This window comes from Streptomyces cyaneofuscatus (assembly GCF_000718135.1).
GTDB classification, from domain to species: domain Bacteria; phylum Actinomycetota; class Actinomycetes; order Streptomycetales; family Streptomycetaceae; genus Streptomyces; species Streptomyces cyaneofuscatus.
Window position 1 is genome coordinate 283,917 of the sequence record NZ_JOEM01000003.1, and the last position, 56,936, is coordinate 340,852.

At 71.0% G+C, this 56,936-nt stretch carries 50 protein-coding genes and 1 pseudogene (1 of these 51 only partly in view); 25 read left to right on the forward strand and 26 right to left on the reverse strand.

All coding sequences use genetic code 11. The features are described 5' to 3' along the window. From IF17_RS0106800 to IF17_RS0106825, 6 genes are all read right to left on the reverse strand, one after another. Positions 1 to 460, reverse strand: partial view of a bacterial proteasome activator family protein gene (locus IF17_RS0106800; protein WP_076967631.1) — the 5' portion only. It extends 89 nt beyond the left edge of the window; 460 of the gene's 549 nt are visible here — the first part of the coding sequence; it begins with the start codon at positions 458 to 460; the stop codon falls past the left edge of the window. Positions 461 to 558: 98 nt separating this feature from the next. Continuing rightward, positions 559 to 3,417, reverse strand: coding sequence for an FtsX-like permease family protein (locus tag IF17_RS0106805; protein ID WP_030563163.1), 2,859 nt, complete (start codon positions 3,415 to 3,417; stop codon positions 559 to 561). Further along, on the reverse strand, positions 3,414 to 4,235 hold the full coding sequence (locus tag IF17_RS0106810) for an ABC transporter ATP-binding protein (protein ID WP_030563165.1): 822 nt from the start codon (positions 4,233 to 4,235) through the stop codon (positions 3,414 to 3,416). The genes IF17_RS0106805 and IF17_RS0106810 overlap by 4 nt, the downstream gene beginning before the upstream one ends. A 158-nt stretch (positions 4,236 to 4,393) precedes the next feature. Continuing rightward, the gene (locus IF17_RS0106815; protein ID WP_030563167.1) at positions 4,394 to 5,017 is read right to left on the reverse strand and encodes a PadR family transcriptional regulator; all 624 of its coding nucleotides are present in this window, start codon (positions 5,015 to 5,017) and stop codon (positions 4,394 to 4,396) included. A gap of 94 nt (positions 5,018 to 5,111) precedes the next feature. After that, on the reverse strand, positions 5,112 to 5,501 hold the full coding sequence (locus tag IF17_RS1000000140215; RefSeq protein WP_078615812.1) for a hypothetical protein: 390 nt from the start codon (positions 5,499 to 5,501) through the stop codon (positions 5,112 to 5,114). 489 nt (positions 5,502 to 5,990) lie between these two features. Next, positions 5,991 to 7,649, reverse strand: coding sequence for a protein kinase domain-containing protein (locus tag IF17_RS0106825; RefSeq protein ID WP_030563171.1), 1,659 nt, complete (start codon positions 7,647 to 7,649; stop codon positions 5,991 to 5,993). Positions 7,650 to 8,019: 370 nt separating this feature from the next. On the opposite strand from IF17_RS0106825, the gene IF17_RS0106830 reads away from it, so the two are divergent. After that, positions 8,020 to 9,669, forward strand: a complete 1,650-nt coding sequence (locus IF17_RS0106830; protein ID WP_030563173.1) for a protein kinase domain-containing protein — start codon at positions 8,020 to 8,022, stop codon at positions 9,667 to 9,669. Between the two features lie 27 nt (positions 9,670 to 9,696). Here the strand turns inward: IF17_RS0106830 and IF17_RS0106835 are convergent, their stop codons facing one another. The 3 genes from IF17_RS0106835 to IF17_RS0106845 form a co-directional block, all read right to left on the reverse strand. Next, positions 9,697 to 10,728: a phosphotransferase enzyme family protein gene (locus tag IF17_RS0106835; protein WP_030563175.1), complete on the reverse strand. Its 1,032-nt coding sequence runs from the start codon at positions 10,726 to 10,728 to the stop codon at positions 9,697 to 9,699. A gap of 63 nt (positions 10,729 to 10,791) precedes the next feature. After that, positions 10,792 to 11,229 (reverse strand): pyridoxamine 5'-phosphate oxidase family protein, encoded by a 438-nt coding sequence (locus IF17_RS0106840; RefSeq protein ID WP_030563177.1) that lies wholly within the window; start codon positions 11,227 to 11,229, stop codon positions 10,792 to 10,794. 85 nt (positions 11,230 to 11,314) lie between these two features. Then, complete coding sequence (locus IF17_RS0106845) at positions 11,315 to 11,974, reverse strand: response regulator (protein ID WP_030563178.1); 660 nt, start codon at positions 11,972 to 11,974, stop codon at positions 11,315 to 11,317. A gap of 349 nt (positions 11,975 to 12,323) precedes the next feature. Between IF17_RS0106845 and pdhA the strand changes: the two genes are divergently transcribed. The 6 genes and pseudogenes from pdhA to IF17_RS0106875 all read left to right on the forward strand — a co-directional run bounded on the left by pdhA (position 12,324) and on the right by IF17_RS0106875 (position 16,873). Then, positions 12,324 to 13,484, forward strand: a complete 1,161-nt coding sequence (gene pdhA / locus IF17_RS0106850; RefSeq protein ID WP_030563180.1) for a pyruvate dehydrogenase (acetyl-transferring) E1 component subunit alpha — start codon at positions 12,324 to 12,326, stop codon at positions 13,482 to 13,484. Between the two features lie 2 nt (positions 13,485 to 13,486). After that, a complete protein-coding gene (locus tag IF17_RS0106855) occupies positions 13,487 to 14,467 on the forward strand; it encodes an alpha-ketoacid dehydrogenase subunit beta (protein ID WP_030563182.1) in 981 nt (326 codons plus the stop codon). A 12-nt stretch (positions 14,468 to 14,479) separates the two neighbouring features. Beyond that, positions 14,480 to 15,925 carry a dihydrolipoamide acetyltransferase family protein gene (locus IF17_RS0106860; protein ID WP_030563184.1) on the forward strand — a complete coding sequence of 482 codons (1,446 nt, stop codon included), beginning with the start codon at positions 14,480 to 14,482 and terminating at the stop codon, positions 15,923 to 15,925. A gap of 53 nt (positions 15,926 to 15,978) precedes the next feature. Then, positions 15,979 to 16,455 (forward strand): annotated as a pseudogene (locus tag IF17_RS0106865) (DUF5753 domain-containing protein); the annotation flags it as partial. Between the two features lie 5 nt (positions 16,456 to 16,460). Continuing rightward, positions 16,461 to 16,649 (forward strand): DUF397 domain-containing protein, encoded by a 189-nt coding sequence (locus IF17_RS0106870; RefSeq protein ID WP_030563188.1) that lies wholly within the window; start codon positions 16,461 to 16,463, stop codon positions 16,647 to 16,649. 35 nt (positions 16,650 to 16,684) lie between these two features. Next, on the forward strand, positions 16,685 to 16,873 hold the full coding sequence (locus IF17_RS0106875) for a DUF397 domain-containing protein (RefSeq protein WP_030563190.1): 189 nt from the start codon (positions 16,685 to 16,687) through the stop codon (positions 16,871 to 16,873). 68 nt (positions 16,874 to 16,941) lie between these two features. Here the strand turns inward: IF17_RS0106875 and IF17_RS0106880 are convergent, their stop codons facing one another. The 3 genes from IF17_RS0106880 to IF17_RS0106890 all read right to left on the reverse strand — a co-directional run bounded on the left by IF17_RS0106880 (position 16,942) and on the right by IF17_RS0106890 (position 18,991). Next, complete coding sequence (locus tag IF17_RS0106880; protein ID WP_030563192.1) at positions 16,942 to 17,844, reverse strand: D-alanyl-D-alanine carboxypeptidase family protein; 903 nt, start codon at positions 17,842 to 17,844, stop codon at positions 16,942 to 16,944. Between the two features lie 142 nt (positions 17,845 to 17,986). Continuing rightward, complete coding sequence (locus IF17_RS0106885) at positions 17,987 to 18,652, reverse strand: cation efflux transmembrane domain-containing protein (protein ID WP_030563194.1); 666 nt, start codon at positions 18,650 to 18,652, stop codon at positions 17,987 to 17,989. 3 nt (positions 18,653 to 18,655) lie between these two features. Next, complete coding sequence (locus IF17_RS0106890; RefSeq protein WP_030563196.1) at positions 18,656 to 18,991, reverse strand: ArsR/SmtB family transcription factor; 336 nt, start codon at positions 18,989 to 18,991, stop codon at positions 18,656 to 18,658. 127 nt (positions 18,992 to 19,118) lie between these two features. Here IF17_RS0106890 and IF17_RS0106895 point away from each other — a divergent pair, with 127 nt between their 5' ends. After that, positions 19,119 to 19,802, forward strand: a complete 684-nt coding sequence (locus IF17_RS0106895) for a GntR family transcriptional regulator (protein ID WP_030563198.1) — start codon at positions 19,119 to 19,121, stop codon at positions 19,800 to 19,802. Further along, positions 19,799 to 21,106, forward strand: a complete 1,308-nt coding sequence (locus IF17_RS0106900) for an MFS transporter (protein ID WP_030563201.1) — start codon at positions 19,799 to 19,801, stop codon at positions 21,104 to 21,106. Before IF17_RS0106895 ends, IF17_RS0106900 begins: the two co-directional genes overlap by 4 nt. Before the next feature lie 82 nt (positions 21,107 to 21,188). Here IF17_RS0106900 and IF17_RS0106905 read toward each other — a convergent pair whose 3' ends face one another. Then, a complete protein-coding gene (locus IF17_RS0106905; RefSeq protein ID WP_030563203.1) occupies positions 21,189 to 22,013 on the reverse strand; it encodes a maleylpyruvate isomerase family mycothiol-dependent enzyme in 825 nt (274 codons plus the stop codon). 211 nt (positions 22,014 to 22,224) lie between these two features. Between IF17_RS0106905 and IF17_RS0106910 the strand changes: the two genes are divergently transcribed. Then, positions 22,225 to 23,019 (forward strand): carbon-nitrogen family hydrolase, encoded by a 795-nt coding sequence (locus IF17_RS0106910; protein ID WP_030563205.1) that lies wholly within the window; start codon positions 22,225 to 22,227, stop codon positions 23,017 to 23,019. Between the two features lie 91 nt (positions 23,020 to 23,110). On the opposite strand, the gene IF17_RS0106915 is transcribed toward IF17_RS0106910, so the two are convergent. Continuing rightward, positions 23,111 to 23,602, reverse strand: a complete 492-nt coding sequence (locus IF17_RS0106915) for an LURP-one-related/scramblase family protein (protein WP_030563207.1) — start codon at positions 23,600 to 23,602, stop codon at positions 23,111 to 23,113. 64 nt (positions 23,603 to 23,666) lie between these two features. Between IF17_RS0106915 and IF17_RS0106920 the strand changes: the two genes are divergently transcribed. Continuing rightward, positions 23,667 to 25,484, forward strand: a complete 1,818-nt coding sequence (locus tag IF17_RS0106920) for an NHL domain-containing thioredoxin family protein (RefSeq protein WP_030563208.1) — start codon at positions 23,667 to 23,669, stop codon at positions 25,482 to 25,484. 49 nt (positions 25,485 to 25,533) lie between these two features. On the opposite strand, the gene IF17_RS0106925 is transcribed toward IF17_RS0106920, so the two are convergent. The 4 genes from IF17_RS0106925 to IF17_RS0106940 all read right to left on the reverse strand — a co-directional run bounded on the left by IF17_RS0106925 (position 25,534) and on the right by IF17_RS0106940 (position 29,785). Then, positions 25,534 to 25,755 (reverse strand): DUF6458 family protein, encoded by a 222-nt coding sequence (locus IF17_RS0106925; RefSeq protein WP_030563210.1) that lies wholly within the window; start codon positions 25,753 to 25,755, stop codon positions 25,534 to 25,536. A 102-nt stretch (positions 25,756 to 25,857) separates the two neighbouring features. Next, on the reverse strand, positions 25,858 to 27,156 hold the full coding sequence (locus tag IF17_RS0106930; RefSeq protein WP_030563212.1) for a M18 family aminopeptidase: 1,299 nt from the start codon (positions 27,154 to 27,156) through the stop codon (positions 25,858 to 25,860). Between the two features lie 66 nt (positions 27,157 to 27,222). Further along, positions 27,223 to 27,849: a Uma2 family endonuclease gene (locus IF17_RS0106935; protein ID WP_030563214.1), complete on the reverse strand. Its 627-nt coding sequence runs from the start codon at positions 27,847 to 27,849 to the stop codon at positions 27,223 to 27,225. 109 nt (positions 27,850 to 27,958) lie between these two features. Beyond that, positions 27,959 to 29,785, reverse strand: a complete 1,827-nt coding sequence (locus IF17_RS0106940; protein ID WP_030563216.1) for an acyl-CoA dehydrogenase — start codon at positions 29,783 to 29,785, stop codon at positions 27,959 to 27,961. 203 nt (positions 29,786 to 29,988) lie between these two features. On the opposite strand from IF17_RS0106940, the gene IF17_RS0106945 reads away from it, so the two are divergent. The 3 genes from IF17_RS0106945 (at position 29,989) to IF17_RS0106955 (ending at position 32,817) form a co-directional block, all read left to right on the forward strand. Continuing rightward, positions 29,989 to 30,447 (forward strand): SseB family protein, encoded by a 459-nt coding sequence (locus IF17_RS0106945; protein WP_015609740.1) that lies wholly within the window; start codon positions 29,989 to 29,991, stop codon positions 30,445 to 30,447. 199 nt (positions 30,448 to 30,646) lie between these two features. Then, on the forward strand, positions 30,647 to 31,603 hold the full coding sequence (locus IF17_RS0106950) for a pirin family protein (RefSeq protein ID WP_030563218.1): 957 nt from the start codon (positions 30,647 to 30,649) through the stop codon (positions 31,601 to 31,603). A 101-nt stretch (positions 31,604 to 31,704) separates the two neighbouring features. Next, complete coding sequence (locus IF17_RS0106955) at positions 31,705 to 32,817, forward strand: AI-2E family transporter (protein WP_030563220.1); 1,113 nt, start codon at positions 31,705 to 31,707, stop codon at positions 32,815 to 32,817. Positions 32,818 to 32,875: 58 nt separating this feature from the next. Here IF17_RS0106955 and IF17_RS0106960 read toward each other — a convergent pair whose 3' ends face one another. Then, a complete protein-coding gene (locus tag IF17_RS0106960) occupies positions 32,876 to 34,984 on the reverse strand; it encodes an ATP-binding SpoIIE family protein phosphatase (protein WP_030563222.1) in 2,109 nt (702 codons plus the stop codon). A 163-nt stretch (positions 34,985 to 35,147) separates the two neighbouring features. Here IF17_RS0106960 and aspS point away from each other — a divergent pair, with 163 nt between their 5' ends. The 3 genes from aspS to IF17_RS0106975 all read left to right on the forward strand — a co-directional run bounded on the left by aspS (position 35,148) and on the right by IF17_RS0106975 (position 38,684). Continuing rightward, a complete protein-coding gene (gene aspS / locus IF17_RS0106965; protein WP_030563224.1) occupies positions 35,148 to 36,947 on the forward strand; it encodes an aspartate--tRNA ligase in 1,800 nt (599 codons plus the stop codon). Positions 36,948 to 37,217: 270 nt separating this feature from the next. Continuing rightward, complete coding sequence (locus IF17_RS0106970; protein WP_030563226.1) at positions 37,218 to 38,012, forward strand: L,D-transpeptidase family protein; 795 nt, start codon at positions 37,218 to 37,220, stop codon at positions 38,010 to 38,012. 153 nt (positions 38,013 to 38,165) lie between these two features. Further along, a complete protein-coding gene (locus IF17_RS0106975) occupies positions 38,166 to 38,684 on the forward strand; it encodes a Uma2 family endonuclease (RefSeq protein ID WP_078615818.1) in 519 nt (172 codons plus the stop codon). Between the two features lie 72 nt (positions 38,685 to 38,756). Here the strand turns inward: IF17_RS0106975 and metG are convergent, their stop codons facing one another. Then, the gene (metG, locus tag IF17_RS0106980; protein ID WP_030563230.1) at positions 38,757 to 40,370 is read right to left on the reverse strand and encodes a methionine--tRNA ligase; all 1,614 of its coding nucleotides are present in this window, start codon (positions 40,368 to 40,370) and stop codon (positions 38,757 to 38,759) included. Between the two features lie 170 nt (positions 40,371 to 40,540). Between metG and IF17_RS0106985 the strand changes: the two genes are divergently transcribed. Continuing rightward, a complete protein-coding gene (locus IF17_RS0106985) occupies positions 40,541 to 41,194 on the forward strand; it encodes a response regulator transcription factor (RefSeq protein ID WP_026241818.1) in 654 nt (217 codons plus the stop codon). Next, the gene (locus IF17_RS0106990) at positions 41,191 to 42,471 is read left to right on the forward strand and encodes a sensor histidine kinase (protein ID WP_030563232.1); all 1,281 of its coding nucleotides are present in this window, start codon (positions 41,191 to 41,193) and stop codon (positions 42,469 to 42,471) included. Before IF17_RS0106985 ends, IF17_RS0106990 begins: the two co-directional genes overlap by 4 nt. Here IF17_RS0106990 and IF17_RS0106995 read toward each other — a convergent pair. Next, entirely contained in the window at positions 42,405 to 44,072 is a 1,668-nt protein-coding gene (locus tag IF17_RS0106995; RefSeq protein ID WP_078615820.1) for a VWA domain-containing protein, read from the reverse strand. The genes IF17_RS0106990 and IF17_RS0106995 overlap by 67 nt on opposite strands. Before the next feature lie 293 nt (positions 44,073 to 44,365). On the opposite strand from IF17_RS0106995, the gene IF17_RS0107000 reads away from it, so the two are divergent. Both IF17_RS0107000 and IF17_RS0107005 read left to right on the forward strand, forming a co-directional pair. Beyond that, positions 44,366 to 46,435: a PhoX family protein gene (locus IF17_RS0107000; protein ID WP_030563236.1), complete on the forward strand. Its 2,070-nt coding sequence runs from the start codon at positions 44,366 to 44,368 to the stop codon at positions 46,433 to 46,435. A 65-nt stretch (positions 46,436 to 46,500) separates the two neighbouring features. After that, positions 46,501 to 46,902, forward strand: coding sequence for an RNA-binding S4 domain-containing protein (locus IF17_RS0107005; protein WP_030563238.1), 402 nt, complete (start codon positions 46,501 to 46,503; stop codon positions 46,900 to 46,902). Positions 46,903 to 46,989: 87 nt separating this feature from the next. On the opposite strand, the gene IF17_RS0107010 is transcribed toward IF17_RS0107005, so the two are convergent. Continuing rightward, positions 46,990 to 47,913, reverse strand: a complete 924-nt coding sequence (locus IF17_RS0107010) for a hypothetical protein (RefSeq protein WP_030563240.1) — start codon at positions 47,911 to 47,913, stop codon at positions 46,990 to 46,992. 131 nt (positions 47,914 to 48,044) lie between these two features. Here IF17_RS0107010 and IF17_RS0107015 point away from each other — a divergent pair, with 131 nt between their 5' ends. The 4 genes from IF17_RS0107015 (at position 48,045) to IF17_RS0107030 (ending at position 51,088) form a co-directional block, all read left to right on the forward strand. Then, entirely contained in the window at positions 48,045 to 48,452 is a 408-nt protein-coding gene (locus tag IF17_RS0107015) for a hypothetical protein (protein WP_030563242.1), read from the forward strand. 143 nt (positions 48,453 to 48,595) lie between these two features. Beyond that, positions 48,596 to 49,186, forward strand: a complete 591-nt coding sequence (locus tag IF17_RS0107020; RefSeq protein ID WP_030563244.1) for an NADPH-dependent FMN reductase — start codon at positions 48,596 to 48,598, stop codon at positions 49,184 to 49,186. Between the two features lie 76 nt (positions 49,187 to 49,262). After that, positions 49,263 to 50,234 (forward strand): ATP-binding cassette domain-containing protein, encoded by a 972-nt coding sequence (locus IF17_RS0107025; RefSeq protein WP_030563246.1) that lies wholly within the window; start codon positions 49,263 to 49,265, stop codon positions 50,232 to 50,234. After that, a complete protein-coding gene (locus IF17_RS0107030) occupies positions 50,231 to 51,088 on the forward strand; it encodes an ABC transporter permease (RefSeq protein WP_030563247.1) in 858 nt (285 codons plus the stop codon). Before IF17_RS0107025 ends, IF17_RS0107030 begins: the two co-directional genes overlap by 4 nt. Before the next feature lie 98 nt (positions 51,089 to 51,186). Here the strand turns inward: IF17_RS0107030 and IF17_RS0107035 are convergent, their stop codons facing one another. The 4 genes from IF17_RS0107035 to IF17_RS0107050 form a co-directional block, all read right to left on the reverse strand. Further along, a complete protein-coding gene (locus tag IF17_RS0107035; protein ID WP_030563248.1) occupies positions 51,187 to 54,498 on the reverse strand; it encodes an ATP-binding protein in 3,312 nt (1,103 codons plus the stop codon). Between the two features lie 59 nt (positions 54,499 to 54,557). After that, on the reverse strand, positions 54,558 to 54,980 hold the full coding sequence (locus IF17_RS0107040; protein ID WP_030563249.1) for a universal stress protein: 423 nt from the start codon (positions 54,978 to 54,980) through the stop codon (positions 54,558 to 54,560). A gap of 121 nt (positions 54,981 to 55,101) precedes the next feature. Further along, entirely contained in the window at positions 55,102 to 55,761 is a 660-nt protein-coding gene (locus tag IF17_RS0107045; RefSeq protein WP_030563250.1) for an FMN reductase, read from the reverse strand. A gap of 5 nt (positions 55,762 to 55,766) precedes the next feature. After that, on the reverse strand, positions 55,767 to 56,876 hold the full coding sequence (locus IF17_RS0107050; RefSeq protein WP_030563251.1) for an LLM class flavin-dependent oxidoreductase: 1,110 nt from the start codon (positions 56,874 to 56,876) through the stop codon (positions 55,767 to 55,769). Positions 56,877 to 56,936: the final 60 nt, after the last annotated feature.

Here is a 56,936-nt window from a genome sequence, read left to right on the forward strand (position 1 = left end):
GCATCTGCTCCAGCTGCGCGCGGGCCGCCATCTGCTGGGCGAACAGCGCCGTCTGGATACCGTGGAAGAGGCCCTCCAGCCAGCCCACCAGCTGGGCCTGCGCGATCCGCAGCTCGGCCTCGGAGGGGACCGACTCCTCGGTGAACGGCAGCGAGAGCCGCTCCAGCTCCTCCACCAGCTCCGGCGCGAGACCGTCCTCCAGCTCCTTCACGGAGCTGGCGTGGATCTCCTTGAGCCGGACCCGGCTCGCCTCGTCGAGAGGGGCCGCCCTGACCTCCTCCAGAAGCTGCTTGATCATGCTGCCGATGCGCATGACTTTCGCGGGCTGCTCGACCATTTCCGTCACCGGGACCTCGCGCGACTCGTCGTCACTGGCACCGCCGCCGACAGCCATTCCGTCCTGGCCCACGACAAGGACCTGCGGGTGCTCCTGCGACCGGTCATTCCTCGGCATTTCCATGCCGCCATTGTCTCGCACACATGCCGTACACCACGTTGGTGCCCCCGGAAACGGATGATCCACCGTCTCCAGGGGCACCGGAAGGGCCCGGGGGAGCGCTATCCCGCCCGTCGGGCCAGCTTCTGCCGGGAGCTGGTGAGGGCGGCGGCGAGCAGCCCGGCCAGCACCGGGACGACCAGGGCCAGCAGCGCGATGGTCTCCCACGGCATCACGATCGGTGTGTACGCCGACTCCATCGGATCCGCCCGCATGTCCGCCAGCGCCGCGCGCAGGTCGGTCAGGCGCACCGCGACCGCCGGCACGATCCCCGCCAGCGTCCCCAGCAGCACCCCGGTCAGGGCGACGACCAGGCACTGGAAGCCGGAGAGCGAGCGCCGGACGCCCGGCGGTGCGCCCACCGCGCTGAGCGTGGTGAGGTCGGCCTCGGCGTCGGCCTTGGAGAGCCCGGTGGTGATGGCCGCCGCGCCCAGGGTCACGACTCCGGCGAAGAGGGCGAGGATCAGCAGGACCGCCGCGTCCTCGTCCTCCTGCTGCGCGTTCGCGGTCATCACGTACGCGCGGTTTCCGGCCTGCTCGATCGCCGCGTCGGCCGCCTGCCGCTCGGCGTCGTTCGGCTCGCGGCTCAGCGTGTAGACGCTGGCGTGGTCCTCGGTGTACAGGCCGAGTTCCTCCGCGGTCCGCTGCGGCAGGATCATCCGGATGCCGGGGGTCGCCGCGTACCGGTCGGGAGCGACGTACACCTTCAGCCGGTCCGTGGTGGTGCGGGCCTTGCCGGGGCGGAGGGCCCGGTGCTCCTTGTCGCGCTCGCTGTAGGTGTGGACGGCCTTGAGGGTGACCTCGCCGTTCTTCGCGTACGCCGGGTTGAGCAGCACGGGTGTGCCCGCGGCCAGGGCCTTCGCCGCCGCCGGGTCGTCGAGCTTCACGTACGACGTGAGCAGCCCGGCGTCACCGATGACGATCTTGCTGTCGTCGTTGCCGAGGGAGACCGAGGTCCACCGCTCGTCCACGCAGGCGGGGGAGTTCATCAGCCGCTTGTGCTCGTCCGCCGAGATCCGCAGCGCGAGTTCCTTGGCGCCCTTGCCCTTGAGGGGGCAGGAGTGGCCCTCTCCGGTGGGCTTGACGAGCCCGATGGTTCCGCAGTCGTCCTCCTCCTCGTAGTACACCGAGCAGTCGCTGCCGGCCCAGACCCTTCCGACGTCGGCGCGCCCGCCGTTGACGGGGTAGTTCTGCTCGACGGCGGCCCGTGCGCGGGGCAGGTTGGCCTTCTGGGAGGTGTCGAAGGCCATCACCGCGGCGGTGCCCGCGGTGAGGTTGGGCTGGTGGTCGTAGGCCTGCTCGGCGGCGTTGCTGCTGGTGTACGTGGCGATGGCGACGCTGCCCGCGACGGCGGCCATCACGGCGGCGACGGCCGGTGCGGTACGGCCCCGGTTGCGGGCCGCGTCGCGCAGGGCGATGCGGGGCGTCAGCGGCAGCCGGCGGCCGAGCCGGCCGAGGAAGCCGACGATGACCGGGATGCAGCAGAGGAGGCCCAGCTCGGCGAGGACGGAACCGCCCGCGACCAGATTGATGTTGCCGCTGACGCCTCCGTACACGGCGAGGGCGACGCCGCCCGCCAGCACGAGGGAGCCGACGACCGGCAGCACCCGGGAGCTGCGGCGGGAGCCGCGGCGTCCGGTGAGCGACTCCAGGACGGACTGCCGGCCCGCCACGATGGCCGGGGCGAGTGCGGCGAGGACCCCGGTGACCAGGCCGAGTACGGCGATGGCGAGGATCTCCCAGGGATGGACGGTCAGTTCGCCGAAGCGGCGGCCGGTGAAGTCCTCGATCATCGGGCGGAACAGGGCGGTGAGCCCGAATCCGGCCCCGACGCCGACGACCGCGCCGACCCCGCCGAGCACCGCACCGCCCGCGAGCACCACGGCCCGCACCTGGCTGCGGGTGCCGCCGCACGAGCCGACCAGCCCCAGCTGGCGGCGCGAACGGCGGGCGCCCACGGCGAACGCCGGTCCGGCCAGCAGCACGATCTCCAGGACGGCCATGGCGGCCACGGTGAGGGCGGCCGCGGTCATCTCCGCGTCGTTCGTCTCCCAGCCCCCCATCTGCGCGGCCATGGGGACCTCGGAGTCCGGCGGCGGGTCCAGGACGACCTGCCGGGCCCGTACCACCACGCCCTTCTCGTTGGCGGCGAGCACGTCCGACCAGGTCACGCCCGCGCCGGACGGGCCCTGGACCAGCCACTTCCGGTCGCCGGCCTGCGGCGGGAGGATCTCCTTTTCACCGTCGGCGGCCTTCTGCCACGGGGCGATGACCGCGCCGGGGACGGCGAACAGGGACTCGGACTTCAGGTCGGTGGGCAGTTCCACCGCGCCGGTGAGGGTGTAGCCCTGCTCGGGGCCGCGGACGGTGACGCGGTCGCCGACGGAGAGCCCGGACGCCTTGAGGAAGGCCTCGGTCGCCGCGATCTCGTCCTTGGCCTTCGGGTAGGCGCCCTCGGTCAGCTCGACCCGGCCGCGCAGCAGCGGGTCCGCGACGGCCAGTTCGGTGATCTGGGTGTCCGTGATGCCGTGGCGGGTCGTCACGGACGCGGGCAGGGACTGCTCGGTGAGGTACCGGGAGCCCTTCGGGAAGGTCGCCGGTACGTCGACGGGCTTGCGCTCGTCCTCGGGCAGCGTCTCGGGTGCGTCCTGGGGCGTGCCCCACATGACGCCGTCGGGCATCTGCTCCAGCCGGACCGGGCCCATGCCCTGGTCGATGAAGAGGGCGTCCGCCGCACCCAAATCCGCCGTCAGATCCTCGGCGACGGTGGGCAGGGCGCTGCGGTACGTCAGGTCGGCGGCGGTCACACCGAGGACCGGCAGGGCGATCATCGCGACGACCAGGGCGCTGCGGCCCTTGGCCCGTACGGCGTCACGTCTGGCTATGCGGAAGGCGGCGCGCCATCCGGAGAAGAGGCTCACTTGGCGGCCTCGGCGGATCCGGAGGTGCCGGAGGACCGGGGGGCTCCCGCTCCCGTCGCTGCCGCGAGCAGCGAGTCGGCTCCGGTGGTCAGCGTCTGGTCGACGATCGAACCGTCGCGGAGGAAGACGACCCGGTCGGCCCAGGCCGCGTACCGGGGCTCATGGGTCACCATCACTCCCGCCGCGCCCTGGTCGCAGCGGGTGCGGAGCAGAGCGAGGACGGCCTCGCCGGTCTCGGAGTCGAGCGCCCCGGTCGGTTCGTCGGCGAGCACGAGGCGCCGGTCGCCGACGAGGGCGCGGGCGATGGCGACGCGCTGCTGCTGGCCGCCGGACATCTCGTCGGGGAAGCGGTCGGCTATCTCGGTCAGCTTCATCTCGGCCAGTGCGGCGAGGGCCTCCTTGCGTGCCTTGCGCACGGAGACACCGTCGAGTTCGCGGGGCAGCGCGATGTTCTCGGCGGCGGTCAGGGCCGGGATGAGGTTGTAGTCCTGGAAGACGTATCCGACGCTGCGGCGGCGCAGGGCGGCGACGCCCTTGCGGCCGAGGGCGGCGATGTCCTGGCCCTCGATGATCACCTGGCCGCTGGTGGCGTTGTCGAGCCCGCCGGCCAGGGTCAGCAGGGTGGACTTGCCGGAGCCGGAGGGCCCCATCACGGCGACCAGCTCACCCGGGTACACCGAGAGGCTGATCCCGCGCAGGGCGTGTACCTCGGCGATGCCGGAGCCGTGGGTGCGGGTGAGGGCCCGCAGTTCGAGTACGGGGTCGCCTGCGGGCGTCCCGGAGGACGGCGGCGGAGGTGTGGCGGCGGGCGAGGACATGGTGGGTGGTTCCCCCTAGGACGAAACGCGCTGGTCGTGGAGTGCGGAACGGGAAATGGGCGGCTGAGGTCGAGCTCGGCTCAGGAAGCCCGGTTCAGGAAACGGGCGGCCGAGGAAGCGTCCGGTTCAGGAAACGGGCGGCTGAGGAGGAGCCCCGCTCAGCGGCGGGTCTTCGTGCGACCGGTCAGGGAGCGGGCCGGGCCGCGGGTGGCCGCCGGGCCGGGTTCGGGCGAGGGCTCGGTGGCGGCAGCCTCGGCGAGGCGGACGAGCCGCGACTCGCAGTGGTCGAGCCAGCGGGCCTCGGCCTCCGCCTGGAAGATCAGCTGCTCCACCACGAGGAGCCAGGCGACCTCGTCCCGGTTGGCGGGGACGTCGGCCAGGGCCTGGGCCTTGAGCCGGGTGAAGTCCTGCATGGCCTTGAGGGTGTGGTGGCGCTGGGACTGGATGACATCGCGGATGTCGACACCCGGGGCCCCCACGGCCATGGCGAGCTTGATCGCCAGTTCGTCGCGGGGCGGACTGGTGCGGTCCACCGGGGTCTCGAACCAGCTGCGCAGCTCGGCCCGGCCGTCGCCGGTGATCGCGTAGAGGTCGTGCCCGGCCTCGTCGGCCCCCTCCTGCACGACCATGCCGTCGCGCTCCAGGCGGCTGAGCGTCGTATAGACCTGGCCGACGTTCAGGGGCCAGGTGGAGCCCGTGCGGGACTCGAACTCGGTGCGGAGCTGGGAGCCGTACCGAGGGCCCCGCTCCAGGAGGGCCAGCAGCCCGTGGCGGATCGACATACTGAGTATGTATACCGAGTATGTCGCTCCTGGCAAGTCACCTGACGGAGCGGCCACGGGGTGCAGGAGTCCGCTCACGCGGCGTGAAGCGGAATCAGTTCACCCGGCGCAGACGGAAGGCGAGGAAGGCGATCCCGAGCCCCACCAAGGCGATGCCCGTACCCAGCGAGACCTGCTGCACCTGTCGTACGGCGGCGGCGTCCAGGGCGCGTGCGCCCGCGCTCCCCGGCTCGCTGAACGCCTCGGGCGGCGGGGTGAAGACCGGCAGGTCGGAGGCGCTCTCCTCGGGCTCGTCCGACGGCTCGGCATCGGCCGGCGTCTCGGCCCGCGCCAGCTCCAGCGGGGTCAGCGAACGCCCGGGCCGAGCCTTGCCGGCCCCGGCCTCACGCCCGGCCATCGGCGCGGTCGACCCCGACACCTCGACGGAGACGGAACGGCTGGGAGAGGGCGAAGCGGAACCTTCGGGGGCCTCGGCGCCCGCCACGTCACCTCCATCCGCCGAAGGGCTCCCGACGGGCTCCACAGGCTCCACGGCCCCTCTCGTACCGGAGACCCCGGACGACGGCGGGAACAGCCCCGAGGGAAGCACGGAGGAGGGTGAGGCACCTGATGGGAGGCCTGATGGAAGGGGCGTGGCCGCAGGACTCGACGCTGCGGAAGGCGTTGCGCTGACGGACGGCCCATCGGCGGAAGCGGAGACGGAAGCCGACGCGGCCCCGCTCGGCGGACCCAACGGCCCCAGCATCGCGCCGGCCGTCACCAGCAGACAGACCGCGCACCTCGACGACCACACGGCCGGACGTCCTGGAGCCATGAGATCAGCGTCACACGGGCTCCAGCATCCGGCATCCCGGACGGGCGAGGAGGAGATAACCGGCCGTTCCGGGATCGATTACCGCCCCGGAACGGAGATCCAGAGCCCCGCAGCGATCACCCGGCGAACAAGAACGATCAGGACGGCCGACCCTTCAGGTCAGGAAGGCCGGCCTGTCGAGATCTTCAGCTCGAAGTGGGCGCCGCGCTCGGAGACGGCCGTGCCCGAGGACGGGAACTGGCCGACGATCTGGCCCTCCGCGTACGTGTTGCCGGGCTCCTCGATCTCCTTGATCGTCCAGCCGGCGGCCGCCGCGCACTCCTTCGCCGAGAGGATGTCCTTGTAGACGAAGTTGGGCGCCTGGACCTTCTTCGGGTCGTTGGAGTCCTCGGAGGCGTCCGTGCAGGCCGTCGTCTTCATCGTCCGGTTGCGCTCCGGGGGCCGGTAGCCCTCGTCCGTGGAGGTCTCGCTGGTGCCCGGGTCGCCGCTCTTGCCCGCCTCGTCGTCCTTGCCGTCGCCCTGGAGGGCGAGCGCGGTGATCAGGCCGCCCACGGCGAGGAGCGCGACGACGATCGAGCCGACGATGACCGGCATGTTCCGCTTGGAGGAGCCGCCGCCCGTGGTGCCGACGGCCGTCTGGTGCTGCGGGTTGATCGTGTACGGCGGCGGGGTCTGGTGGGCGAGCGGGCCCGGCGTCGGGTAACCCTGGGCCGCCTGCGGGTAGCCGTAGCTCGGCGCGGGCGTCGGGGCCGGCTGGTTGTACGGCCCCGAAGGGCCCGACTGGTACGGCGGCTGCGGGTGCGGCTGGTACGGCGTCTGGACGCCCTGCGGGGCGGGGGTGGCCTGGTCGACGGGCGGGAACACCGCCGAGCCGACGCCCGCACCGCTGTTGGCCGGTCCGCCCCCGGCGACGATCACCGGGGCGCCGGTCTGGCCGCCCGAGGCGTTCAGCACCCGGTCGATCTCGTCCCGCATCGCGGCGGCGCTCGGGAAGCGCTCGTTCGGGTTCTTCTTCAGGGCGCGGGCGACGAGCGCGTCCATCGCCGGGGTGACCGACCGGTTGATGGTGGACGGCGCGACCGGCTCCTCCTGCACATGCGCGTACGCGATGGCGAGCGGCGAGTCCGCGTCGAACGGGATCCGGCCCGTGAGCAGCTGGAAGAGCATGATGCCGACCGAGTACAGGTCGGAGCGGGCGTCCACACCGCGGCCGAGGGCCTGTTCGGGGGAGAGGTACTGCGGGGTGCCGACGACCATGCCGGTCTGCGTCATGGAGGTGACACCGGACTGCATGGCGCGGGCGATGCCGAAGTCCATGACCTTCACGATGCCGCGCTTGGTCATCATGACGTTGCCGGGCTTGATGTCGCGGTGGACCAGGCCCATCTCGTGGCTGGTCTCCAGCGCGGCGAGCACGTCCGCCGTCACCTTGAGCGCCTTGTCGGCGGGCATCGCGCCGTACTGCCGGATGTCATCGGCCAGCACCGAACCGAGCGGCTGCCCCTCGACGTACTCCATGACGATGTACGGCATCAGCGCGCCGCCGAGCTCGTCCTCGCCGGTGTCGAAGACCGAGACGATGTTGGTGTGCTGGAGCTTGGCGACGGCCTGCGCCTCGCGCCGGAACCGCTCGCGGAACGACTGCTCGCGCCCGAGCTCGGTGTGCAGGGTCTTGATCGCGACCTGGCGGTCCAGGGCGGAGTCGTACGCCAGGTAGACGGACGCCATCCCGCCCTCGCCGAGCAGGTCACGCAGCTGGTAGCGGCCGCCCGCGACCGCACCGCCCGCGTAGCGGCCCTGTGCGCCGTCCTGACTCATGACTTGCTTCCCCCTCGGCGGCGCGCCCCTGGCGCGCTATGTGCTGCACACGCGACGTGATGCACACGCGATGTTTTTGTAGGACGCAGATCCATGCGACCCGGTTCCGTACAACGCGATGACGCGCCAAGTCTGCCCGAGGGGTCCGACACGTCAAGCCGGGCACCCGTTCCGTGACCCTACGCACAGGAAGCGTCGCGGAAGCGTTACAGGAAACGCATGGATCCGTGGTGGAGGACACGCCGACCGGTCGGATGATCCGTCCGGTGCGGAACCTGGGTGTCCGGTGGAGGCTGTAGCGTGACGTGGCAATGCAGCAAGGCACCGTGAGAACCCGCGGACGCGCGGACAGATACGACGGCGAGGACTGATGGCACCCGATTCCGAAGCAAACGGCGGCGGATTTTCGGATGGCTCCGACGCCTGGGGTGTCGGTGGGGTCGTCGGTGACGGACGCTACCGGATGACCTACCGGCTCGGCCGGGGCGGCATGGCAGAGGTGTACGCGGCGGAGGACGTCCGGCTCGGACGTACGGTCGCGGTCAAACTGCTCCGCTCCGACCTGGCCGAGGACCCGGTCTCCAAGGCCCGCTTCACGCGTGAGGCGCAGTCCGTCGCCGGCCTCAACCACCATGCGATCGTCGCCGTCTACGACTCCGGCGAGGACACCGTGGGCGGCCAGACGGTCCCGTACATCGTGATGGAGCTGGTCGAGGGCCGCACCATCCGCGACCTTCTCCTGACCGCCGAGGCGCCCCCGCCCGAGCAGGCCCTGATCATCGTCTCGGGCGTGCTGGAGGCGCTGGCCTACTCGCACCAGCACGGCATCGTGCACCGGGACATCAAGCCCGCCAACGTGATCATCACGGACTCCGGCGCGGTCAAGGTGATGGACTTCGGCATCGCGCGGGCGCTGCACGGCGCCCAGTCGACGATGACCCAGACCGGCATGGTCATGGGCACGCCGCAGTACCTCTCCCCCGAGCAGGCGCTCGGCAAGGCCGTCGACCACCGCTCCGACCTCTACGCCACGGGCTGCCTGCTCTACGAACTGCTGGCGCTGCGGCCCCCGTTCACCGGTGAGACCCCGCTCTCGGTGGTCTACCAGCACGTCCAGGACATCCCGGTGCAGCCGTCCGAGGTCTCGGACGTGGTGCCGCCGGAGCTGGACGGCATGGTGATGCGCTCGCTGGCGAAGGACCCGGACGACCGGTTCCAGAGCGCCGAGGAGATGCGCGGACTGGTCCAGTACAGCCTGCAGATGCTCCAGGTGCAGGGCGGCCACACGGGCACGTGGAACACCGGTCCGGTCGCGCTCAACGAGGGCGGTCAGACCCCGCCGCACGGGATGACGGGCTCGACCCGGGCGATGGGCCACCCGATGCACGGGGACACCTCGCAGGGGCCGATCCTGCCCCCGATGAACCCGGACGACGGCGGTTACAACGGCTACGACGGTGGTCGCGGCGGACAGCGGGGCGGTGGCCGGCGCAACAAGATGTGGCTCTTCGTGCTGCTCGCGCTGGTCGCGATCGGCGCCGGGGTCGCCTTCGCCATCAGCGCGTCGAAGGGCGACGACGGCGACAAGAAGACGCCGGTCACGCCGTCCACCTCGGTGAGCTCTTCCGAGGAGGAGCCGTCGGAGGAGCCGTCCGACGAGGAGGAGCCGACGGAGGAGGAGCCGGAGCAGCCGAGCACCTCCACGGGCGGTCAGACGCAGCCCGAGCCGCCGCCGTACACCCCGCCGCCGACCCAGAGCCAGCCCTCGTTCACGCCGTCCCCGACCCCGTCCGACAACACGGACGCCGGGACGACGGACGGCAACACCAACGAGGGCACCACGGGCGAGCCGTCCGGCGACCCCACCGACCCGACCACCGACCCGGGCACCCCGGGCGGCGGCAACGGCGGCGAGCCCGGCGGCTCGGAGGGCGCGAACGGCGGCGCCAGCGCGGGCAGCGCCGGCAACAGCGGCACGGGCGACACGGCCGGCCCGGCAGCGGGAGGCACCACCCCCTAGGACCCCCTAGGACCCCGTGGGGACGCTCTACTCCGTGAACGCCGCGCACACCGCCTCGTACTCACGGGTCCACCACACCGCCAGGGCCGACACCGCAGGGAACTGCGGGTCGGCCCTTCGGTCGTCCAGGCGGTAGCGCCAGCGCAGTATCCAGAAGTCGTTGAGCCGCTCCCACCACACCCGGTGCACGGCGGCGGCCAGTTCGGCCGCCCCCGCCCCCGCCGCCCGCCGGTACGCGCGGGCGTACGCCCGTACCTTCGGCAGGTCCAGCTCCCCGCCCGGCTGCACGAAGAAGATGGCCGCCGCCCGGACCGCCTCCTCGGCGCGCGGCTGCACCCCCAGCCGGTCCCAGTCCACGATCGCGACCGGATCGGCGCCCCGGTAGAGCAGGTTGAGCGGATGGAAGTCGCCGTGCACCCACCCGGTGGCGGGCCCGTCCGGCGTCGGCGGCCGGCGGTGCGCATGCCGCTCCAGCAGCGCCCGGCGCTCCACGAGCCGGTGCACGGCGAGCTCGTCGAAGGCGTCACGCGGGGTGTCCCGGGAGCGCTGCCCACGGGCCACGGCCAGCAGCTCGTCGATCAGCGCGAAGGTGTCGGCGGCATGCGGACTGCCGTACCCGGCGGGTAACGACCCCACCGGAGGCTCGGGTTCACCGTCCGCCGGCATGACCTGCTCAAGAGCGGTGTGTACGGCTCCGAGGAGCGTCCCGAGACGCCGCGACTGGTGGGGGGTGAGCTGGGATCCGACCCGGTGCAGTCCGTCGACCCAGGGGTGCAGGGCGTAGCAGCGGTCGCCGATCACGGTGACCGTGGTGCCCTCCGTGTCGGTCAGCGGCGGGACGACGGGCACGCCGAGCGAGGCCAGGCGCTGGGTGGCGTGGTGCTGGCGCACGATCGTGGCGCGCTCACCGGTGGCGTCGCCGATGTGCTTCTTGTCGAGGTGGTGCTTGAGGAAGTAGGAGCCGCGGGTGGTGGACACGCGGTATCCGTGGTTCAGCAGGCCCTTGGTGATCGGCTCGCAGGCGAGCGGTTCACCCACGTCCGGGTAGCGGCGCAGCACCTCGCCGACCGGGGGAACTGGTGGGCGGGTTACATATGAGCGCGGCACTTACCAAATGGTAGATCACGCTGCGTGGCGGACAACCTGACTTGCGTCGAAGCCCAGAGTGTGCTCCGTGACGAAGTGCGGGTCGACCCGGAGGTAGGCCGGCGCGAAGGGTTCCCCGTTGACGTGGACGGGGGCGGCACCGAAGAGTTCTTCCTGCTCAGGGCGGGGATGGACGATCTCGGCGGGCCCGGTGAACTGCACGGACCACAGATCGTCGCCCCCATCGCCGCAGGACGCGTTGTAGTTGTCCGCCCCATAGGCGACGACGGTCCCGTCGCATGCCTCGTGGTGACCGAAGCCGCTGTGCATCCGCAGCAGGATGCGGCCGTCGCTCACGATGTGCCGGGCCACCGCCAGGAACGGCAGGGCGCGCATGCTGGTGGCGAGGCGGCCGTACGGGACCCGGCGGAGCAGCTCCATCGCCTGGGGCGCGGGGGTTTCTTCGGAGGGCATACGGTCCACTGTCCGGCACACGTAGGGACCGGGTAAGAGTCCCCGGCCCCGGGCGGCCCGGGACCAAAGTCCCATGCCGTTGGGTTCAGCGGCGCTCGGCCTGGAGCCGGGCGACGTACGCGGCCGCCTGCGAGCGGCGCTCCATGCCCAGCTTGGACAGCAGGCTGGAGACGTAGTTCTTGATGGTCTTCTCGGCGAGGTGCAGCCGCTCCCCGATGACCCGGTTGGTCAGCCCCTCCCCGATCAAATCCAGGATCTTGCGCTCCTGCTCGGTGAGGTTGGCGAGCCGCTCGTCGCCCTTGGCGGTGCCGCCGTCGCGCAGCCGCTCCAGCACCCGGGCGGTGGCCACGGGGTCCAGCAGGGATTTCCCGGCGGCGACGTCCCGTACGGCATTGAGCAGTTCATTGCCCCGGATCGCTTTCAGCACATAACCCGACGCACCGGCCATGATCGCGTCGAAAAGCGCCTCGTCATCGGCGTACGAGGTGAGCATCAGGCATTTGATGTTCTCGTCCAGCGAACGGACCTCCCGGCACACCTCCACCCCGCTGCCGTCGGGCAGCCGGACGTCGAGCACCGCCACATCAGGGCGCGTCGCCGGGATCCTGACCAGGGCGTCGGCGGCCGTGCCCGCCTCGCCGACCACCTCGATGTCGGGCTCGGAGGCCAGCAGCTCATGGACGCCACGCCGGACGACCTCGTGATCGTCGAGCAGAAATACCGTGATTTTTCCATCTTCGCGCACGGTCGCAGTCTCACACACTCGCCTCTCCTCCGCTCTTCCCAGCCGCTGATCCGCGGGATAACGTGCCGTTGTTCCGGCGGCCTGCAAGGCTGTTCCCAGTGCTGTGACCAGCAGAGCTTCGTGATTTTTTCGATTTACTTGGAAATCCAAGCAAAAACGCAGGTCAGATAGGGTTTCGCAGTTATGCGATGCACTGGGTAACGTGCCTATGACAGGGCGCTCGCCGGGGCACCTGTCACGCCTGTATCCCGGCCGAGAAGCACCCACCCCGTGCTCGGGTCCGGACACAGGCGAGCCGCACTGGTCTCCCGGCAGACCCCGGGGGCCGGACCGACGGAGGAGCACGCACGTGACCGTGGAGAGCACTGCCGCCGCGCGTAAACCGCGACGCGCCAGTAAGCGGACCAGCGCCGCGAAGAAGCCGCAGAGTTCCGAGCCCCAGCTCGTGCAGCTGCTGACGCCCGAGGGCGAGCGGGTCGAGCACCCGGACTACAGCATCGACCTGAGCGCCGACGAGCTGCGCGGCCTGTACCGGGACATGGTTCTGACCCGCCGCTTCGACGCCGAGGCGACCGCCCTCCAAAGGCAGGGGGAGCTGGGCCTGTGGGCCTCGCTGCTGGGCCAGGAGGCCGCGCAGATCGGCAGCGGCCGGGCGCTGCGCGACGACGACTACGTCTTCCCGACCTACCGTGAGCACGGTGTGGCCTGGTGTCGCGGGGTCGACCCCACCAACCTGCTGGGCATGTTCCGCGGGGTGAACCACGGTGGCTGGGACCCGACGACCAACAACTTCCACCTGTACACGATCGTCATCGGCTCGCAGACCCTCCACGCCACCGGGTACGCCATGGGCGTCGCCAAGGACGGCGCGGACTCGGCCGTGATCGCGTACTTCGGTGACGGTGCCTCCAGCCAGGGCGATGTCGCGGAGTCGTTCACCTTCTCCGCGGTCTACAACGCCCCGGTGGTGTTCTTCTGCCAGAACAACCAGTGGGCCATCTCCGAGCCCACCGAGCGCCAGACCCGCGTGCCGCTCTACCAGCGCGCGCAGGGCTACGGCTTCCCCGGCGTCCGCGTCGACGGCAACGACGTCCTCGCGTGCCTCGCCGTCACCCGCTCCGCACTGGAGCGCGCCCGCCGCGGTGAGGGCCCGACCCTGGTCGAGGCGTTCACGTACCGCATGGGCGCCCACACCACCTCCGACGACCCGACGAAGTACCGGGCCGACGACGAGCGGGCCGCCTGGGAGGCGAAGGACCCGATCCTGCGCCTGCGCACGTACCTGGAGAGTTCCGGCCACGCCGACGAGGCGTTCTTCACCGCCCTGGACGAGGAGAGCGAGACCCTCGGCAAGCGCGTACGCGAGGTCGTACGGGCGATGCCCGACCCGGAGCCGCTCTCCCTGTTCGAGCACGGCTACGCCGACGGCAGCTCCCTCGTCGACGAGGAGCGTGCCCAGTTCTCCGCCTACCAGGCATCGTTCGCCGACTCTGCCGAGGAGGGCAAGTAGCCATGGCCGTGGAAAAGATGTCCATCGCGAAAGCGCTCAACGAGTCGCTGCGTCTGGCCCTCGACACCGACCCCAAGGTCCTCATCATGGGCGAGGACGTCGGAAAGCTCGGCGGCGTCTTCCGTATCACCGACGGCCTCCAGAAGGACTTCGGCGAGGACCGGGTGATCGACACCCCGCTCGCCGAGTCCGGCATCGTCGGCACCGCGATCGGCCTGGCCCTGCGCGGCTACCGCCCCATCGTGGAGATCCAGTTCGACGGCTTCGTCTTCCCCGCGTACGACCAGATCGTCACGCAGCTCGCGAAGATGCACGCCCGCGCGCTCGGCAAGATCAAGCTGCCGGTCGTCGTCCGTATCCCGTACGGCGGTGGCATCGGCGCGGTCGAGCACCACAGCGAGTCCCCCGAGGCGCTCTTCGCGCACGTCGCGGGCCTGAAGGTGGTGTCCCCCTCCAACGCGAGCGACGCCTACTGGATGATGCAGCAGGCCGTCCAGAGCGATGACCCGATCATCTTCTTCGAGCCCAAGCGGCGTTACTGGGACAAGGGCGAGGTCGACACCGAGTCCATCCCCGGCCCGCTCCACAAGGCCGTCACCGTCCGCGAGGGCAGCGACCTGACGCTCGTCGCGTACGGCCCGATGGTGAAGGTCTGCCTGGAAGCGGCCGCGGCCGCCCAGGAGGAGGGCAAGTCGGTCGAGGTCCTGGACCTGCGCTCGATGTCCCCGATCGACTTCGACGCCATCCAGACGTCGGTGGAGAAGACCGGCCGGCTCGTCGTCGTCCACGAGGCGCCCGTCTTCTACGGCTCCGGCGCGGAGATCGCCGCCCGCATCACCGAGCGCAGCTTCTACCACCTCGAAGCGCCGGTGCTCAGGGTCGGCGGCTACCACGTGCCCTACCCGCCGGCCCGGCTGGAGGACGAGTACCTGCCCGGCTTGGACCGGGTGCTCGACGCCGTCGACCGCTCGCTGGCGTACTGAGGGATTGGGGTCGTGACGACGATGACACAGACGTCCGCTCGCTTCCGCGAGTTCAAGATGCCCGACGTGGGCGAGGGGCTCACCGAGGCCGAGATCCTCAAGTGGTTCGTCCAGCCCGGTGACACGGTCACCGACGGCCAGGTCGTGTGCGAGGTCGAGACGGCGAAGGCGGCGGTGGAGCTGCCGATCCCGTTCGACGGCGTGGTGCACGAACTGCGCTTCTCCGAAGGTACGACGGTCGATGTCGGCCAGGTGATCATCACGGTGGACGTGGCGCCGGGGAGCGAGGACGAGGCCCCGGCGCCGGCTCCCGCGCAGGAGCCGGTGGAGGCCGCCGCTACGGCTCCTGCTCCCGCTGCCGAGGAGCCGAAGGGCCGTACGCCGGTTCTGGTCGGCTACGGCGTCGCGGAATCCTCCACGAAGCGCCGCCCGCGCAAGGGGGCTGCCGCTCCTGAGGCCGCCGCGGTGGCGGCGGCGGTGCAGGCGGAGCTGAACGGGCACGGTTCGCCGGCGCCTGTTGTTGCTGAGGCTCCGGTCGGCCGCCCGCTGGCGAAGCCGCCGGTACGGAAGCTGGCCAAGGACCTGGGGATCGACCTGGCGACGGTGGTGCCGACCGGCAAGGACGGCATCATCACCCGCGAGGACGTGCACGCGGCGGCGGCTCCGGCGGCTTCTCCTGCTGCGCCTGTGGCGCCTGAGGCTCCGGCTCCTTCGGTGTCCGAGCCGGTGGCGGCTGCCGTGGAGACCCCGGCCTCGGCTCGCGAGACCCGCATCCCGGTCAAGGGAGTCCGCAAGGCGATCGCGCAGGCGATGGTCGGCTCGGCCTTCACCGCGCCGCACGTCACCGAGTTCGTGACGGTCGACGTGACGCGCACGATGAAGCTGGTGGCGGAGCTCAAGGAGGACAAGGAGATGGCGGGGGTGCGGGTCAACCCGCTCCTGATCATCGCCAAGGCCCTCCTGGTCGCGATCAAGCGGAACCCCGAGGTCAACGCGGCCTGGGACGAGGCCAACCAGGAGATCGTGCAGAAGCACTACGTGAACCTGGGCATCGCGGCGGCCACGCCGCGCGGTCTGATCGTGCCGAACATCAAGGACGCGCACGACAAGACGCTGCCGCAGCTCGCGGCGGCCCTGGGCGAGCTGGTCACCACGGCGCGGGACGGCAAGACGTCTCCGGCGGCGATGGCGGGCGGCACGGTGACGATCACCAATGTCGGCGTCTTCGGCGTCGACACGGGCACCCCGATCCTGAACCCGGGCGAGTCCGCGATCCTGGCGGTCGGCGCGATCAAGCTCCAGCCGTGGGTCCACAAGGGCAAGGTGAAGCCGCGTCAGGTCACCACGCTGGCCCTGTCCTTCGACCACCGCCTGGTCGACGGCGAGCTGGGCTCCAAGGTGCTGGCCGATGTGGCGGCGATCCTGGAACAGCCGAAGCGCCTGATCACCTGGGCTTAGGTGCTTGGTTGGTGGGCCCGTACGTCTCCGGGACGTACGGGCCCACCGCCATGCCCGACTACGCCAGGGCGCTGGCGGTGGGAAACGGCTCCTGGGAGGATCCCGACGAGATCGAACCCTTCGTCGAAGCCCGGATGGCACGACAGGCGCGGTTGACCGGTGACCGCCCGCTCGAGCTGTGGGCCGTTGTGCACGAAAGCGTTCTGCGCCAACTGGTGGGAGGACGGCAGGTGATGAGGGAGCAACTCGGCCATCTGCTGGACATGGCCCGTCAGCCGAACGTGAAACTGCAGGTCGTGCCCTACCTGGCGGGTGCCCACCCAGGCATGACGAGCGCCTTCACCATCGTGTCGTTCGCTGACCCTGGAGCCCTCGATGTGGTCCACATGGATACGACCTCGAGCACGCTCTGGCTGGAGAGCGATAATGATGCCGACCGCCACGTCAGGCTCTTCGATCGCATCACGCGGCTGAGCTTGGCGCAGCGCAACTCGGTCAGACTGGTCGACGGCATTTTCAAGGAGTTGTAGGTCCTGTGCCCGCGTACAAGTTCATCAAGTCCAGCTACAGCGGCGGCAATGCTGGGCAGGAGTGCGTCGAGGTAGCCCGCAACATCCCCCGTACCGTCGCCGTCCGCGACTCGAAGCGTCTTGATGGCCCGGTCTTCGCCGTCGCGTCCGTCGCCTGGGACGCCTTCACGGCCGACCTGCGTCGGCAGTCCTAGCGCCCATGGGTGAGCATCGGCAAGGAGATGAGTGGATGATCAGCTTTCTCTTCGAGAAGTCCGGTCACAGCAGCGGGGACGGCGAGTGCGTCGAGGTCGCCCGCAACATCCCCACCACCGTCGCCGTCCGCGACTCCAAGTGCTCCGGTGGCCCCCTGCTCACCGTCGCGTCCGTCGCCTGGGACGCCTTCACGGCCGACCTGCGCCAGCCGCAACAGCCGTAGGTACGGCAAAGGGGCCCGGCCCGCACACATCGTGCGGGCCGGGCCCCTTGCTCGTACGCGCCTGCGGGCTACTTTTTAAAGCCGTAGTCCATCAACTTCTTCGCGTCGGCCGTGCGGTTCGCCTCGGAGGTCGACGTGAGCACCGTACCGATGACCGTCTTGCCGTTACGCGTCGCCGCGAAGACCAGGCAGTACTTCGCGGTCGGGCCGGAGCCCGTCTTCACGCCGATCGCGCCGCTGTAGCTGCTGAGCATCTTGTTGGTGTTGGTCCACGACATGTAGCGGTAGCCACCGCTCTTCGTGGTGACCTTCTGCTTCGTCGACTTGGTCTTGACGACCGAGCGGAACGTGGCGTTCTTCATCGCCTGGCGGGCGATGATCGTCAGGTCGCGGGGGGTCGAGTAGTTCTTCCCACTGCTTATGCCGTCGAACGAGTCGAAGTTGGTGTTCTTCAGCTTGAGGCTCTTCGCCGTGGCGTTCATCTTGCCGATGAACGACTTCACACGGGCCGCGCGGGTGGAGCCGGTGCCGAACTTGTCCGCCAGCGCGTACGCGGCGTCGCAGCCGGACGGGAGCATCAGGCCGTAGAGGAGCTGGCCGACGGTGACCTTGTCGCCGACGATGAGCCGGGCGGACGAGGCGTTCTTCGAGACGATGTAGTCGCTGTACGCCTTCTGGATCGTGACCTTGGTCTTGAGGTTCACGTTCTTCTGCTGGAGCACCACGAGAGCGGTCATGATCTTCGTGGTGGATCCGGTGGAGCGGCGGGTGTCCGCGGCCTTGCTGAAGAGCGACTTGCCGGTGCCGCTGTTCATCACGAAGCCGCCCTTGGCGACGATCTTCGGAGCCGGCGGCGCCGCGGCGGCCTGCGCCGCCGAAGCGAAGGCGCCGCTCGCGAGCACCGCACCCGCGGTGAGAGCCACGGTGCTCGTGATGGTGACGCGATTAATGCGCTTGATCCCGATTTTCAACTGAACGCTCCAAATGCCCCTGATATGCGGCCACATATGGGTGCCGCTCGGTGGTGAGACGTCTGGGACGGGCCAATGGATGCGCTCCCGAACGGGTGAATTTGCACAGACTTGACCTTGGTCCGGATCGCCGGGTCGCGCGTCAGGGGCAGGCCGTCCCGCCCGCGCCGGCCGCCGGGGCGCAACATCCCCTGCCCCGCCAGGCGTCGCGGCCCTCCTTGACCGCGATGACGGCGATGGCGAGAGCGGCGACGGGGTCGGCCCAGGACCAGCCGAGCAGGGCGTTGAGGAGCAGGCCGACCAGGAGGACGGCGGAGAGGTAGGTGCACAGGAGGGTCTGCTTGGCGTCCGCGACGGCCGAGGCGGAACCGAGTTCGCGGCCCGCCCGGCGCTGCGCGGCCGACAGGAACGGCATGATCGCCAGTGAAAGCGCGGCGAGCGCGATGCCGGTGACGGAGCGTTCGGCCTCGCCGTCGCCCGCCAGCGCCCGGACCGCGTCGACGGAGACGTACGCGGCGAGCGCGAAGAACGAGACGGCGATGATCCGCAGGGCGGCCTTCTCCCTGGCCTCACGCACGGCGTGGTCACGGGCGGAGAACTGCCAGGCGACGGCGGTGGCGGAGGAGACCTCGACGACGGAGTCCAGGCCGAAGCCGACCAGGGCGCTGGAGGAGGCGATCGTTCCGGCGGTGAGGGCGACGGCGGCCTCGATGACGTTGTAGGCGATGGTCGCCGCGACCAGCAGCCGTATGCGGCGGGTGAGCGCGTCACGGCGGGCCGGGGAGGGGCCGAGGGATAGCGCGGTCATGGGTCAGCAGCACCCGTCCGTCTCGGCGTTCGGGCAGGTCCGGTCGGTCTCCACGGCCACCACGGCGGTGCGCAGGTTGTCCAGGGCGTCGCCGAGGCGCTCGTCGGCCAGCTCGTACCGCGTCCGGCGGCCGTCCGGCACGGTGACGACCAGCCCGCAGTCGCGCAGGCAGGCCAGGTGGTTGGAGAGCCGGGTGCGCGAGATGCCCAGGGCGTCGGCGAGATCGGAGGGGTACGCGGGGGCCTCGCGGAGCGCGAGCAGCAGGCGGCAGCGGATCGGGTCGGCGAGCGCACGGCCGAACCGCGCGAGCACCTCGATGTCGGAAGCGACAGTCAGCATGCGCTTGACGGTACAGCCCATCGTGAATTCAGGGAAGCCTGAACCGTATGGTGATGGATGGCTGGCCCCGGGTCCAGAATCCGGACGCCCCTCCTCCATGCGTGCATGTTGTATCTATGCTGTGCGCATGCCTGCCGCACCCTCCGCCGCCACCCAGCCGCCGACCGTCTCCCTCAAGCAGCCGCCCGCTGCCGAGCGCGTCTACGCGCACATCAAGGACGCCGTCCTGGACCGTCGCTACGAGGGCGGGACGCTGCTCACCGAAGGGGGCCTCGCGGACGCGGTGGGGGTGTCGCGGACGCCGGTGCGGGAGGCGTTGCTGCGGCTGGAGGTCGAGGGGCTGATCAAGCTCTACCCGAAGAAGGGCGCCCTCGTGCTCGCCGTCTCCGCGCAGGAGATCAAGGACGTGGTGGAGACCCGGCTGCTGGTGGAGGAGTTCGCGGCGCGTAAAGCTGTTCCCGCGTCACCTCAGTTGATCGCGCGGCTCGAACAGCTCCTTGAGGAGCAACGGCAGCTGGCCGAGGTGGGGGACCTGGCGGAAGTGGCCGTCAAGGACCGGTGTTTCCATGCCGAGATCGTCAAGAACGCGGGGAATGAGATTCTTTCGCGTCTCTACGACCAACTGCGCGACCGCCAGCTGCGGATGGGCGTCGCGGTGATGGAGGCTCACCCCGGCAGGATCGAGGCCAACATCACCGAGCACAGCGAGCTGCTGGAGGCGATCCGGGGCGGGGACGCCGATGAGGCCGCGCAGGTCGTCCGACGCCACGTCAGCCGCGTGCGGGTGCTGGTCAGGGGTGAGGACCGGTGAGTTCGGCCGCCCCCACGCTCTCCCTGCCCGGCGATCCACCCGGGGGGCGGCGTGCCGCCTGGGTGTGGGGCATCGGCGTCGCCGTCTACTTCGTCGCCATCATCTTCCGTACGAGCCTGGGCGTGGCCGGTCTCGACGCCGCCGACCGGTTCGACGTCAACGCCTCCGCCCTGTCGACGTTCTCCATCCTCCAGCTCCTCGTCTACGCGGGCATGCAGATACCCGTAGGGCTGATGGTCGACCGGCTCGGCACCAAGCGGGTCCTCACCATCGGGGCCGTCCTGTTCACGGTCGGCCAGCTCGGGTTCGCGCTCTCGCCGTCGTACGGGATGGCGCTCGCCGCCCGCGCCCTGCTCGGCTGCGGTGACGCGATGACCTTCATCAGCGTGCTGCGGCTCGGCAGCCGTTGGTTCCCCGCCCGGCGCGGGCCGCTGATCGGCCAGGTCGCCGCGCTGTTCGGGATGGCGGGCAACCTCGTCTCGACCCTCTTCATCGCCCGGGCCCTGCACAGCTTCGGCTGGACGACGACCTTCGTCGGCAGTGCACTGGCGGGGGTCGTCGTGCTCGTCCCGCTCCTGCTGTTCCTGAAGGATCACCCCGAAGGCCATGAGCCGCCGCCCGCCGAGCATGCGGGCGGTGCGTACGTTCGCAAGCAGATCGCCGCCGCCTGGCGGGAACCGGGGACCCGGCTCGGGATGTGGGTGCACTTCACCACCCAGTTCCCGGCGATGGTGTTCCTGCTCCTCTGGGGGATGCCGTTCCTCGTCGAGGCGCAAGGGCTGAGCCGGGGGACGGCGGGCACGCTGCTGACCCTGGTAGTGCTCTCCAACATGGTGGTGGGGCTCGTCTACGGGCAGATCATCGCCCGCCACCACGAGGCGCGGGCCCCCATCGCGCTGGGCACGGTCGGGACCACCGCCCTCCTCTGGGCCTGCGCGATCTTCTATCCGGCTGCTCACACCCCGATGTGGCTGCTGACCGTCCTGTGCGTGGTGCTGGGCGCCTGCGGCCCCGCCTCGATGGTCGGCTTCGACTTCGCCCGGCCCGCCAATCCGCCGGAGCGGCAGGGCACCGCGTCGGGGATCGTCAACATGGGCGGGTTCATCGCCTCCATGACGACGCTGTTCGCCGTGGGGGTGCTGCTGGACGCCACGGGCGGCAACTACCGGGTCGCCTTCGCCTCGGTCTTCGTCCTGGAGGCGCTCGGCGTCGCCCAGATCCTACGGCTGCGCCGCCGGGCGGCGCTGAGGGAACGCGACCACCATGTGGTCAGCCGGGTGGAGGCCGTGCACGTACCCGCGTGACCCGCGCGGCCATGCGCTCGGCGGCGCGCCCGCCCGCCCGCGCTCGTGGACTCCGGGGCGGGCGCCGCCGAGAAAGCGGGAACTACGGGGTGACGGCGAAGTGGTCCAGGATCGCCGTGGCCAGCTCTTGGTCACCCTCGGCCTTGATCCGGTCGGCCACCGCTGCCGGACGGACCCGGCCGCAGGCGAGGCGTACGTACGTCTCCCAGTCCATCGAGAGCGTCACGGCCGGGCCCAGCGACGGGGAACCGTCTATCGAGCCGCGGCCCTCCGCGTCGACCCGTACCGTCCGCAGGAACTCCACCGGGCCGTGCACGTCCAGCACCACGGCCGAGTTGGCCGGCGCGCCCGCGTCCTTGGCGACCACCTTCGGCAGCGCGGCGAGGAGGACATCCCGGGTGATGTGCGCGCCGGGGGAGTCCAGGTTGCCCGGCTGGCCGAGCGTCGCCCGCAGGTCCTGCTCATGCACCCAGACGTCGAAGGCCCTCATGTTGAGCGCCACTTCGAGGGTCTGCTCGGCGCCGAGCGGCGCGCGGACCGTGGTCTCGGGGGAGCGGGACTCGTTGCGGAGCTGCCGGGCGCGGCGGATGAGGACGTACTCCAGCTCGGACGTCATCTCCGGAGCGGTGTGGTGGCGCCGGACGTCGACCTGCATCTCCATGTAGCGGGCGAAGTCGCTCCGTACGTGGTAGAGATCGCGCGGCAGCGTATGGATGGGCCGCGGGTCGCCGAGCATCTCGCACTCCATGCCGATGACGTGCGACACGATGTCCCGCACCGACCATCCGGGGCACGGCGTGCGGCGATTCCACTCCCCCTCCGCGAGTGGCTTGACCAGGTCGGCTATCGCTTCGATGGAGTGGGTCGCGGAGTCGGCGTAGGTCTGGAGGCTGGGATGGACGGTCACGGGACCCCTCGGCGGTTCTTCGGTGCATGGGCTGGAGAGCAGGGTGCGCCGGCGGGCGGGCCGGCACGGACGACGCTGTCGTGGGCTGCGGGCTGCGGGCTACGTGGAGGTTCAGTCGCCTAAGTTACGCTGCGAGCAGGCACCCCGGCAGTGCTTTCGTGTGACGATCGTAGGCCCGTGTTGACGGCTTGAATGCCAGGACGGTGGTAGTGTGCGCGCCTCCCTCATCCAGATCGCAGTAGACCCGGACGAATCCGTCGAGGCCCGCCGCGAGCGGGCGGCCTCTCTGGTGGTCGCCCAGCGCGGCTCCGACCTGGTGGTCCTTCCTGAACTCTGGCCGGTCGGGGCGTTCGCCTACACCGTCTTCGAGCAGGAGGCCGAGCCGCTCCAGGGTCCCACCCACGACGTGATGGCGAAGGCGGCCGCCGAGGCGGGCGTCTGGCTGCACGCGGGCTCGTTCGTCGAGCGTGCGCCGGACGGCACCCTCTACAACACCGCGCTCGTCTTCTCGCCCGACGGTCAGCGCGCGGCCGTCTACCGCAAGATCCACCGCTTCGGCTTCGACAAGGGCGAGGCGGTGATGATGGGCGCCGGCGAGGAGCTGGTGACCGTCGCCCTGCCGGAGACCACGCTGGGCCTGGCCACCTGTTACGACCTGCGCTTCCCGGAGCAGTTCCGAGGGCTCGTCGACGCGGGCGCCGAGACCCTCGTCGTGTCGGCGGGCTGGCCCGAGCGCCGTCGCGCGCACTGGACGCTCCTCGCCCAGGCCCGGGCCGTCGAGAACCAGGCGTACGTCCTCGCCCTCGGCACGGCCGGCACGCACGCCGACGTTCCGCAGGCCGGGCACAGCATCGTCGTCGACCCCTGGGGCGAGGTGCTCGCCGAGGCAGGGGCGGACGAGGAGATCCTGACCGTGGAGTTCGACCCGGCGAAGGTGGGCGCCACGAGGGAGCAGTTCCCGGCGCTGAAGGACCGGCGCCTGGGGCTCGCGCCGCCGAGCATCTGAGCGCCGTTCGTTGTTTCACGTGAAACGCCCTGTTTCACGTGAAACAGCGCACCTCACGTGAAACGGCGAACTTCCGTGCACGGCAAGGCGATCAGCCCTCCTTCTCCTTGTCAGCCAGCACGATCACGCACATCGACACAGCGATCAGCAGCGCGACGTCCGCGTCCTCCCGGACCACGTCGATGCCGTACGTGTCCCGGATCGTCAGCCAGCGCCGCGAGACCTGGGCCAGCAGCTCACCGTCGTACTCGATGGCGAACTCGCGGTCCAGGATCTTGCCGCTGACGTCCATCTCCGTCCCGTCCACCAGGGCCACCCGGTAGTGGTTGCGGAGCAGCGACAGCCGCTTGCGCTTGACCTTGGCCAGCTCCTCGCCGCCGCGCTCGATGAGCATGGTGTCGCGGAGGCTGATCAGCTTCTGCCGCAGCTCGACCAGCACCCGCCCGTCGGCGTCCTTCAACTCGAAGGTGTCCCGCAGCCGCATCGCCTTGCCGTCGACCAGGAAGACCTTGCGGCCCTCGGTGTCCTCGATCCAGTAGTCGTCACCGATGGCGAACAGCCGCTCACGCACGAGAAGTCTCATGCGACACAGGTTCCCCCGGCCCCCTGCGGAATGCGCGCAGGCGGGGTCGGTGTTGACTGGTGGCATGGCATCACGTGCACGTGTCCGCGCCCCCGAACTCATCGGCAAGGGCGGCTGGCTCAATACAGGCGACCGGCAGTACACCCTCTCCGAACTGCGAGGACGCATCGTCATCCTCGACTTCTGGACGTTCTGCTGTGTGAACTGCCTGCATGTCCTGGATGAGCTGCGGGAGCTGGAGGAGAAGCACCGCGACACCGTGGTGATCATCGGGGTCCACTCGCCGAAGTTCGTCCACGAGGCCGAGCACCAGGCCGTCGTCGACGCCGTCGAGCGGTACGAGGTCCACCACCCGGTGCTCGACGATCCCGAGCTGGCCACCTGGAAGCAGTACGCCGTACGGGCCTGGCCGACGCTCGTCGTCATCGACCCCGAGGGCTATGTCGTCGCCCAGCACGCGGGCGAGGGCCACGCCCACGCCATCGAGAAGCTGGTCGAGGAGCTGGAGGCCGAGCACGGGGCCAAGGGCACGCTCCGCCGGGGCGACGGCCCGTACGTGGCGCCCGAACCGGTCGCCACGCATCTGCGCTTCCCGGGCAAGGTGCTGCTGCTGCCCGACGGCGGCTTCCTGGTCTCCGACACCACCCGGCACCGCCTGGTAGAGCTGGAGGCGGACGGCGAGACCGTACGGCGCCACTTCGGCACCGGCGAGCGAGGGCTGCACGACGGCGGTCCGGAGGAGGCCCGGTTCAGTGAGCCGCAGGGGCTCGCCGTGCTTCCGGACGGCCGCATCGCTGTCGCGGACACCGTCAACCACGCCATCCGCGCCCTGGACCTCACGACCGGGGTGACCAGCACCCTCGCCGGGACCGGCCGCCAGTGGTGGCAGGGGACCCCGACCAGCGGCCCGGCGCGTGAGGTGGACCTCTCCTCGCCGTGGGACCTGGCCTGGTTCGGTGACCGGCTGTGGATCGCCATGGCGGGTGTGCACCAGCTGTGGACGTACGACCCCGAGAACGGGACCGTACGGGTCGCCGCCGGGACCACCAACGAGGGTCTGGTCGACGGGCCGGCCGCCGAGGCCTGGTTCGCGCAGCCGTCCGGGCTCGCGGTCTCCGCCGACGGCGAGCGGCTCTGGGTCGCCGACTCCGAGACCTCGGCCCTGCGGTGGGTCGACCGGGAGGAGCACGTGCACACCGCCGTCGGTACCGGCCTCTTCGACTTCGGGCACCGCGACGGGGCCGCCGCCCAGGCCCTCCTCCAGCACCCGATCGGCGTGACCGCGCTGCCCGACGGGTCCGTGGCGGTCTCGGACACGTACAACCATGCCCTGCGCCGCTACGACCCCGCCACCGACGAGGTCACCACGCTCGCCACCGACGTCCGCGAGCCCAGCGACGCCGTGCTGGTCGACGGCGACCTGGTCGTCGTCGAGTCCGCCCGCCACCGCCTCACCCGCCTCCGGCTGCCCGAGGAGGCCGTACGCGTCGCCGAGCAGGCGCACCGCACCCAGCGCGCCGCCACCGAGATCGCCCCGGGCACCCTCCGCCTCGACGTGGTCTTCCAGGCACCGGCGGGCCAGAAGCTGGACACCCGGTACGGGCCCTCGACCCGGCTGCTGGTCTCCGCCACCCCGCCCGAGCTGCTGGCCGAGGGCTCCGGCGCGGGCACGGACCTCGGGCGCGACCTGGTCCTCGCGGACGGGGTCACCGAAGGCGTGCTGCACGTCTCCGCGATGGCGGCGTCCTGCGACGACGACCCGGCCAACGAGTACCCGGCCTGCCACGTCCACCAACAGGACTGGGGCGTCCCCGTCCGCGTGAGTGCGGAGGGAACGCCCCGGCTGCCGTTGGTGCTGGCGGGGATGGACGAGCAGGGCTGACGGCGTATCGAGCGAGGGGCGGGCAAGGCATGAGCCTTGCCCGCCTCGGTCAGTGGTAGCGCTGCTCGTCGTCCTGGACGACCGTGGTGGTGGGCGGCACGACCATGCGCCGACGGCGCGCGATGCTCATATAGACGAAGACCCCGATGAGGCCGACGAGCATCATGATCCAGCCGACCAGGTCGACATTGACGGTGTCCACCTTCCAGTCGGTCGCGAACGCCAGGATCGCGCCACCACCGATCAGAAGAATGCATCCTCCGAGTCCCATGATTCCCGCCTCCTCGACGATCCGGTGTATCCGGACCGGTGTACGGGTCGGGTACCCGGCCCGGCAACAACCATGTGCGAGGCGGAGGTTGAACGCGGGGTGTCAGTCCGTCAGGAACGCCGTCAGCGCGTTGGCCAGCAGATACGGGTCGTCGGCGCCGCACAGTTCACGCGCGCTGTGCATGGAGAGGATCGCGACCCCGATGTCCACGGTCATGATGCCGTGCCGGGCCGCGGTGATCGGGCCGATCGTCGTGCCGCAGGGCATCGAGTTGTTGGAGACGAACGTCTGCCACGGCACGCCCGCCTTCTCGCAGGCGGCGGCGAACACCGCGCGGCCGCTGCCGTCGGTGGCGTACCGCATGTTGACGTTGACCTTGAGGATCGGGCCGCCGTTGGCGACCGGGTGGTGCGTCGGGTCGTGCCGCTCGGCGTAGTTGGGGTGCACGGCGTGGCCGGTGTCGGAGGAGAGGCAGACCGTCCCGGCGAAGGCGCGGGCGCGGTCCTCGTACGTACCGCCCCGGGCGAAGACCGAGCGCTCCAGGACCGTGCCCAGCAGCGGCCCGTCGGCCCCGGTGTCGGACTGGGAGCCGTTCTCCTCGTGGTCGAAAGCGGCCAGGACGGGGATGTACGGCAGCTCCTCGTCCGGCTCTCCGGAGACGGCGGCCAGGGCGGCGGTCGCGGCGTGCACGGAGAGGAGGTTGTCCATCCGCGGCCCGGCGACCAGCTCGCGGTCCCGGCCGAGGTAGGACGGCGGCTCGATGGGGTGCGGCATGAGGTCCCAGCCGGTGACGTCCTCCGGGTCGACACCGGCCTCCTCGGCGACGAACCGGATCAGGTCGCCCTCGGCCACCTCGCCGAGGCCCCAGATCGGCTGCATGTGGCGCTGCCGGTCGAGCTTGAGACCGTCGGTGTTGGCCGACCGGTCCAGGTGCACGGCCAGCTGGGGCACCCGCAGCAGCGCCCGGTCGATGTTGACCAGCCGGTCGGTGCCGTCCCGCAGCGAGATCCGGCCGGCCAGGCCCAGGTCCCGGTCGAGCCAGGTGTTCAGCAGCGTGCCGCCGTAGATCTCGACGGCGACCTGCCGCCAGCCGTACGACTCGGTGTCCGGCAGCGGCTTCACCCGCAGGTTCGGGGAGTCGGTGTGCGCGCCGACGATCCGGAACGGGGTGTGCGCGGACGCGCCCTCCGGCACGTACCAGGCGATGATCGCGCCGCCGCGGAGCACATACTTCCCGCCGGCGCTCGCGTCCCAGGCGGCGGTCTCCTCGACCTGACGGAATCCGGCCACCTCCAGCCGGGCGGCCGCGTTGGCCACGGCGTGGTACGGGGACGGGCTCGCCGCCAGGAAGGACATCAGATCATCGGTGTGCGCACGGTCGAACCGGTGGCGAGAACTCATGGTCTTCACTGTATCGAGGGCCCCGAGTCCGGAATCCGGTGACCGGCTGGGCGGCTGCCCCGGAGGCTACAGCTCGTCGATCGCGGTCAGGTCGATGTCGATGTCGTACGGGGCGGAGAGCTTGAGGCGGTCGTGGTGGACGCCGGTGGAGACGTACGTCTTGTTGACCGGGTCGAGTTCGTAGGTGATGACCATGGGGCGGTCGTTCTCGCCGGTCATCTCGACGAGCCAGAAGTGCTTGATGCCCGCCGCCGCGTACTTGTGCGGCTTGGTGTCCCGGTCGCGGTCCTCGGAGTCGGGGGAGACGACCTCGACGGCGAGGAGGACGTCGGTGGCCTGGTAGCGAGTGGTGCGCTGGTCGCCGTCGGCGGCGGCGGTCACCACGAGCAGGTCGGGCTCCGGGACATTGCGCTTGCTGAGCACGACAGCCATCTCGCGGCGCACGCGCAGGTCGTTCGGGATGTGCTGCCGCAGCCCCTGCTCCAGCAGATACATGGCCAGCGTGTGGAACTTCCGCTGCGGACTCACGAAAACCAGGCTCCCGTCGATCAGCTCTGTGTGCGGCGGGAGGTCGTCAAGCGTGAAGAAATCGTCCACGGTGTAGCCGTCCGGTGGCGGGACCGGCCACCCGCGGTTGGAGCGCCGCTGCCGCGACGCTTCGGACTGTGCCTCGGCGGTCATGGTTCCTCCCATGGAAGGGATCCTGGCCCGTGCACTCAGCGTACCCAGCTGATACGACAGCGCCGCCACCCGAACGAATTCCGGATGGCGGCGCGTGTTGACGAAACAGGCGAGCGATTCCTTAGAACGCGGCCTCGTCCAGCTCCATCAGGGAGTTGTCGACGTTCTCGGCGAGCGCGCGCTCGGCCGAGACGCCCGGGAGGATGTTCGCGGCGAAGAACTTCGCGGCGGCGATCTTGCCCTGGTAGAAGGCCACGTCCTTGGCGGAGGCGGTCGGCAGCTTCTCGGCCGCCACGGTCGCGCCCTTGAGGAGCAGGTAGCCGACGACGACATCGCCGGAGGCCATCAGGAGGCGGGTGGTGTTGAGGCCCACCTTGTAGATGTTCTTGACGTCCTCGCCGGTGGCGGTGAGGTCGGTGATCATCGTGCCGACGATCGCCTCCAGGTCCACGGCCGCCTTGGCGAGCGAGTCCAGCGCGGGGGCCAGCTCCTCGTTGCCCTGGGCGCCGGCGAGGAACTTCTTGATCTCCTCGGAGAGCGTGTTGAGCGCGACGCCCTGGTCGCGGACGATCTTCCGGAAGAAGAAGTCCTGGCCCTGGATCGCCGTCGTGCCCTCGTAGAGGGTGTCGATCTTGGCGTCCCGGATGTACTGCTCGACCGGGTACTCCTGGAGGTAACCGGAGCCGCCGAACGTCTGGAGCGACTGCGCCAGCTGCTCGTAGGACTTCTCGGAGCCGTAGCCCTTCACGATCGGGAGCAGCAGGTCGTTGAGGCCGTTCAGCGCCTTGGCGTCCTCGCCCGCGGCCTCCTTCTCCTGGATCGCGTCCTGGACGGTGGCCGTGTACAGCACGAGGGAGCGCATGCCCTCGGCGTACGCCTTCTGCGTCATGAGCGAGCGGCGCACGTCGGGGTGGTGCGTGATGGTGACCTTGGGCGCCGTCTTGTCCATGAACTGCGACAGGTCCGTGCCCTGGACGCGCTCCTTGGCGTACTCCAGCGCGTTCAGGTAGCCCGTGGAGAGGGTGGCGATGGCCTTCGTGCCGACCATCATGCGGGCGAACTCGATGATGCGGAACATCTGGCGGATGCCGTCGTGCTTGTCGCCGATGAGCCAGCCCTTGGCGGGGTGGCGGTCGCCGAAGGTCATCTCGCAGGTGTTGGAGGCCTTGAGGCCCATCTTGTGCTCGACGTTCGTCGCGTACACACCGTTGCGCTCGCCCAGCTCACCGGTGGTCCAGTCGAAGTGGTACTTCGGGACCAGGAAGAGGGAGAGGCCCTTGGTGCCGGGGCCGGCGCCCTCGGGGCGCGCCAGCACGTAGTGGAGGATGTTCTCGGACATGTCGTGCTCGCCCGAGGTGATGAAGCGCTTCACACCCTCGATGTGCCAGGAGCCGTCCTCCTGCTGGACGGCCTTCGTCCGGCCGGCGCCGACGTCGGAGCCGGCGTCCGGCTCGGTCAGCACCATCGTCGAGCCCCACTGCTTCTCGACGGCGATCTCCGCGACCTTCTTCTGCTCCTCGGTGCCCTCCTCGAAGAGGATGCCCGCGAAGGCCGGACCGGAGGAGTACATCCACACGGCCGGGTTGGCGCCGAGCAGCAGCTCCGCGTAGCCCCAGATGAGGGAGCGGGGCGCGGTGGTGCCGCCGATCTCCTCGGGCAGGCCCAGGCGCCAGTACTCCGAGTCCATGAATGACTGGTACGACTTCTTGAAGCTCTCCGGGACCGGCGCGGTGTTGGTCTCCGGGTCGAAGACCGGCGGGTTGCGGTCGGCGTCGGCGAAGGAGTCGGCGAGCTCGTTCTCCGCGAGGCGGACGATCTCTTCCAGGATGCTCTTCGCGGTGTCGACGTCCATCTCCGCGAACGGACCGGTGCCGTACAGCTTGTCGCGCCCGAGGACCTCGAAGAGGTTGAACTCGATGTCGCGGAGATTCGACTTGTAGTGCCCCATGGGAAGGCTCCGTAATCAATAGCAGTGGCGCACAGCGCCCCGGGGAGTGATGCGGGTCGGGCGACAGGCAGGCGGCGGTACAGCGGTACGGCGTTCGGTACAGACAGACGCGGGTGTATCAGCTGACCTCTACGATGATGCTACCCGTCAGTAATAAGGCGCAACCCCTCAAGCCGTAGATGTGTCCGATTACTCTTTGCAGCATGTACGGCTACGACCAGAACCCTGGTGCTCAGCAGCAGATGGGTCAGATGGGCCAGATGGGTGGCGGCTACGGCGAGCAGCCGCTGTATCCCGAGCCCTCTCCGCCCTCCCTGGCCGACGCGGTACGGGCCTTCACCACCGGCTCCCTCTCCGCCGAGGACTTCCAGCAGATCTTCGCCACGTCGAAGGTCTACTGCCCGCGCGGTGACAACCCCGGCTTCCTGGCGCTGCACAACACGCAGCAGCCCGTGATCCCGATGTTCACCACGCTCAAGGAGCTGCGGCTCTATGCGGGCAAGGAGTCCAAGTACTTCGTGATCACCGGCGCCGAGGTGATCGACCTGCTCCCGACGGGATACGGCTTCGTCCTGGACATGGAGGGCGATCACCGGATGGTCTTCGACGCCAAGGCGGTCGAGCAGATGGTCGACTTCGCGATGCGGCGGATGTACGGGTAGGAGTTCCGCGTCCGTGGGTCGCCGACCTGCGGTTTTCTTGTACGGGTCAGGGCCTGCGCCGCTTCCGGTGCGGGCCCTCGCTGTCGTCCGTAACAGCGCCTGTGGGCCCTCCTGGGCGGGCCGGGAATGCCGCACGCCTTGCAGGATGTTCACCATTCAACTAAATTCATTGCAGAAGACTCGCCCGGAGGTGGCTCCCATGCCCGCAGTGACCGTCGACAACCCGCTGACCCTGCCCAAGGTGGCCGCTTCGGGTGACGCCGTGGCCCGCCCCGTGCTCGCCGTCACCACGGCGCCGAGCGGATTCGAGGGCGAGGGCTTCCCCGTCCGCCGCGCGTTCGCGGGGATCAACTACCAGCACCTCGACCCGTTCATCATGATGGACCAGATGGGTGAGGTGGAGTACGCCGCCGGCGAGCCGAAGGGCACGCCCTGGCACCCGCACCGCGGCTTCGAGACGGTCACGTACCTGATCGACGGCTCCTTCATCCACCAGGACTCCAACGGTGGCGGCGGCACCATCGAGAACGGCGACACCCAGTGGATGACCGCCGGATCGGGGCTGCTGCACATCGAGGCGCCGCCGGAGTCGCTCGTGCTGTCCGGCGGGCTCTTCCACGGCCTCCAGCTCTGGGTGAACCTCCCCAAGGCCGACAAGATGATGAACCCGCGCTACCAGGACATCCGCGGCGGCGAGGTGCAGCTCCTCACCTCCCCGGACGGCGGTGCGCTGCTCCGGGTCATCGCCGGTGAGCTCGACGGGCACCAGGGCCCCGGCATCACCCACACCCCGATCACGATGATCCACGCCACCGTCCGGCCCGGCGCCGAGGTGACCCTGCCCTGGCGCGAGGACTTCAACGGGCTCGCGTACGTCCTGGCCGGGCGCGGCTCGGTCGGTGAGGAGCGCCGGCCCATCCGCCTCGGGCAGACCGCGGTGTTCGGCAGCGGCGGCTCGCTGACCGTCCGCGCGGACGAGAAGCAGGACGGGAACACCCCGGACCTGGAGATCGTCCTCCTGGGCGGCCGTCCGATCCGGGAGCCGATGGCGCACTACGGGCCGTTCGTGATGAACAGTCAGGCCGAGCTGAAGCAGGCCTTCGAGGACTTCCAGGCCGGCCGTCTCGGCACGGTCCCGGCGGTCCACGGCATGTGACATCGCGGCGTACGGTCCGCCCGGCGTCCTTTATGACGCCCCGTCACCCGTACGGTGGCGGTGGGCGGGCCCGGCCCCGTGCACCGTGATCGGGTGGGAGGGTGTCTGCTTCCAAGCCCCTCCTGCCCGACGGCGCCCGCCGTGCGGCCGCCTGGTGCGGTGTCGTCCTGCTGGTCGCGGGGGTGGCCGCCGTCGCGATCTGGCTGGTCGTCGCGCTCAAGACCGCCGTCACACCGGTGCTGCTCGCCCTCCTCGGCACCGCGCTGCTCGGCCCCGTACACCGCTGGCTCATCGCCCGCCGGCTCAACCGGTCGCTGGCCGCCGGTCTGACCTGCGCGGCGCTCGTCGCGGTGGTGGGCGGCGCCGGGTACATCGTGGTCACCGCCCTCGTCGACTCCGGCGACCAGATCGTCCGCTCCCTGAAGGACGCCGGACAGTGGGTCATCGACCACCTCGACATCGGCGGCAACACCGACGTCGACAGCCTCGCCGAGAACGCCAGGAACCTGGTCGAGAAGTTCGGCGCGAGCGCCGCGGGGGGCCTGCTCAGCGGGATCAGCCTGGTCGGCACGCTGGTGGCGACCAGCGTCCTGGCGCTCCTGCTGACCTTCTTCTTCCTCCGCGACTCCGACCGGGCGGTGGACCTCGCGCACGCGGTGGCCCCGCGCGGCACCGGTGACCTGGTGGAGGCGATGGGGCGCCGGGCCTTCGAGGCCGTCGAGGGCTTCATGCGCGGCACCACGTTCATCGCGCTGATCGACGCCGTGTGCATCACGGTGGGCCTGCTGATCCTGGATGTGCCGGGGGCGGTGGGGCTGGGCGCGCTGGTCTTCGTCGGCGCCTACATCCCGTACCTCGGGGCCTTCCTCTCCGGCGCCGTCGCCGTCCTGGTCGCGCTGGCCGACCGGGGGTTCGTGATCGCGCTGTGGGCGCTGGGGGTGGTGCTCGCGGTCCAGGTGCTGGAGGGCCATGTGCTCCAGCCGGTGATCCAGAGCCGTACGGTGCAGATGCACCCCGCGATGATCATGATCGCGCTGACGGCGGGAGCGAGCGTGGCCGGCCTGATGGGCATGCTGCTCGCCGTCCCGATGTGCGCGGCGGCGTTCGGCGTCCTGGGCGAGCTGCGCCGGCGTTCCGGGGACGGTGGTCCCTCCAGCCCGCCGGCCGACAACCCCAGCCCGTCCGGCGGCAACCCCAGCCCGTCCGGCGTTTGAGGACGGAACCCTCACCAAGGGGACCCCGCACGCCCGGAGCCCCCGCACCACCACGGGCCTACACCCCCGCCCCACCCCCCTCGTACAGCTCGAACCAGATCGACTTCCCCTCCCCCCGCGGATCCACCCCCCACGCGTCCGCCAGCATCTCCATCAGCACCAGCCCCCGCCCGCTGGACGCCATCTCCCCCGGCCTCCGCTTGTGCGGCAGCTCGTCGCTCGCGTCGGCCACCTCCACCCGCAGCCGCCGCTCCCCCCGCTCCCCGGAGACCTCCGCCGCCATCAGCGCGTCGCCGTCCGTGTGGACCAGCACGTTGGTGGCCATCTCCGAGATCATCAGGACCGCCGAGTCGACCTGCTCGGGGTCCTTCCAGTCGTGCAGCAGCTCCCGTACGAGCTGGCGGCCCACCGAGATCCGCTCGGGCTCGGCCTGCGCGATCGTCATGACGCTCCGGCGCGCCGGCGTCTGCGGCGCCCGCTCGCTCTCCCGCCGCAGCACCAGCACCGCGATGTCGTCCTCGCGGCGGTCGGCGAGCGGTCCGGTCGTGTAGTGCGAGGTCGGCCCGTGGACGGCCTGCACCAGGGCGTCGGCCATCTCCTCCAGGTCCTCGGTGGGCTCCTCCAGGACCGGGCGCAGCCGGGTCCAGCCGGTGGCCATGTCGTGGCCGCCGGTCTCGATGAGGCCGTCCGTGCAGAACATGATCGTTTCGCCTGGTTCCAGGACGACCCGGGTGGTCGGGTAGTCGGAGTCCGTCTCGATGCCCAGCGGCAGCCCGCCCGCCGTCTGGCGGATCACCGCGGTGCCGTCGGCGCTCACCACCACCGGGTCGGGGTGGCCCGCGCGGGCGATGTCCAGGGTCCCGGTCTCCGGGTCCACCTCCGCGTACAGGCAGGTCGCGAAGCGCGGCGCCGAGGGCTCGTCGTCGCCCGTCACGCCCTCGTACGCGTCGGTCAGCCCGGCGAGGAAGCGCGAGGCCCGGGCGAGCACCGCGTCCGGGCGGTGCCCCTCGGAGGCGTACGCGCGCAGGGCGATGCGGAGCTGGCCCATCAGCCCGGCGGCCCGTACGTCATGGCCCTGGACGTCGCCGATGACCAGGGCGATCCGGCCGTTGGGCAGCGGGATCATGTCGTACCAGTCGCCGCCCACCTGGAGCCCGCCGCCGGTCGGCACGTACCGCGCCGCCACCGTCATGCCCGGGATGTCCGGCCCCAGCGTCGGCATCATCGACCGCTGGAGTCCGAGCGAGAGCTCCCGTTCCGTCTCCGCGACCCCGGCCCGGGCCAGCGCCTGGGCGAGCATCCGGGCGACCGTGGAGAGCACCGCGCGCTCGTCGGGCGAGAACCCCACCGGGTGCTGGAACCCGGCCATCCACGCGCCCATCGTGCGGCCGGAGGAGACCAGCGGGAGGTATGCCCAGGACTGCCGACCGAAGCGCCGGGCCAGCGGCCAGGTGGCGGGGTAGCGGCGGCGGTACTCCTCGGGGGAGGGGAGGTAGATCGCGCGGCCGGTGCGGACGACCTCGGCGGCCGGGTAGTCGGTGTCCAGCGGCATGTCGGTGAACGGGTCCTCCTCGCCCGGGCTCTGCCCGTGGTGGCCGATGATCGTCAGCCGCTCCCCGGCGGAGCCGAAGACCGCGAGGCCGTCCGGCGAGAACCCGGGCATGGAGAGGGACGCGGCGACCCGCAGCACCTCCTCCGTGGACCGGGCCTCCGCGAGCGCCCGCCCGGCGTCCAGCAGGAAGGCCTCCCGGGACCTGCGCCAGTCGCCGGTGATCGGTGTGTGGGCGGCGTCCGTGGAGCCCAGCTGCGGTTCGGCGACCTCCTGGAGGGTGCCGATGAGCACGTAGTTCTCCCGGTCCCCTCCCGTCGCGACGACCGGCTTGGAGCGGCTGCGTACGGTACGCAGCACCTTCCCCCGCTCGTCCACGATCCGCAGCCGGGCCTCGGCCAGGGTGCCCTCGGCGACGGCCAGGTTCACGACGCCGTAGATCTCGTTCCAGTCGACCGGGTGGAAACGGGAGCGCACCGCCGCCTCCCGGTAGCTGCCGGGCTCGGCGGGCAGCCCGAGCAGCCGGGCCGCCTCCGCGTCGAGCGTGACCGTGCCGGCGGCGTTGTCCCAGCGCCACAGGCCGGTCGCGATCGCGGCCAGGACTTCCTCGGTGCGCATTGCCCCACTTTAGGAAGATGTGCTCTCCGTACGCCACCGAGAGGACGCCGGGTGCGGGCCCCGGCGGGGTGCGGGCGGGAAAGGGAAATGAAGAGGCCCGGCCCCGGGCGGTAGCCTGGGGAGGCTCAATCCACCCCCAATTGCGAAGACTGGATGAACGACGATGCATCGGTACAGGTCCCACACCTGCGGCGAGCTCCGCGCCTCTGACGTCGGCACCGACGTCCGGCTGAGCGGCTGGCTGCACAATCGCCGAGACCTGGGTGGCATCCTCTTCATCGATCTGCGCGACCACTACGGTCTGGTGCAGCTCGTCGCCCGTCCCGGCACGCCCGGCAACGAGGCCCTGGCGAAGCTGACCAAGGAGACCGTCGTCCGGATCGACGGCAAGGTGTCCGCGCGCGGCGCCGAGAACGTCAACCCGGAGCTGCCGACCGGTGAGATCGAGATCGAGGTCACCGAGGTCGAGGTGCTCGGCGAGGCCGGCCCGCTGCCCTTCACGATCAACACCGAGGACGGCGTCAACGAGGAGCGGCGCCTGGAGTACCGCTTCCTCGACCTGCGCCGCGAGCGCATGCACCGCAACATCCTGCTGCGCTCGGCTGTGATCGCCTCCATCCGCTCCAAGATGGTGGCCCTCGGCTTCAACGAGATGGCGACCCCGATCCTCACCGCGACCTCCCCCGAGGGCGCCCGTGACTTCGTCGTCCCGTCCCGGCTGAACCCCGGCAAGTTCTACGCCCTGCCGCAGGCCCCGCAGCAGTTCAAGCAGCTGCTGATGATCTCGGGCTTCGACCGTTACTTCCAGATCGCGCCCTGCTTCCGCGACGAGGACGCCCGCGCGGACCGCTCGCCGGGCGAGTTCTACCAGCTCGACGTCGAGATGTCGTTCGTCGAGCAGGAGGATGTCTTCCAGCCGATCGAGAAGCTGATGACCGAGCTCTTCACCGAGTTCGGCAACGGCCGCGAGGTCACCTCGCCGTTCCCGCGCATCCCGTTCCGCGAGTCGATGCTGAAGTACGGCAACGACAAGCCGGACCTGCGGGCCAAGCTGGAGCTGGTCGACATCTCGGACGTCTTCGCCGACTCCGGGTTCAAGGCGTTCGCCGGCAAGCACGTCCGCGCGCTGCCCGTCCCGGACACCGCGGGCCAGTCCCGCAAGTTCTTCGACGGCCTCGGTGAGTACGCCGTCGAGCACGGCGCCAAGGGCCTGGCCTGGGTGCGTGTGGGTGAGGACGGCACGCTGGCCGGTCCGATCGCCAAGTTCCTCACCGAGGCCGACGTCAAGACGCTCACCGAGCGCCTCTCGCTGGTCCCGGGCCACGCCGTCTTCTTCGGCGCGGGCGAGTTCGACGAGGTCTCCAAGATCATGTCGGTCGTCCGGGTCGAGGCCGCCAAGCGCGCCGGCCACTTCGAGGAGGGCGTCTTCCGGTTCTGCTGGATCGTCGACTTCCCGATGTACGAGAAGGACGAGGAGACCGGCAAGATCGACTTCTCGCACAACCCCTTCTCGATGCCTCAGGGCGGCCTGGCCGACCTGGAGGAGAAGGACCCGCTGGACATCCTGGCCTGGCAGTACGACATCGTCTGCAACGGCATCGAGCTGTCCTCAGGCGCCATCCGTAACCACGAGCCCGAGCTGATGCTCAAGGCCTTCGAGATCGCCGGTTACGACCGCGAGACCGTCGAGCACGAGTTCGCGGGCATGCTGCGCGCGTTCCGCCTCGGCGCCCCGCCGCACGGTGGCATCGCCCCGGGCGTCGACCGCATCGTGATGCTGCTCGCCGACGAGCCCAACATCCGCGAGACGATCGCCTTCCCGCTCAACGGCAACGCCCAGGACCTGATGATGGGCGCCCCGACCGAGCTGGACGAGTCCCGGCTGCGCGAGCTGAACATCCAGCTGCGGAAGCCGGTCGCCGCGAAGGGTGCGGGCGCGTCGGAGAAGTCCGCCGACAAGTAGTCCGTACGGTCCCGCTCTGCGGATGTTTCACGTGAAACAGCCCCCGATCACCTGATCGGGGGCTGTTTCGTTGCGTTGCCGACCGCGTTGGCCGGGCGACGCGGTACAGCCGGATGGCCCCGGTTCGGATTCGGCGGCGCCGGGTGCGGCAAAGACTGGCACCGAGACACCCCTCTCGTACCGAGACCTTCCCTTTCGTGCCGAGACACCCCTCTCGCGCCGCGTGCCGCCCCGCCACGCCGTCCGCCGTCACCCGAGGAGCCCGCCACCGTGTCCGTCCCGCTCCGCCCGCCCGCCCTGCTCGCCGCACCGCTCCTCGTCCTGGCCCTGCTGCTCACCGGCTGCGCCTCCTCCGGCACCGGCCCCGCGAAGGCTCCCGTGGGCGCCCCGGGGCAGGGCGCCGCGGGCCCGGAGTCCGACGCCGCCTCCGTACTCCGCTCATCGCCCTCCGCCGAGGGGGTGCCGAGCCCCGCGGAGATCCCGGGCCTCGGGCCGCAGACGCGGGCGGAGATCCCCGAGGACGCCCGGCAGGCGTTCGTCGTCACCGGGGAGGACGAGGACGCCAACCGGTCAAGCGCGGTGCTCTACAGCCGCGAGGACCCCACGCAGGGATGGGTCGCCGTCGCCGGTCCGTGGGACGCCCACAACGGCATGGAGGGCTGGACCGACTACCACGTGGCGGGTGACCTGAGGTCCCCCAAGGGCGTCTACTCCCTCACCGACGCGGGCGGCCGCCTCCCCGACCCGGGCGCCCTGCTCCCGTACGACGAGCACCCCCGGTTCGCGGTGGACGGCGAGGGGTTCTACGGGGAGCCGCTGGAGGGCTCCTTCGACTACGTCGTAGCGATCAACTACAACCGCACGGAGGGCGTCACCCCCCTGGACCGTACCCGCCCCCTCGGCCTCGAACGCGGCGGCGGCATCTGGATCCACGTCGACCACGGCGGCCCCACCCAGGGCTGCGTCTCCATCCCGGAGGAGCGCATGGAGGAACTCCTGCGCACCCTGGACCCGGAGATGGACCCGGTGATCGTGATGGGCGATGCGGAGACGCTGGGGCGGTGAGACGTTGATCGGGCGTGCAGGCGGGGGACGTATCCGTACGCTGGGGACGCTTCCGGGTGGCTTGGTGATCCTTCGCAGGAGGGGGTAGCCGTGAGTGTGGCCGAGGGCCGCTTCCTGACGCAGGACGTCTTCGAGGATCTGGCACGTCATGCCATGAGGGTCGAGGAGGCGCCATGGCTGGAGTTCGTGCACGGGAAGCTGGGGGCCAAGGCCACGCCGGACGGGAATCGCGGGCGCGTCATCGCCTGGCTGACGCGCCTGTGCCTGCAGGCGGATCCGAACCGATGGCTCTACGCCTACCAGGGGTTGCGCATCGAGACCGGCCGCGAGGGCAACGCCCGCCCCGACGGTAGCTTCGCCCGCAGCGGGGCCTTCGCGGGCCAAGGCGAATGGGCCAGCCCGGACGGCGTCCTCATGGTCGTCGAGGTCACCTCGTACGACGAGGACACCGATCGCCGCGACCGCGTCGAGAAGCCCGGTGCCTACGCCGAGACCGGCATCCCCGTCTACCTGCTGATCGACCGGGACAGTTGCGAGGTGAAGGTCCACTCGCAGCCCGACGGGGTGCGCTACGAGCAGGTCGTGACGGTGCCGTACGGCAAGACCGTCACGCTGCCGGACCCGGTCGGGATCGAGCTGGACACCGAGCCGCTCAAGAACTGGACACGCTGACCCGACGCCGTACGTGAGGAGCCCGGGACCACTGTTCATGGTCCCGGGCTCCTCACGTACGCACGTCTGCGCCTATGCCGGCTTCTCCTCCAGGCGCGGGAACAGCACCGCGCCCTTCGTCACCGTCGCGCCCGCGGACAGGATGCCCCACGCGCCCGCGTCCTGGACCTTCTGGTCGGCCAGCGCGCCCAGGGACTCCTCGGCGCCCAGGGACTCCCACAGGCTCTGCGAGGTCTCCGGCATCACCGCGTTCAGCAGGACCGCGACCCCGCGCAGCGCCTCGGCGGCCGTGTACAGGATGGTCGCCAGGCGGGCCTGGCCCTCGGGGGTGGTGTCCTTGGCCACCTTCCACGGCTCCTGCTCCGTGATGTAGCCGTTGACCTGCTTCACGAAGTCGAAGATCGCCAGGATGCCGGACTGGAAGTCCAGCTCCTCGCCGATCCTCTGGTCGGCCGTGGCGACGGCCTTCGCCAGGCCCTCCTGCACGGCCCGCTCGGCGTCACCGGCGGCCGTGGCCTCCGGCAGCGCGCCGCCGAAGTACTTGCCGACCATGGCCGCCACGCGCGAGGCGAGGTTGCCGTAGTCGTTGGCCAGCTCGGAGGTGTAGCGGGCGGTGAAGTCCTCCCAGGAGAACGAGCCGTCGCTGCCGTAGGCGATGGCCCGCAGGAAGTACCAGCGGTACGCGTCCACGCCGAAGTGCGAGGTCAGGTCCTGCGGCTTGATGCCGGTCAGGTTGGACTTGGACATCTTCTCGCCGCCGACCATCAGCCAGCCGTTGGCGACGACCTTGCCGGGAAGCGGGAGGCCCTGCGCCATCAGCATCGCGGGCCAGATCACCGTGTGGAAGCGGAGGATGTCCTTGCCGATCAGGTGCACGTCCGCCGGGAACGTACCGTCGAACTTCTCCTGGTTGGCGCCGTAGCCCACGGCCGTCGCGTAGTTCAGGAGCGCGTCGATCCAGACGTAGATGACGTGCTTGTCGTCCCAAGGGACCGGGACGCCCCAGTCGAAGGTGGAGCGCGAGATCGACAGGTCCTGGAGGCCCTGCTCGACGAAGTTCACGATCTCGTTGCGGGCCGACTCGGGCTGGATGAAGCCCGGGTTCGCCGCGTAGAACTCCAGCAGCTTCGGGCCGTACTCGCTCAGCTTGAAGAAGTAGTTCTCCTCCTTGAGGAGCTCCACCGGCTTCTTGTGGATGGGGCAGAGCTTCTGGCCGGCGAACTCGCCCTCGCCGTCGAGCAGATCGCCGGGGAGCTTGTACTCCTCGCAGCCCACGCAGTACGGGCCTTCGTACCCGCCCTTGTAGATCTCGCCCTTGTCGTACAGGTCCTGCACGAACTCCTGCACACGGTCGGTGTGCCGCTTCTCCGTCGTCCGGATGAAGTCGTCGTTCGCGATGTTCAGATGCTCCCAGAGGGGCTTCCACGCCTCTTCCACGAGCTTGTCGCACCAAGCCTGCGGAGTGACGTTGTTCGCCTCGGCCGTGCGCATGATCTTCTGACCGTGCTCGTCCGTGCCGGTGAGGTACCACACCTTCTCGCCACGCTGGCGGTGCCAGCGCGTGAGCACGTCGCCTGCGACGGTCGTGTAGGCGTGGCCCAGGTGAGGAGCGTCGTTGACGTAGTAGATGGGGGTCGAGACGTAGTACGCCGTCGCCCCCTGCTTCTCGGATCCAGTGGCCGCCATGGTCGAAATCCTAACGGTCCGTTGAAGATCCACTCACATCGATAAACCTCGCTCCAGCAGGGCCCGCCGGTGGAGAGCTTTGCGAAACATCCCTTCCCGTAATGGTTCCCCCAGGAAAGTCGCATCCTGGGAGGGAGCGGACAAGCGTGCACGAGGCAGGGGACATCACCATGCGGGTACTGGTCGCCGAGGACGAGGAGATCCTCGCGGAACTGGTCGCGACCGGGTTGCGCCGGGCCGGCTTCGCGGTCGACACCGTCTACAGCGGGGACGCGGCCCTCGCCTACCTCGGGCTGCACGACTACGACGTCGTCGTCCTCGACCGCGACCTCCCGCGCGTCCACGGCGACGACGTGGCCCGCCGCCTGGTCGCCTCCGGCTCCCGCACCCGGATCCTGATGCTGACCGCCTCCGGCTCCATGGAGGACCGGGTCGCCGGGCTCGACCTCGGCGCCGACGATTACGTCAGCAAACCGTTCGAGTTCCCCGAGCTGGTCTCCCGGGTCCGCGCACTGCGCCGCCGCAGCGCCAGACCCGTACCGCCCCAGCTGGAACGGCACGGCATCCGGCTCGACACCGTACGGCGCTCCGCACTCCGCGACGGCCGGGAGCTGGACCTGTCGCCCAAGGAGTTCACCGTGCTGCAACTGCTCCTGGAGGCGGACGGCGGGACGGTCAGCGCGGAGGAGCTGCTGGAGCGGGCCTGGGACGCCAACGCCGATCCGTTCACCGGTGCCGTGCGTGTCTGCATGAGCAAACTCCGTGCCAAGCTCGGTGAGCCCGCCCTGATCCGTACCGTCCAGGGCGTCGGGTACGCCCTGTGAAGGGCCCGGTCCGGTTCCGGTTGCGGTCGCGGTTGCGGCGGCTGGTGGAGGCGTCGACGCTGCCGCACTCGACGATCAGGACGCGCATCGCCCTCGTGTACGGCGGGGTCTTCCTCGTCCTCGGCACGGCCCTGCTCGCCACCGTCAATGTGGCCTCCCGTGCCGGTACGGACTCCGAGGCGCGTGCCATCGCCTCCTCCGTCACCGTCGTTCCGCCCGGGTACACCGTCAACGGTCCGTTCATCGCCCGCAGCTCGGTCGGTGCTCCTACGGCCTACGAACTGACCGACCACGTCAGCGACGCGGCGAGCAAACAGCACATGTACTGGTCCGTCGCCGCGCTCCTCGTGATGACGGCGGGCGCGGTCGGCGTGGGCTGGTGGATCGCGGGCCGGGTGCTGCGGCCCGTGCACGCGATGACGGCGAAGGCCCGCCGGCTCTCGGAGCGGACGCTGCACGAGCGGATCGCCTCCAGCGGCCCTGACGACGAGCTGAAGGAGCTGGGCGAGACGCTGGACGCGCTGCTGGCCCGGCTGGAGAAGGCGTTCGACAGCCAGCGCCGGTTCATCGCCAACGCCTCGCACGAGCTGCGGACCCCGCTCGCCACCCAGCGCGCGGCGATCCAGGTGGGGCTGGACGACCCGACCCCCGAGGACCTCGTCCGCACCCGGCAGACGCTGCTGGACACCAACCGGCGCAGCGAGCGGCTCATAGAGGGGCTGCTCGTGCTGGCCCGCAGCGAACGGGGGCTGGCCGCCGACGAGCGTGAGGACATCCGGTTCGACCGGGTGGTGGCGGAGGAGACGGCCCGGCGGCCTGGAGTGGACGGCCGTCCTCCGGTGAGCGTCGAGGTGGCGGCCTGTCCGGTGCGCGGCAACCGGCTGCTGCTCTCCCAGCTGGTGTCCAACCTGCTCGCCAACGCGGTCACGTACAACGTGCCGGGCGGTTCGGTGGACGTCTCGCTGACCTGTGACGGCGCCCTGGTGGTGCGTAACACCGGCCCGGTGGTCTCCGAGGCCGACATCGCGGGGTTCTTCGAGCCGTTCCGGCGGGGTGAGGGGCGCGACCGGATGGGCCCGGGATCGGGTCTCGGGCTGTCCATCGTGCGGTCCATCGCGGTGGCCCACGGCGGTACGGTCACGGCGGTACCGGGCCCGGGGGGCGGCGGTCTCGCCGTGACCGTACGGCTGCCGGTCGATCAGCCCGTCGCTCAGCCTTCGGAGCGCTCCTCGCGCGTCGCGAGCCAGGCCGGGAGCCCGGCGAGGATCTCGCGGTAGAGCTCGGCGTCCGCGATCTCGCGCGGGGCCGGGCCGGCGTGGAAGAAGGCGGCGTTGGGGGCGCCCAGCTTCCGCAGGAAGTCGAAGCCCTTCCCGTCCTGCTCGCCGAACGCGACGAACTGGAAGAACAGCGGCAGCCGCGCCGCGTCCGCCAGCGCCTGGCGGGCGAGCTGCTTGGTGTCCGGCGGGCCGTCCGTCTGGAAGATCACCAGAGCCGGGCCGGCGTCCTGCGCCTTCTCGTGGTGCGCCACGATCTCCTCGACCGCGCGGTGGTAGTTCGTCCGGCCCAGGCGGCCGAGGCCCGCGTTCAGCTCGTCGACGCGGCCCTCGTGGGCGGCCAGCTCGATCGTGCCGGTGCCGTCGATGTCGGTCGAGAAGAAGACGACGGGCACGGTGGCGTCGGCGTCCAGGTGGGCCGCGAGGGCCACGGCGCGGTCGCCCAGGTGCTGGGCGCTGCCGTCCTTGTAGAACGGCCGCATGGAGCCCGAGCGGTCGAGCACCAGGTAGACGCGGGCGCGGAGGCCGGCCAGCCCGTGCGCCTTGAGCGCCGCCTGCGCCGCCTTGTACGGGGCGACGAGCTGGGGCGCGCGCTGGGTGACCCGGGCGAGGGGGGTGGCGGGCTTGGCGGCGGGCGAGGCCTTGGGGGGCTCGGGGGTGGTGGGGATGGCCGCTGCCGGTTCGGGGGTCGCCTCGGTGGTCGCGGCGGCCTCGTTGACCTCGGTGGGGGCTGCGGCCTTCGGGGCGGCTCCGGCTTCCGGTGCGGGGGCTGCTTCCGCTTCCGGCTTGGCCTCCGGCTCGGCTTCCGGCTTCGGGTCGGCCTGGGCTTCCGGCTCGGCGGCCGGCTCCGGGTCGAGGTCGAAGTCGATCGTGATCGGGGCCGGCTCGGCAGCCGGCTCCACGACCGGGGCCGGTGAGGGCTCCTCCGCCTCGACGACCTCCTCGGCCTTCACCGGCTCCGCGGCGGGCTCCTCCACCGTGACCGGCTCGACCACGGGCTCCGGGACGGCCTCAGTGGCGGCCTCCGCCTTCGGCTCGGCGACGGGCTCGGCGACCTGCTCCGCCTTCGGCTCTGCGACCGGCTCAGTCACGGTCTCCGCGGCGGTCTCCGCCTTCGGCTCGATGTCCGGTTCGTCGACCGGCTCGGCCACGCTCTCCGCGACGGGCTCGGCCACGCTCTCCGCGACCGGCTCGACGACCGGCTCCGCGACCGGCTCCGCCTTCCGCTCCGCGACCGGCTCCGCCTTCCGCTCCGCGACCGGCTCCGCGTCCGGTCCCGAGCTCTGTGCGGGCACGGTCGGCGTGGGAGAGGGCGTCGGGGAGGTGGCCGCCTTGTCGAAGGCCGCGGCCACCAGGTCCGCGGCACCGGCGTCACCGTCGGTGGTCTCCGCGACCGGCGAAGCCGGGGCCGGGATCGACGGCTTCGGCTCCGACGGCTTCGGCTCGGACGCCTCCGTCTCCGACGTGGACCCGGCCGCCGAAGTGGTCGCCGGCTCCGGCTCCGTGGACTGAGTGCGCTCGGCCTGGGGCGGGACGGTGGCCGTGGTCGGCTCGTCCTGCTCCGTGCGGCCGAACACCTTACGCAGCAAGCTCCGAATGCCCATGGGCGAGGCCTTTCGCATGAGTTGGGTGCGGGGAATGTCCGACCTGGGCGATTTCATCCCTGGCCAGGACGGATACGTAAGGTTAGCGGCCGGATCCGGCCGTTCGCCGGTCCGGCCCACCCCTGCGCCAACCGAGCCGAAACCGATCCCGGACCGAGTTCGGCACGGTGTCCGCGTACCGCTTCAAAGGAACAGCGGTGGCCCGGACTTCACCCCCCGTTCACCGGGAGTCCCTCGGACCGCGTGCGGGCGCGCCTACCGTCACGCACGACACACCGACGGAGGGAATCCACGTGCGTAATCTGCTGCCGCTCATCAGCTCCCACTCGGGCGGGCGTTCCGCGCTGACCTGCCGCTTCCGCTGCGGGGACGCCTGCTTCCAGGAGATCCCCAACACCAGCGAGAACGAGTACGCCGGCGACATCATCGCCCGTGCCGTCTCGCGTCGCTCGATGATGCGCGCAGCCGCCGTCGTGACGGTCGCCGCCGCAGCCGGAACGGCCGCGCTGACCGGCCCGAACGCCCCGCAGGCGGAGGCAGCCGCGCTCGCCGGCCACGGCCACAAACCGAACCCGCCCCACAAACCGGCCCCGTCCGGCACCCGGGGCCTGCGGTTCTCGCCGGTCGCGCCCAACAAGAACGACAAGGTCACCGTCCCCGACGGGTACAGCCAGAACGTGGTGATCCGCTGGGGTGAGCCGATCCTGCGCGGGGCGCCCGCGTTCAACCCGGAGAAGCAGACCGCCAAGGCGCAGGCGGGCCAGTTCGGTTACAACAACGACTTCCTCTCGCTCCTCCCGCTCCGCGGTGAGCGCGGGCGTCAGGTCCTGGTGGCCAACCATGAGTACACGGACGAGATCCTCATGTTCCGCGGTTACGATCCGGCCAACCCGACGCGCGAGCAGGTGGAGATCGCCTGGGCCGCGCACGGACTCTCCGTGGTCGTCGTCCAAGAGGAGAGCCGCACCGGCAAGCTGGGCGCGGTCAGCCGTCACCCGCTGAACCGCCGGCTCACCGCCACGAGTGAATTCCGGGTCACCGGACCGGCGGCGGGGAGCGATCTGCTGCGTACGTCCGCCGACCGCACCGGCAGCCGGGTGCTCGGCACCCTCAACAACTGTGCGGGCGGCACGACTCCGTGGGGCACCACGCTGCACGGCGAGGAGAACTTCAACCAGTACTTCGCCAACGGCACCACCGCCGAGCACAAGCGGTACGGGATCGGGACCGGCGCCACCGAGCGCAAGTGGGAGCGGTTCGACCGGCGCTTCGACCTGGCGAAGGAGCCCAACGAGGCCAACCGCTTCGGTTGGGTCGTCGAACTCGACCCGTACGACCCGGACTCCACCCCGCGCAAGCGGACCGCGCTGGGCCGGTTCAAGCACGAGGCGGCCGAGCCCCGGCTGACCTCCGACGGCCGCCCGGTCGTCTACATGGGCGACGACGAACGGTTCGACTACCTCTACAAGTTCGTCTCCAGCAAGCGGATGAAGAAGGGCACCTCGCGCGCCGCCCGCGAGCACAACCTGACGCTGCTGGACGAGGGCACGCTGTACGTCGCCAAGCTGACCGGTGACTCCCCGGCCTCCGAGATCGACGGCAGCGGAAAGCTTCCCGACGACGGTGAGTTCGACGGCAGCGGCGTGTGGATCCCGCTGGCCACCGGCACCACCTCGCACGTGCCCGGCATGACCGCCGACGAGGTGTACGTCTACACGCGGCTGGCCGGTGACAAGGTCGGCGCCACCAAGATGGACCGGCCCGAGGACGTCGAGCCCTCGCCGCGCACCGGCCGGGTCTACGTCGCGCTCACCAACAACACCGACCGGGGCAAGGAGGGCAAGGCCCCGGCGGACGAGGCCAACCCGCGCAACCTCAACAAGCACGGGCAGATCCTGGAGCTCGCGGAGAACTGGGACGACCCGACGAGCGACGGGTTCGCCTGGCGCCTCTTCCTCGTCGCGGGCGACCCGAACGACCCGTCGACGTACTTCGCCGGCTTCCCCAAGGACCGCGTCAGCCCCATCTCCTGCCCGGACAACGTGGCGTTCGACGACCACGGAAACCTGTGGATCTCCACGGACGGCAACCAGCTCGGTTCGCACGACGGCCTCTTCGGCGTCGCGACCCACGGTGACCGGCGCGGTGAGCTGAAGCAGTTCCTGACCGTTCCGGCCGGTGCGGAGACCTGCGGCCCGGTCATCCAGGACCGCCGCGTCCTGGTCGCCGTCCAGCACCCGGGCGAGGTCGACGGAGCCTCGGTGGAGAAGCCGGCGAGCACCTGGCCCGACGGACCGGGGAAGATCGTCCGTCCCTCCGTCGTCGCGGTCTGGCGCAAGGACGGACGCGACATCGGGGTGTGAGTTCCGGAAGGTGGGCGGCCTTAATGCCGCCCACCCACCACCCGGTCCGCATTACAGTCGGTCCCATGGTTTCCGGTGACGCGCCGCAGGCGGAGGGAAGCGTCCGGGTCGATGTGTGGATCTGGTCGGTCCGGCTGACGAAGACCCGTGCCCAGGCGTCCGCCGCCTGCCGGGCCGGGCATGTGAAGGTCGGCGGTGAGCGGGCCAAGCCCGCCCAGGCCGTCCGCGTCGGCGACGAGGTACGGCTCCGGCATGCGGGACGGGACCGGGTGGTCGTCGTCTCGAAGATCGTGAAGAAGCGGGTCGGCCCGCCGGTGGCCGTCGAGTGCTTCGTCGACAACAGCCCGCCCCCGCCGCCGCGCGAGCTCGCGATCCAGGTTCCGGTACGGGACCGGGGCACGGGCCGCCCCACCAAGCGCGACCGCCGTGAGATGGAGCGGCTCCAGGGACGCCCGCCGGAGCTCTGAGCCGATCGGCGGTCCTCCGTGTGGGTTCTGTCCCGTTGTTTCACGTGAAACGTGCCTACGGGTGTTTCACGTGAAACGTCGGGACGGTCACCCCCGCCCGGCCCTTCGCCGCCCCAGCAGCACCCGGGCCACCACCGCCCCCACCAGCAGCACCGCCCCGACCACCAGCACCACCCACACCGTGGTCCGCAGCGAGGCGGTGAGGGCGTCGATCACCGCGGCCGCCGCGTCCCGGTCGTTGGTCGGCACCTCGTCCAGCGCTCGGCTCCGGCCGACCGCCATCAGGATCCGCAGCACGATCGCCCCGAGGACGAACCCGGCGCCGACGGCCGCCGTCGCGGTCAGGGCGGCCCGGAGCCCGCCCCGTACCGTCGCGATGCCCACCACCAGCACGAGCAGGACCAGCGTGGCGATGGCCGGCCAGATGCTGCAGTAGCGCAGCCAGTGGAACGTGTCCCTCAGCGTGTCCGCGCGGTCGGCGCCGATCACCGTGATCTCCGTCCGCTGGACGGGGATCTGGTCCGCGAACGGCACTCCTTGGCCCACCAGATCCTGCTTGACCTGCTGGATCACCGGGGCCAGGTCGATGGTGACCGCCTCGCCGCTGTCGCCGTCCAGCGCGGCGGTCACCGCTTCGTGGGCGGTCCGGTTGGCGGTGTCCCAGGCGTTGGCGAAGGCCTCGGTGGTGGTGAAGGACCGCACGGTCTCGTGCAGGAAGTCGCGGACCGTGTCCTGGAGCGGGCCGAGGTCGATCTGCTCCATCGCCTCGTCGGTGATCAGGTCCGTGACCGTGCTCTGCACGGCAGGGTCGGAGGAGAGCGGGGAGACGGCGGCGACGTACCGGTCGGTGTCGTCGATCTCCAGGTCGACCCAGGCGGACAGCGCGCTGAACGGCACCAGGACGGCGAGCAGGACGATCAGGGCGGCGGAGAGGGCCGCCGAGACCGCAGAGAACGCCGAAGGCGTCGATGTGGCCGAGTTCGCCGAAGTCGCCGAGGAAGAGGTCCGCACTCCTCCAGGGAATCCCCTGCGGAGCCGGACCGCTCAGGGCCGTACGCCGTTCGAGTTGCCGGGCCGCGCGGGCGGGTGTGCTCTGGAGGAACGGGGGCGCGCGACGGGGGCGAGGGAAGGAGCTGTCCGCGATGGTCACACACGCAGCCATGCCCGGCCGGAAGGGGGCCCGCGCGCATGCCCGGCCCCGCAGTCTCACGCCGTACGCCGTGGCGGTGCCTCTGGCGCTCGGCATCATCTACGGGTTCTACGCCGCGTTCATCCGCCGCGACGGCGGGCCCAGCACCGGCGGGCAGGTCGTCCTGGGCCTCGTCTCCGGTGCGGCGGTGGCGGCCCTCTGCTTCGCGCTGGGCCGGATCCAGCGGGCGCTGCCGCACGGGCTGCGGGCGCTCGCGTACGGCGCTCTGACCGCCTGCGCGATCGGCTTCCTGGTGAGCCTGACGGATACCAGCGTGCTGCGGTCGACCGTGCTGGGGCTGGTGGTCGGCGTGGGTGTCTTCCTGACCACGTTCTACCTCTTCTACTCGCGGGAGCGCTGACCGCGCGGGCCGGCCACGAGGGCTTTTCCAGCCGTGGACACCGACCGTGGGCGCGGCCGCCAGATCGGATCTGGCGGCCGCGCCGCGGCGTCTGGCGCCCAAGAGGTGAGGGAGCCGGAAGGAAGCGGGAGGAGGAGCGAGCGATGACGGACGAGGGCAGGGAGACCGATGAGAGCGGGGACCCGCTGCGGGTCGCGGTGATCATCGGCAGCACGCGCGAAGGGCGCATCGGCGACGCGGTGGGCCGCTGGTTCATGGAGCGTGCTCGCGTACGGAGCGAGCTCGACCTCGTCGTGCTGGACCTCGCGGAGTTCGACTTCCCCGTGCACTACCCGGAGCGCGCGACGGAACAGATGACGGAGTTCGCCGGGGCGATCGGGAGGGCCGAGGCCTTCGTCGTGGTCACCCCGGAGTACAACCGCTCCTTCCCGGCCTCCCTCAAGCAGGCCATCGACTTCGCGTACGACGAGTGGCAGACCAAGCCGGTCGGCTTCGTGAGCTACGGCCACGGCTCGTCCGGGCTGTACGCGGTGGAACAGCTGCGTTCGGTCTTCACGGAGCTGCACACGGTGACCCTGCGCAACGGGGTCGCCCTCGACTTCCTCCACACACCGCTGGAGGACCGCGCCGGAGCCTGCGCGCGGGACCGGGCGGTGCGGCTGATGCTCGACCAGCTCGGCTGGTGGGGCTGGGCCCTGCGCGAGGCACGGGCGGTCCGCCCCTATCTCTCCTGATGTCTCCTGACACCCCCTTGGCCCTCACCCTCCACCCCTCCCCGAACTTCGACGACGACGCACAAGGAATGGATTCATGAGCACTGAACTGGCCATCGAGACCACGGGGCTGGTGAAGGTCTTCGGTGAGAACCGCGCGGTGGACGGCGTCGACCTCGCGGTCCCGACCGGCACCGTCTACGGGGTCCTCGGACCCAACGGTGCCGGGAAGACCACCACCGTACGGATGCTCGCGACGCTGCTGCGCCCCGACGGCGGCTCCGCCCGGGTGTTCGGCAAGGACGTGGTGAAGGAAGCCGACGCGGTCCGCAGCCGGGTCAGTCTCACCGGGCAGTACGCCTCGGTCGACGAGGACCTGACCGGCACCGAGAACCTCATCCTGCTCGCCCGGCTCCTCGGCCACTCCAAGCCGGCGGCCCGCGACCGGGCGGCCCAGCTGCTCGAAGGCTTCGGGCTGTCCGAGGCGGCCGGCAAGCAGGTGAAGAACTACTCGGGAGGCATGCGGCGCCGCATCGACATCGCCGCCTCCATCCTGAACACCCCCGACCTGCTCTTCCTGGACGAGCCGACCACCGGCCTCGACCCGCGCAGCCGCAATCAGGTCTGGGACATCGTGCGCGCGGTCGTCGCGCACGGCACCACGGTCCTGCTGACCACGCAGTATCTGGACGAGGCCGACCAGCTGGCCTCCCGGATCGCGGTCATCGACCACGGACGGGTGATCGCCGAGGGCACCAAGGGGGAGCTCAAGGCCTCCGTCGGCTCCGGCACCGTCCATCTGCGGCTGCGCGACGCCGCCCAGCGGCCCGAGGCCGAGCGGGTGCTCTCGCTGGCGCTCGACGCCACGGTCCAGCTGGACGCGGACCCGGTGGCGCTGACCGCCCGGATCGACGCCCACGGTTCCGACCGGGGCGCGGCGGAACAGGCGGCACGGGCCCTGGCCGAGCTGGCCCGGGCCGGCATCACGGTCGACAACTTCTCGCTGGGACAGCCCAGCCTCGACGAGGTCTTCCTGGCCCTCACCGACAAGAAGGGAGTGGCGGCATGAGCACCACGACCACCAAGACGGAGCTGGAGGACGTCGCGCTCGCCGCGCCGGACAAGGAGCGCCTCTCGGCTCTCCTGGTCGGCCTGGACCGGCCGCCGAGGCCGAGCGCGCTGTCGGCCTCCCTCACCTTCGGCTGGCGCGCCATGCTGAAGATCAAGCATGTGCCGGAGCAGCTCTTCGATGTGACGGCTTTCCCGATCATGCTGGTCCTGATGTACACGTACCTCTTCGGAGGGGCGCTGGCCGGCTCCACGCAGGAGTACATCCAGTTCCTGCTGCCCGGCATCCTGGTGATGAGCGTCGTGATGATCACGATGTACACGGGCGTCTCCGTCAACACCGACATCACCAAGGGCGTCTTCGACCGGTTCCGTACGCTGCCGATCTGGCGGCCCGCGCCGATGGTCGGCTATCTGCTCGGCGATGTCCTGCGCTATGTGCTGGCGTCGGTGGTGATGCTCGCCGTCGGCATGATCATCGGCTTCCGGCCGGACGGCGGGGTGCTCGGGATGCTGGCGGGGGTGGCCCTGCTGCTGGTCTTCGCGTTCGCGTTCTCGTGGATCTGGACCATGTTCGGGCTGCTGCTGCGCACCGAGAAGTCGGTGATGGGCGTCAGCATGATGGTGATCTTCCCGTTGACCTTCCTCAGCAACGTCTTCGTCGACCCGAGCACGATGCCGGGCTGGCTGCAGGCCTTCGTGAACAACAGCCCGATCACCCACCTGGCCACGGCGGTGCGCGAGCTGATGGCGGGCAACTGGCCCGCGGCCGACATCGGCTGGTCGCTGGGGTGGGCCGGACTGATCATGGTCGTCTTCGGCACCGTGACGATGCGGCTCTACAACCGGAAGTGACCGGCCACTACCGGAAGTGATCGGCCACCACCGGAGGTGACCGGCCACCACCGGAAGCGACCGACCGTCTGTGACCCGGCGCCGAAACTGGCGCCGGGTCACAGACGCCACTCCGGGGCGTCGCCGGGGCGGTAGGCGCAGGTGGTGCCCGTGGTCACCGATTCCCGCAGATGCGCCGCCAGTTCGGGGTGCAGGGCGTCCAGCTTGCGCAGGGTGTCGCGGATCCGGGCGGTCACCGTCTTGCGGGCCCGCTCGGTCTCGTCGCCCAGGCGGCGGCTCCGGCCACCGAGCCCCGCCGCGGTGCGCAGCTGGTCGAGGAGGGCCTGCCGCTCCCGGTCGTACGCCTCCACCTGCCGGGTGTCGTCCCGGGCCGCGGCGCGGTCTATCTCGGCGTCCAGCCGGGCCAGATGCTCCTTGTACCGGCGCTTGGCCTCCTCGTCGAGCACCGGGTCGCCGCCCAGCCGGCCGGCGGCGGCCGCGACGGCCCCGCCCTCGGGGGCGAGCAGGTGCACGGCCGGGACGTCGGTACCGGGGAGCCCCAGCAGGCTGTGGAGGTCCCGCAGCCCCTTGGCGTCGGGGACGTGCACGGTCCGCCCGCCCCAGCACAGCTGCCATACGGACCCGTCGCGGCGGAACTCGGCGGCGGCCGGAGCAGGCGGCGGGACGGCAGCGGCGGCGGGGACGCCGGGTCCGTGGCCGGCGGCCGGCGGGAGTGCGCGGAGGGCGGGACCCTCGGAGGCCAGGTGGTGCAGGCCCAACTCGCCCGCTTCCCGCTCCGCTTCGCCGAGGAGCGCGCGGGCCCGGCCGGTGTCGCCCGGCTCCGCGCGGGCGAGGAGGGCGCGGGCCAGGTGCAGCCGGGAGCGTACGGCCCAGGGGCGGGCGCCCAGGCGGTCCGCGGAGGCGGCGGCCTCGGTGAGCGTGGCCACCGCCGTGTCCCGGTCGTCGCGGGCGGCGGCGAGCATCCCGAGCCAGAGGTCGACGGGGCCGCCGATGTCGCACCCGTACAGGGAGACGACCCACTGGCCGGTGTACGGCGTGAGCTCGTCCTCGGCGCGGGTGATCAGGCGGCGGTCGCCGGTGGTCGTGGCCGTCTGGGCCAGCAGCCGGAGCCAGAGCGGCATGAAGGCCCGTGGATAGGGGGCCGCGCGGTCGGACTGCTCGGCGATCAGCCGGAGGGCCGGGGCCGCGTCGCCCTGCTCCACCGCGGTGAGCGCCTCCAGCAGCCCGGGATACGGATACCGGGCGCCCGGCAGCGCGGCGAGGACCTTCTCGGCCTCCGCGAAGCGCCCCCGGAGCAGGTGCAGGGACCAGTGCAGGTGGCACCCCATGAAGCCGAACGCCTCGTGGTCCTCGCCCTCCAGGCCGAGTTCCTCGCCGTTGAGCGCGTCGGCCGCCTCGGTGAACCGGCCCTGGAGGGAGGCGATGAGGCTGCCGTCGACGGCGACGACCAGGGCGAACCGGGGCAGCTCCGAGCGCTCGGCGGCCCGGATGAGCGTGCGGTACTGGTCGATGAAGCCCGGGTCGCCGAGCTCCAGCAGGGCGACCCACCGCATGGAGGTGGCGTGCAGCTCCATGTCCAGGTTCTGGGTGCGCCGGCCGACGACGGCCATCTCGTCGGTCAGCCCGAGTCGCTCCACCGCCGAGCCGAGACCCCATACGGAGTCGTGGCGCGCCCAGAGCGAGAAGGCGAGGGCCTCGTCGTCCGAGCCGTCGCGGGCCAGGGCCATGATGTGGATGGCCAGCTCCTGCGCGAGCCGGTCGGCGGAGAGGCTGTCCTGCCCGTCCTTGCCGGTGACCTTGCGGTGGGCCTCGCCGAGGAACGTCACCATGAACGCCTCGCCGCCGCCCAGGGTGCCCCGGCGGTACAGGGTGATCGCCACCCGGGCCAGCAGCTCGGGATCGTCCAGCTCGCGCGCCAGGTCCACCGCCCGGTCGAGCAGGCGGCGCGCCTCGGCACTCTCCCCGGCGTGCCGCAGCTGTTCCCCGAGGTCGAGGCAGATCAGCGCGGTCCGGCGCCGGTCGGGAGCCTGAGCCGGACCTGACCGCCCCGAGTCCCTTTCCGGGGCCGCCTCGCCGCCCGCCTCCCCCGACGCCACCGCGAGGGCCCGGCGGTAGTGGCCGATGGCCTCCTCGTCGGCGAGGCGCCCCGAGGCGTCCCGGGCGGCGGCGAGCAGCAGATCGACCCGGCGGTCGCGCTCCAGCTCCGCCCCGGCGAGGTGGGCGTGGCGGGCCAGGTCCCCGGGGAGCACCGCGTCGTCGAGGCCGCCGTGCGCGTCCAGCGCCCGTACGGCGGCGGCGTGGCGGCGGCGGGCGTCCGCGTCCCCGAGGGAGGCGTACAGCGTCTCACGGAGCAGGTCGTGGGCGAAGGCGTAACTCCCGGAGGGGAGCGGGACGACGACCCGGGCGACGATCGCCGACTCCAGCAGCCGCTCCACCTGGGGGACCGGGGAGCCGTGCACCACGGCCAGCACCTGCCGGCGGAACTCCCGGCCGAGCACGGCGGCGGCGGTCAGCAGGGAGACGACGGTGCCCGGCAGCAGGCTCAGCCGTTGCCGGACCGCCTCCCGCACCCCGGGCGGGATGGTGGACACGGGGCTGCCGCTGTGCCAGAGCCGGGCCGTCTGCTCGACGAAGAACGGGTTGCCGCCGGTGCGCCGGTGGACCTCGTCGACCAGGCGCGGCTCGGGCTCACGGCCCGTCGTCACGGCCATCAGCGCCCCCACCTCGTCGCGGCCCAGGCCGGTCAGCGTGAGGGTGGCCGAGGCGCGCGAGACGAGGGGCAGGATCAACTGCTGGAGCGGGTGGCCGGGGGCTTCCACCTCGACGTCCCGGTAGGTGCCGATGAGCAGGAGCCGCTCGAACCAGGCGTGCTGGGCGGCGAATTCGAGCAGGCGCAGCGAGGCCGGGTCGGCGCTGTGGAGGTCGTCCAGGACCACGACCAGCGGGCGGGCCTGGGAGAGGGTGACGAGGGCCGTGGTCACCGCGTCGTACAGCCCGAAGGCCTCGGGGCCGTCGGAGGAGGCACCGGAAGCGCCGTCCCCGTCCACCTCTCCCGTGGCCGGGCCGTCGCCCGCCGGGTCCCCGGGGTCCCCCAGCAGGATCCCGAGCCGCCCGTCCGCCGCGTCCTGGGCCGCCGCCCACTCCGCCGCCGTGGCGGAGCGGCGAAGGCCGCGCAGCACCTGCACCCAGGGCCAGTAGCCGGGGGTGCTGTCGGAGTCCCAGCAGGAGCCGCCGACCACCAGCGTCCCGCGCCGCCGTGCCTCGTGCGCGGCGTCGGTGACGAGGGTGGTCTTCCCGATCCCGGCCTCGCCCGTGACCAGCACGAGCCCGCCGTGGCTCTCCGTGGCCCGGACGATCTCCGAGCGGAGGATGCCTGCGGGATGGTCGCGCCCGAACAGAGCAGGGGTCATGACCACACGATAGGAGGACCCACTGACAACGGCCCCCGATGTGCCCGGCGCAGGGTCCCTCAGTCGCGTACCACCGTCACCGGGCACGGCGCGTGCTGCGTGACATGGAGGCTGACCGAGCCGAGCAGCGTCGCCTTGAGGGCGCTGCGGCCGCGGGCGCCCACGACGAGGAGGTTGGCGCCCTTGGCGCGGTCCAGCAGGGACTGGGCGGGGTTGCCGATCACCACGATCTTGCTGACCGCGGCCGCTCCCGCGGCGCCGAGGGCCTCCTCCAGCGCCTCGTTCAGCGAGACCAGGGCCAGCGCCTGCGGGTCGAAGTCCTCCGGCAGGCCCGGCATCATCGAGGCCCAGCTGGTCGCGGGGTACTCCCAGCTGTTCACGGCCTCCACGGTGTCACCGGTCAGCTCCGCCTGGCGTACGGCCCAGTGCAGTGCCTTGATCGAGGGATCGGACCCGTCCACGCCCACGACGATCCTGCCCATGTCTGCCTCCAGCTCACTAGCTCGCTCCGGCTCGTCCAGCGTCCGGCTTCCTCGTTCAGCGTCCGCCTTCACTGTAGTCAAACCGGACAATCAAGCCGGGCGGGGAGGAGGGCCGGTCGGCTCAGTCCAGCCGCAGGTCCGCGAGCTGCTGCTCGAAGGGGACGACCGCGTCGTCCCCGTCGTCCAGGCCCGGCGCCCGGGAGGCCCCGGAGACCGTGCGGCCCAGGACCGCCGAGGCCAGCTCGCCGCCGGCGCGCCGGATCCGGGACGGCAGGCCCTCGGTGTACTCGTCACCGGAGGAGCCCCAGTCCTCGGAGGCGGCGTAGACGGACGTCGGTACGGTGACGGCCCGCAGGTAGGCGAAGAGCGGCCGCAGCGCGTGCTCCAGGACCAGCGAGTGGCGGGCCGTGCCGCCCGTCGCGGCGATCACGACGGGCTTGCCGGTCAGCGCGGTGTTGTCGATCAGGTCGAAGAACGACTTGAACAGACCGCTGTACGAGGCGGTGAACACCGGCGTCACGGCGATCAGCCCGTCCGCCTCCGTCACCGCGTCGATCGCCTCCCGCAGCGTGGCCGAGGGGAACCCGCTGACGAGGTGGTTCGCGATGTCGACGGCGAGGTCGCGCAGCTCGATGACGCGGACCTCGACGTTCCGGTCCTGCTCGGCCGCGAGGCGCTCACGGGCGGCGGCGGCCAGCCGGTCGGCCAGCAGCCGGGTGGAGGACGGCTGGCTCAGCCCGGCCGAGACGGCCACGATGCGCAGAGGGGTGGTGGCGAACATGGAGGTCAGCTCTCCTTTCGGGTGGCACGGGCGGCACGGTTGGCACGGGCGGCGGTGACCGCCGGGTGGAGGGGTGCGGACTCCGGCACATCGGCCGACCGCAGGTTGGCGAACTCCTTGCGCAGCACGGGCACGACCTCCTCGCCGAGGATGTCCAGCTGTTCCAGGACCGTCTTGAGCGGGAGCCCCGCGTGGTCCATCAGGAACAGCTGCCGCTGGTAGTCGCCGACCGCGTCCCGGAACGTCAGCGTCCGCTCGATGACCTCCTGCGGGGAGCCCACCGTCAGCGGGGTCTCGCGGGTGAAGTCCTCCAGGGACGGGCCGTGGCCGTAGACCGGCGCGTTGTCGAAGTACGGGCGGAACTCCCGTACCGCGTCCTGCGAGTTCTTCCGCATGAACACCTGGCCGCCGAGCCCGACGATGGCCTGTTCGGCGGTCCCGTGCCCGTAGTGGGCGTAACGGCGCCGGTAGAGGTCCACCATCTTCTTCGTGTGCTCCATGGGCCAGAAGATGTTGTTGTGGAAGAACCCGTCACCGTAATAGGCGGCCTGTTCCGCGATCTCCGGGGAGCGGATGGAGCCGTGCCAGACGAACGGCGGGACGCCGTCCAGCGGGCGCGGGGTGGCGGTGAAGGACTGGAGCGGCGTACGGAACTTGCCCTCCCAGTCCACGACGTCCTCGCGCCAGAGCTGGTGCAGCAGGGCGTAGTTCTCGATGGCCATCGGGATGCCCTGGCGGATGTCCTTGCCGAACCAGGGGTAGACCGGACCGGTGTTGCCCCGGCCCATCATGAGGTCGACGCGGCCGTCCGCGAGGTGCTGGAGGGTGGCGTAGTCCTCGGCGATCTTCACCGGGTCGTTGGTGGTGATCAGGGTGGTGGACGTGGACAGGATCAGGTTCTCGGTGCGGGCGGCGATGTAGCCGAGCGTCGTCGTCGGGGAGGACGGGACGAACGGCGGGTTGTGGTGCTCGCCGGTCGCGAAGACGTCCAGGCCGACCTCCTCGGCCTTCTGCGCGATGGCCAGGGTCGCCTTGATCCGCTCGTTCTCGGTCGGCGTCCGGCCGGTGGTCGGGTCGGTGGTGACGTCTCCGACGGTGAAGATCCCGAACTGCATGGCGTCCGCCTTCCTGAGTCCCGGCCGGGGGTCCGGAGACCCCGACCGATTTGGTTGAAC

Coding starts and splice junctions, on each gene's coding strand:
- IF17_RS0106810 (WP_030563165.1), bottom strand. CDS start 4,235: ATGTCCTCGCCCGCCGCCACACCTCCGCCGCCGTCCTCCGGGACGCCC.
- IF17_RS0106815 (WP_030563167.1), bottom strand. CDS start 5,017: ATGTCGATCCGCCACGGGCTGCTGGCCCTCCTGGAGCGGGGCCCTCGG.
- IF17_RS0106825 (WP_030563171.1), bottom strand. CDS start 7,649: ATGAGTCAGGACGGCGCACAGGGCCGCTACGCGGGCGGTGCGGTCGCG.
- IF17_RS0106830 (WP_030563173.1), top strand. CDS start 8,020: ATGGCACCCGATTCCGAAGCAAACGGCGGCGGATTTTCGGATGGCTCC.
- IF17_RS0106840 (WP_030563177.1), bottom strand. CDS start 11,229: ATGCCCTCCGAAGAAACCCCCGCGCCCCAGGCGATGGAGCTGCTCCGC.
- IF17_RS0106855 (WP_030563182.1), top strand. CDS start 13,487: ATGGCCGTGGAAAAGATGTCCATCGCGAAAGCGCTCAACGAGTCGCTG.
- IF17_RS0106875 (WP_030563190.1), top strand. CDS start 16,685: ATGATCAGCTTTCTCTTCGAGAAGTCCGGTCACAGCAGCGGGGACGGC.
- IF17_RS0106885 (WP_030563194.1), bottom strand. CDS start 18,652: ATGACCGCGCTATCCCTCGGCCCCTCCCCGGCCCGCCGTGACGCGCTC.
- IF17_RS0106890 (WP_030563196.1), bottom strand. CDS start 18,991: ATGCTGACTGTCGCTTCCGACATCGAGGTGCTCGCGCGGTTCGGCCGT.
- IF17_RS0106895 (WP_030563198.1), top strand. CDS start 19,119: ATGCCTGCCGCACCCTCCGCCGCCACCCAGCCGCCGACCGTCTCCCTC.
- IF17_RS0106915 (WP_030563207.1), bottom strand. CDS start 23,602: ATGAGACTTCTCGTGCGTGAGCGGCTGTTCGCCATCGGTGACGACTAC.
- IF17_RS0106920 (WP_030563208.1), top strand. CDS start 23,667: ATGGCATCACGTGCACGTGTCCGCGCCCCCGAACTCATCGGCAAGGGC.
- IF17_RS0106925 (WP_030563210.1), bottom strand. CDS start 25,755: ATGGGACTCGGAGGATGCATTCTTCTGATCGGTGGTGGCGCGATCCTG.
- IF17_RS0106930 (WP_030563212.1), bottom strand. CDS start 27,156: ATGAGTTCTCGCCACCGGTTCGACCGTGCGCACACCGATGATCTGATG.
- IF17_RS0106935 (WP_030563214.1), bottom strand. CDS start 27,849: ATGGGAGGAACCATGACCGCCGAGGCACAGTCCGAAGCGTCGCGGCAG.
- IF17_RS0106940 (WP_030563216.1), bottom strand. CDS start 29,785: ATGGGGCACTACAAGTCGAATCTCCGCGACATCGAGTTCAACCTCTTC.
- IF17_RS0106945 (WP_015609740.1), top strand. CDS start 29,989: ATGTACGGCTACGACCAGAACCCTGGTGCTCAGCAGCAGATGGGTCAG.
- IF17_RS0106950 (WP_030563218.1), top strand. CDS start 30,647: ATGCCCGCAGTGACCGTCGACAACCCGCTGACCCTGCCCAAGGTGGCC.
- IF17_RS0106960 (WP_030563222.1), bottom strand. CDS start 34,984: ATGCGCACCGAGGAAGTCCTGGCCGCGATCGCGACCGGCCTGTGGCGC.
- aspS (WP_030563224.1), top strand. CDS start 35,148: ATGCATCGGTACAGGTCCCACACCTGCGGCGAGCTCCGCGCCTCTGAC.
- IF17_RS0106975 (WP_078615818.1), top strand. CDS start 38,166: ATGAGGGTCGAGGAGGCGCCATGGCTGGAGTTCGTGCACGGGAAGCTG.
- metG (WP_030563230.1), bottom strand. CDS start 40,370: ATGGCGGCCACTGGATCCGAGAAGCAGGGGGCGACGGCGTACTACGTC.
- IF17_RS0106985 (WP_026241818.1), top strand. CDS start 40,541: ATGCGGGTACTGGTCGCCGAGGACGAGGAGATCCTCGCGGAACTGGTC.
- IF17_RS0106995 (WP_078615820.1), bottom strand. CDS start 44,072: ATGGGCATTCGGAGCTTGCTGCGTAAGGTGTTCGGCCGCACGGAGCAG.
- IF17_RS0107005 (WP_030563238.1), top strand. CDS start 46,501: ATGGTTTCCGGTGACGCGCCGCAGGCGGAGGGAAGCGTCCGGGTCGAT.
- IF17_RS0107015 (WP_030563242.1), top strand. CDS start 48,045: ATGGTCACACACGCAGCCATGCCCGGCCGGAAGGGGGCCCGCGCGCAT.
- IF17_RS0107020 (WP_030563244.1), top strand. CDS start 48,596: ATGACGGACGAGGGCAGGGAGACCGATGAGAGCGGGGACCCGCTGCGG.
- IF17_RS0107025 (WP_030563246.1), top strand. CDS start 49,263: ATGAGCACTGAACTGGCCATCGAGACCACGGGGCTGGTGAAGGTCTTC.
- IF17_RS0107030 (WP_030563247.1), top strand. CDS start 50,231: ATGAGCACCACGACCACCAAGACGGAGCTGGAGGACGTCGCGCTCGCC.
- IF17_RS0107035 (WP_030563248.1), bottom strand. CDS start 54,498: ATGACCCCTGCTCTGTTCGGGCGCGACCATCCCGCAGGCATCCTCCGC.
- IF17_RS0107040 (WP_030563249.1), bottom strand. CDS start 54,980: ATGGGCAGGATCGTCGTGGGCGTGGACGGGTCCGATCCCTCGATCAAG.
- IF17_RS0107045 (WP_030563250.1), bottom strand. CDS start 55,761: ATGTTCGCCACCACCCCTCTGCGCATCGTGGCCGTCTCGGCCGGGCTG.
- IF17_RS0107050 (WP_030563251.1), bottom strand. CDS start 56,876: ATGCAGTTCGGGATCTTCACCGTCGGAGACGTCACCACCGACCCGACC.